This window comes from Klebsiella sp. R445, assembly GCF_051131755.1.
Classification (GTDB): domain Bacteria; phylum Pseudomonadota; class Gammaproteobacteria; order Enterobacterales; family Enterobacteriaceae; genus Klebsiella; species Klebsiella lignicola.
The window spans coordinates 1,488,576-1,546,246 of record NZ_CP180446.1; the positions used below are offsets into that span (position 1 = coordinate 1,488,576).

Consider the following 57,671-nt stretch of genomic DNA (forward strand, 5'->3'; position numbering starts at 1 on the left):
GTCGATAACCCATGGGTGGCCGGAATCTCGGTGCTGCTGTGGGGACTGGGGGCGTCGCTCGGCTTCCCGCTGACGATTTCCGCCGCCAGCGATACCGGCCCCGATGCGCCGAAGCGCGTCAGCGTGGTGGCGATAACCGGCTACCTCGCCTTTCTCGTCGGGCCGCCGCTGCTCGGCTTCCTCGGCGAACATTTCGGCCTGCGCAGCGCCATGATAGTGGTGCTGGGTCTGGTTATGGTGGCGGCGCTGGTCGCGAAGGCGGTGGCAAAACCACAACATGAACCTGTCATGGAGAACAGTTGATGAGCATCAAACTGATTGCGGTAGACATGGACGGCACCTTCTTAAGCGATGCCAAAACCTACAATCGCCAGCGCTTCCTGAGTCAGTATCAACGGATGCGTGAGCAGAATATTCGTTTTGTGGTAGCCAGCGGCAACCAGTATTACCAGCTGATTTCGTTTTTCCCCGATATCGCCCATGAAATTGCCTTCGTCGCCGAAAATGGCGGCTGGGTTGTCAACGCCGGTGACGACGTCTTTAACTGCCAGATGCCGAAAGATCATTTCCACACGGTGATCGATTATCTGCAGACGCTGCCGGATATTGAGATCATCGCCTGCGGTAAACGCAGCGCCTGGACCCTCAACCAGTATAACGACGAGCTGAAAGCGGTGGCGGCGAAGTATTACCATCGCCTGCAGCTGGTGGATGATTTTAACCTTATCGATGACGTGATCCTGAAGTTCGGACTCAACGTCCCCGACAGCCTGATCCCGACCATTCAGCCGCAGCTGCATGCCGCCTTAGGCGACATGGTGACCGCCGTGGCGACCGGTTTCGGCAGCATCGACCTGATTATTCCCGGCATCCATAAAGCCAACGGTCTGCGCATCCTGCAACAGCGCTGGGGCATTGAGGATCACGAAGTGGTGGCGTTTGGCGACAGCGGAAACGACATTGAAATGTTGCAACATGCTGGATTTGGCTTTGCGATGGCTAACGCAGCGGCCCCGGTGAAGGCCGTGGCGGACTACGATGCCCCGCATAACAACGAAGAAGGTGTGCTGCACATCATCGACAAAGTGCTGAATCGCGAAGCGCCGTTTGCCTGATCTAGTTTCGGGGGCAGCGTGCAACGCCGCGCCCCCGGAATCATCCAGAAACGTCAGGCCTGCGGGTAGCTGGCGTTTCCTACGCTCTTGTCTTTGAGGAAATAGACAATCATCGCCAGCCACAGCACGCCGCTGAGCAGATTAAACAGGCTGAACACGCCGCTGCCGCCCAGCGCATAGGCATGCTTGCTGACTTCAATCCCGACGGTAAAAATCAGCATATGCAACATCCCCATCGCCGCTGACACCGTCCCCTTACTCATATCGCTGGCAAACAGCGTCAGACGAACCAGCCCGGCGTTTGCCAGACCAATCCCGAAGGCGTAAACGCTCAGTCCGGCGGTCATCCACAGGTAGGCATGGCTCGACACCACCGTTGCCGCCGCAGCCAGCAGCAGACCGAGCGAAATCGGCCAGCCGCCGAGAATAATCAGCGATCGCACCGTGCGCTTCGACGTCAGCCGCGCCAGCACCAGATTACCGGCAATCAGGGCGCCGAAAATCGGCACCTGCAGCAGCCCGTATTCATAGCTGGTGGCCTGTTCGCCGCTGATAATAATCACCGGAGACTGCGCAATCCACGCCAGCAGCGGCAGGCTCACGAAACCAATCGCCAGGGAGCCGGCGACAAAGCGCAGATTCTTCAGCACCAGGGCATAGTCGCGCCCCAGCTCTTTCATCGATAGCTTCTCGCCCATGCGGGTGGCGGTTTCCGGCATCGCCCGCTGAAGGCCGAAAAAAGCAATGGCCGCCAGCACGGCAAACAGCACGAACATCATCTCCCACGGCAGGATATGCACCCATGCAGCCCCCACTAGCGGGCCGAGCAGCGGCGCAATCAACGCCACGTTAGCCATCAGGGCGGTGATTTTGATACACATCGCCTCCTCAAATGACTCCTGAATCGCGGCGTAACCCACGGCGCCAATAAAGCACAGGCTGATGCCCTGTAAAAAGCGCAGCAGCGTAAATTGTTCAATGGTTTGCGCCAGCAGGGTAGCCAGGCAGGTCACGATAAACCACACCACCCCGGTAAGCATCACCGGACGACGCCCGATACGATCCGACAGCGGTCCTAACAGCCACTGTAAAAACATGCCGCCGGCGAGATAGGCGGTCATTGAGGTAGGCACCCATTCATTGCCGGCCTGGAACTCTTCCACCACCGTCAGCATCCCCGGCTGAATCATATCGTTGCCGATATAAGTGGAGAATTCGTATAACACCAGGCACAACGGGAATAGCAGCGCCTGCCGTCCGAGGCGCCGACCTGAAAGCGAATAATTCTGCATGCAATCTCTTATTTATAAAAAAATCGCGCAAAGTTTAATGAAAGTCGTGCTGAGGAGATAGTGAATTGTGAGCGACAATGAAAAATAGCGCAAAGCCCCTTCCACGCCGGCCCGCCAGTTTATCTCAACCTCTCTTTATTTCGTTTATATTTCAATTAGGTTACAGGAGATATACTCATCGCTGCTGCGCGTACGCGAAGAAACGGCCTCGCCACTCTTCCTGTAACTTGCTGACAATTAAGACAATACTGCTTTACCTCATCGCCACCGCTGCTTAAGGTGGGCGGCTTATTGCTATCGGATACAAGAGCCTGGACGTATGCTGGAAAATATCAACGACGCGCTGTTCGCCTTAATTAACGCCACTCCTGCCTCCCCGGCATGGGCTATCGAAATAGCTACCGTCATCGCCAAAGAGGTGATTTTGCTGGTGCCATTGCTGGCGGCGGCGCTGTGGCTCTGGGGGCCGAATCAGCGGCAGCTGGTATGTAAAGTGGCGCTGGCGCTGGCAATCAGTCTGAGCCTCTCGTGGATATTTGGTCATCTGTTCCCTCATGACCGTCCGTTTGTTGCCGGTGCCGGCTACCAGTTTTTACATCATGCGCCGAACAACTCCTTCCCCAGCAACCACGGCACTATCAGTTTTACTTTCGCGCTGGCCTTTTTGTTCTGGCATCGCCTGTGGTCTGGCGTCGCGTTAATGGCCACCGCCGTTGCAATCGCCTGGTCACGGGTCTATCTCGGCGTGCACTGGCCGCTGGATATGGTGGGCGGTTTGCTCACCGGGATGTGTGGTTGTCTGGCCGCCGGGCTGCTGTGGCAGGTTGGTGGTCAGGGGCTTTATCGCTACCTCGAGCAGGCATACCGCCTGTGCTTCTCCCTGCCAATTCGTAAAGGCTGGGTACGTGACTAACCCTCTCCCGACAGGTAAAATTGCCCACTAACGCCCTGCCAGTGCAGGGCGATTTCAGCTTAGAGGGTATATGGAAACACGTCGTGATGAACGTATCAGCCAGCTCATTCAGGCGCTCAAGCGCAGCGATAAGCTTCATTTAAAAGAGGCCGCAGCGCTACTGGGCGTGTCAGAGATGACCATTCGTCGCGACCTGAACGGCCATAATGGCCCGGTGGTGTTATTAGGGGGCTACATTGTTCTCGAGCCACGCAGCGCAACCCATTACCTGCTCAGCGACCAGAAAACCCGCCTCGTGGATGAAAAACGCCGCGCCGCCCGACATGCCGCCGCTCTGCTGAAAGCTCATCAGATGGCCTTTTTTGACTGCGGTACCACGACCCCGTGGATTATCGACGCCATCGATAACGCCCTGCCCTTTACCGGCGTCTGCTATTCGCTGAACACCTTTCTCGCACTGCAGGAGAAACCGCAGTGCCGGGCGATATTATGTGGTGGGGAATTTCACGCCAGCAACGCGATTTTTAAGCCCTTAAGCCTGCAGGATACCCTCAGCCATCTGTGCCCGGATATCGCCTATTATTCGGCCGCCGGGATCGACTGCGAACAGGGAGCCACCTGCTATAACCTCGAAGAACTTCCGGTAAAGCAGTGGGCGATGCGCAGCGCGCGCTACCATGTGCTGGTGGTCGATCACAGTAAGTTTGGTAAGGTCAGGCCGGCGCGGATGGGGGATCTGGCGAGTTTTGACGTCATTGCCAGCGATGTCTGTCCGGATGACGACCTGCTGGCACTGGCAAAAGAAAAACAGATTTCACTGCTGTACTGACCGCGCCCCGCAGGGCGCGGTCAGTCGGTTACGAGAACCAGCTACCGAACCAGCCGTGCAGTTTCATCAGCACGAAGTCCATCATCCGGCTGAAGAAACCGCCTTCATTAACGGCTTCCATCACGATCAGCGGACGCTGTTCGATCGTTTTGTCGTTAAGCTTAAAGTCGATAGTCCCGACCACCTGCCCTTTAGTCAGCGGCGCCGTCAGCTGCGGATCCTTCAGGGTATAGCTGGCCTTCAGGTTTTTCAGCTGGCCTCGTGGCAGCGTAATCGAACCGGCCTCACCGGCGCCCAGCTTGGCTTTACTGCTGTCACCAAACCAGACCCTCTGGGTGATAAAGGTGGCATCCGGTTTAATCGGCGTTACCGTTTCATAGAAGCGGAAGCCCCAGGTCAGCAGCTTTTCGGATTCATTAAAGCGAATACGGTCGGTCTTCGTGCCGAGCACCACGGCAATCAGTCGCATGTCGCCCTGGGTTGCCGAAGAGACCAGGTTATAGCCGGCACCGGCGGTGGTTCCGGTCTTCACGCCATCGGCGTTCAGATTTGAGCTCCACAGCAGACGGTTGCGGTTCGGCTGGCGAATTTTATTGAACGTGAACTCTTTTTCTTTATGGATGGCGTACTCTTCAGGGACGTCATGGATCATCGCTTTGGTCAGCAGCGCCATATCACGCGCGGTGCTGAACTGGCCTGGCGCATCGAGGCCGTGGACGGTCATAAAGGTGGTATTGGTCAGCCCCATTTTCTGGGCATAGCCGTTCATCAGGCTGACAAAGGCGTCCTGGCTCCCCGCCACATAGTCAGCGATCGCGATGCTGGCATCGTTACCGGACTGAATGATGACCCCTTTATTCAGGTCTTCAACCGAGACCTGCATGCCCGGCTTGAGGAACATCACCGACGAACCGCGCAGCGCCGGGTTACCGGTCGCCCAGGCATCACGTCCGACGGTCACCATATCGGTGGACTTAATTTTGCCCGCCTTCAGCGCCTGCCCGACCACATAGCTGGTCATGATCTTGGTCAGACTCGCCGGGTCGAGTTTTTCATCGGCATTGCCTTCGCTGAGCACTTTGCCGCTGGCATAGTCCATCAGAACCCAGGCTCGAGCATCAATTGACGGGGCATCAGGGAGTTGTTCCGCAGCCTGCACCGCAGGCGCCACAAGAACGAGGAGAGCGCAGCCTGCCATGAGGCCGCGTAGGGAAAAAGCATCACGCGTCATAAGAACCACCCAAGTATCCTTTCCAAACAAAATATGCCGCAAAACCCTTCCGGCACGGCAGCAGCCGGTGAGTAAAGCGTACAAATGACCTTAAAGAAACAGCGAGTTGGTAAAGTTTTTAAAGTTTACGCAATAACCCTGCTCCCTGCTGAAAACAGCGCATTTTTTTTGATCATGATGGCTAAAAATTATCGTTATTATGCCACGATGATAAATAATTGTATAAAATCAATACAATACCTTACTTCCCATACCATAGCACATCTGACTTTTGTGCCGAAACCGGCATTGGTGCTTATTCAGGTGCCACGTTGGCTTCCGGGCCGCTATTTGCCGCCACATCCCCACCGTTCCCCTTGCGACTTCCCCGCCCGGACATTTAATAAAAAACATTTTGGCAGATGCGTTTATTCAGCCGATTCTCTAGTATTTCGTCGTCCACTGTTGGGGACGCGTTTTTTCTGGTTTGGGCAGTAAGCATTCAGCGCTGGTACCCGTCAGCGCTATTTTTAATTTTTTGTGGCCGGGTCATCCCTCACGACCGTTCGCTTATCTCTGCAGATCAGATGCATCACGGCCCCGGGCGGGGCCGATGGTTATTCTGATGGCGGTTGGTTTTTATTCCAGTTCAAAAAATCCCCCTTAAAGAGAGACTCTTGTTGCGCTTCAGGTCGTAAAACACAGTTATGCAGGATCGTCCGGTCGCGTCGATACAGCGTCGCCTGCTCCTCTTCAGCCCAGTACACATACACCCCGTCGGAATAGCGTTTGCCAGAAGCGGATAACCCTTCATCGAGGATCAACGGTTCGCCATCGACCACCAGGGAGACCTGTTTTTTGGTGTCGTTCTCCCACAAAAACAGCGTGGTTTCATCGCACTGGTATTCCAGCGTTTTGGTTTGGCCTTGTTCAACCAGCTGATGATAGTAACTGCATCCAGACAGCAAAGCCGGAAGTAAAATACAGATAATCTTTTTCATTTTTTACTCTGGAGTCACCATCTCGGACGAATGGGTCGCTGCGGGTTTCACAATCTGATCAAATACCGTCGTTAACTTGTCAAACACCGCTCTCATTTCTGTTGGATAGGTTAAAGATAACCACGTTGCTAATACTGCCCCGGCCAAAAAACCCAACTTCATACTCTGCCCCTGATTGTTTTGACTTTGCCTCCCGTCAGTGACGAAGAGCCAGTTTTAATGCGTGGTGCTTGTGCCCCCTGCGAGCCAACTTACGCAACATGCCGTCGAACATGGGCGTCCACCACAGCGAAAACTAACATAAGATGCCAGACAGACTCAGGCGCTATTATGTTTAAAATTGGAGCGATATCAGGGTGAAATAAATTATCCCCGCAGGCTGGTCAGACGCCTGGGGAAATAAAATTGCGCAGGTTCGTAAGTGTGATATCAAAACAGAGAAATGCTGTAATTCGCGATCGACCGCCAGATTTGAGGGCAATGACAACATGACGGGCAGGCATGGCCGCGGGTGATTGACGGGCCAGAATTATCCCCGACATCGCTGCCGGGGAAGATCTTAATTTCCGGTCACTGCCGCAGCGGCAACAGGATGGTCAGAAGACGCAACCACGGTGGTGCGGGCAATCGGATGGTTACCGTTATCGCCGGTAGCTGCAGCAACAGCAACCGGGTGGTCAGCAGAGGCCACAGCTGCACCACGTGCAACCGGATGGTTACCATTGCCGCTGGTTGCGGTCGCCACGGCGACAGGGTGATCGGAGGTCGCGACCGCGGTGGTACGAGCAATCGGATGCGAACCAGCAAAGGTAGGGGCCGCGACAATCGCGAAAACTACAGCCAGAATTGTTTTATTCATAAAATCATCTCTTTCATTAATGCCGACCTGATATTTTCAGGCCCCGGCGTTATTTGGATAAGGCGTCGTTTAAATTAACAACCTGAGCGTCATAACCAACAACCTTAATATCCCTGTCAAGCATCAACAACCAAAAAATATTATCCAGGTAATCATAAGCTCAGCAAATATTGTTAAACAAAAAAGTTAAGTGTGAATAGTCGATTTTGATTTTATTTTAAATATTCAAAATTGCGCCGGTTCTTATTGCTTTTGCATTTATTGGCGGAGTGACGAGATACCCGGATAAATAAAAAGGAGATGAGCCAGTCCCACAGTCATGCCCATACTCGCCACCTCAAGCGAAGTCGTATCTCCCCATACGCCCAGGTTTCGCGCGGGTTGCGTCGTGACAGGCAAATAAAAGCACTTGCCGGAATATGCGCTTTATTCCAACATGGCGGTTCACCATGCTGCAATGTTGGCTCAATAACAGACAGGAACCGATATGATTACGCTGTGGGGCAGAAATAATTCGACGAATGTGAAAAAAGTGCGCTGGGTGCTGGCAGAGCTGGAACTTCCTTATCAGCAGATCCCCGCCGGGCTGGAATTTGGTCTCAACCACGACCCTGAGTTTCTGGCGATGAACCCGAATGGCCTGGTGCCACTTCTGAAAGATGACGCTAATGGCCTGGTGCTGTGGGAATCGAATGCCATTATTCGCTATCTGGCGGCGGAATATGGTCAGGAACGTCTGTGGGTCGCCTCTCCCCTGCAGCGTACCCGGAGCGACAAATGGATGGACTGGGCGAACGGTTCGCTTTCTCCGGCCCACCGTCCGGTGCTGATGGGGCTGGTGCGAACGCCGGTGGAGAAACGTGACCCGGCGGCTATCGCCGCCGCCATTGCCGCCTGTGAAGCGCTGTTCGCTATCCTCGATGATGAACTGGCGACCACCGCCTGGCTTTCCGGCGAGCAGTTTGGTCTCGGCGACATTGCCGTGGCCCCCTTTGTCTACAACCTGCTGTCGATCGTCGACAGCTGGCAGCCGCGCCCGCATCTGCAGCGCTGGTACCAGCAGCTGCACGAGCGTCAGGCATGGCGCGATGTGGTAGTGATCCCGGTAACCTAATCCCAGGCGGCCGGACTCACCTTCAGCAGTTCGCCGTTGGACTCGTCGGTTAAGAGATACAGATAGCCGTCGGGTCCGACGCGCACATCGCGAATACGTTTACCGCGATCGCCGAGTAGGCGCGCCTCTTCATGCACCTTTTCGCCGTTCACCCGCAGCACAATCAACGACTGATCCTTCAATGCCCCGATAAACAGCTTATTGCGCCACTGGGGGAAGGTCTGCGCATCGTAAAATGCCATCCCGCTCACCGCCGGAGACTGTTTCCAGACAAACAGCGGCGCTTCGGTGCCGGCAACCGCGGTCCCCTGCGCTTCAGGAATCGCCAGGCCGCTGTAGTTAACCCCGTGCGTCGCCAGCGGCCAGCCGTAATTTTTACCTTTCTGCGGAATGTTGACCTCATCGCCGCCGCGCGGCCCGTGTTCATTCAGCCACAGGGTATGGCTCCACGGGTTCATCGCCATCCCCTGCGGGTTGCGAATACCATAAGACCAGATCTCGGCTCTGGCACCGGCTCTGCCAACAAACGGATTATCATCCGGCACGCGACCGTCTTCGGTCAGACGCACCACTTTTCCCTGTAGCTTGTCCAGATCCTGCGCCGTGGCTCGCTGGTTATTTTCCCCCAGTCCGATAAACAGATGGCCCTTGCCGTCAAACACCAGCCGTCCGCCAAAATGGTTGCCGGTGGAGAGCTTCGGCTGCTGGCGGAATACCACGCGAAAATGTTCCAGCCGCCGCTCATCGTCGCTCAGGCGGCCATACCCGACAGCGGTGCCGGCTTTGCCCTCTTCTCCAGCTTCGGCATAACTGAGCCACACCCGCCGGGATTGGGCAAAATCGGGGGCCAGCGCGACATCCAGCAGTCCGCCCTGGCCGTTGGCCCACACCTGTGGTACTCCGGATATCGCCGCTGAAAGCCCCTCGCCCTGGCGCCAGTGCTTCAGCTCGCCGCCGCGCAGGGTAATGAGCATTCCCCGGTCATCGGGTAGAAATGCCAGCGCCCACGGGTGATCCAGTTGGTTTTGCAATACCTCGACGCGGACCTTTTCGGCGAGGGTCACGGCGGGAAAGCACAGCGTGGCTATCGTCATCAGAATAACGGTCTGGCGCATGGCATACTCCTTTTGTCAGCAATTCGATAAGGGTAGCCAGCGAGGCGCATCAGGAAGGGATTTTTACATAACATTAAACAGGGGGAGCTCAACTCCCCCTGACGATCAGGCGTGGCTTGCTGCCGCCAACTTATTCAGTTTATGAATATTCAGCGACAACGCTGCCAGGTAGCGTTCCAGCATCTCGACGTTCACCGCGATATACGACGGGCAGTCATGGCGCCCGCTCATCAAGCAGATCGCCGCAGAGGCGACGGCTTCACCCGCAGAACGGAAGGCATCCTTCTCTTCCGCCGCGAGGGCATCCCGCAATAGCGCTCCGTATTCACGCATTTCACGGCAGAGTTCAAACAAGTTATCCCGCAGATGCTCATTTTCGCTGACTGACATATAGCCCTTCGCTTTGCGTAGCTGCAAATAAGCATCAAGATCTATACTGGCATTAATCAGCTTATTCAGAAGGTTACGGTAGCGTCTGTCAACGTTCATCATGGTTCCTCCTCTCTTGTTGTCCGTGTTCACGATCATAATATGGTTATTTTTTGTGCAGAAAGATGCGCAAGGTCAATCATTCCGGTTAATTAACATCATTTACAATGTTAAAAAGATGGTTATCCTCTCTCGCACGCCGCTGCGCCGTTAAGATACGACAACAAAACAAAAAATGTCATACGTAACGCATTCAATTGAGAGGGATGACGGATACGTAAAAATCATTAAATTGCTATTTATTGCAGGCTACATCACAAATTAACACCATATAAATTGATCAAATCATTTCCCGGGTGTCATATCAGCATCGCAAATGTACTACGTATAACACTCAATAAAAAACACACCCTACAGCTTAGGGCTGTAACATAACCGCGATCCGCCTGAAGGAACTGAAATCATGACGCCCGGCAAAAGAAACTACGTCTTGTTGAGTCTTTTCGATTTCCTCTATTTATTCGCCTGGTCATCGACCATGGCGTTCTTTGTTATCTGGACCACCCAGCATCTTGGGATCAGCGCCACCAAAACCGGCCTGCTGTATTCCGTTAACGCCTTTATCGCCCTGCTGATGCAGCCGTTTTTCGGCTTTATTGCCGATAAATTTGGCCTGAAAAAGCGGCTTATCTGGATCCTGCTGGCCATGCTGTTACCGGTCGGGCCGTTCTTTATCTATCTGTATGCCCCGCTGCTGGTCCATAGCTTCTGGCTGGGTGCCTTACTGGGCGGTATCTACCTGGGGATGATTTTTAACTCCGGCTGTGGGGTGATCGATTCGTATATCGACAAAATCTCTCGCCGCTATCACTTTGAATATGGCCGGGTGCGGATGTGGGGGTCGCTGGGCTGGGCCGCCGCCGCCTGGATAGTCGGCAAGTATATAGACAGCAACCCGAACCTCGCCTTCTGGCTGGCCAGTATTGCCATCGTTATCGCCGCCATCTGTTTTATGCTGACCAAAATCGAGCTCACCGAGGAGGAGATCCAAAAAACCAGCGCGCTGAAGGTCTCCCATGCGCTGGAGCTGGCGAAAAATGGTCAGTTCTGGATGCTGCTGATCTTCACCCTGTTCGTCACCCAGATTTACGACACCTACGATCAGCAGTTTGCCCAGTACTTTTCGCTCCAGTTCCCCACCCCGGAAGAAGGCAACCGCTGGTACGGTATTCTGGCGTCGATTCAGGTCTGTGGCGAAACGCTCTTTTTGTGCCTGATGCCGTGGTTTGTTAACCGTACCGGGGCTAAGTGGGCGCTGATTATTGCCGGGCTGATTATGTCTGTGCGCATCGTAGGTTCCGCCATCCCGCTTGGTCCGGTATGGATCGGCGCGGTGAAAATGATGCACGCGCTGGAAAAACCGCTGATCCTGGTCTCGGTATTCAAATTTATCGCCGCCAACTTCGACCATAAACTCTCCTCGACGGTCTATTTGCTGGTGCTTTTCGTGGCCTCTATTGCCACCGCGATTTACTCACCGCTGGCGGGTTACCTGTACGACACCATCGGTTTCGCCCATACCTATTACATTCTCGGCAGCATCGCCGGTCTGTTTACCCTGATCTCGATTTTCACCTTGCGGGACAAGCGCGAGCCCACCGCCCCCGGCGCTGCACCGGCAGGCAATGTCACCTCTTCCTGACTATCAGGCCCCGGGAAACCCTCCCGGGGCCGTTGTTGATAATGTAAAAATATTATTCAATGCGGCTGAAATCGCTCGGCATTTATTAATGACGAAATATTTGATGACCAAAAAGTACGACCCAAAGCGGTGAATCAGCAAAGAAACCTAACATCATTTTGATCGTCTCAGACGATACCAGGTGCCTTTCAACGCGCTGGCCATTGAGAAAAACGGCGACGTCTATTCCTGCGATCGCTACGTTTACCCAGAGTACAGGCTGGGGAACATCCGCGCTCACAACTGGGGAGCGTGCCCGAAAAATCGCATCGCGCTGCGCTTTTTGCCGCGTGCTGACTATTATTGCAGCGACTTTCTTGTTATCTGCTGTGAGGTTACATCTTTATTCGTCTTTTGCCGCTCATGAGGGGCTAGAAACGACAATCAAGGCATAGGTATAATCGCGCCATTCCGAGCAATGAATAGTATAAAAAATGGCCAAAATTGGATTTATCTCATTAGGGTGCCCGAAAAACCTCGTGGACTCCGAGCGCATTCTGACCGAACTGCGTACCGAAGGTTATGAAGTGGTTCCCAGCTACGACAATGCCGATATGGTTATCGTCAACACCTGCGGCTTTATCGACAGCGCGGTCCAGGAATCTCTGGAAACCATCGGTGAAGCGTTAAAAGAAAACGGCAAAGTCATCGTTACCGGTTGCCTGGGCGCTAAAGAAGATCAGATTCGTGAAGTGCATCCGAAAGTGCTGGAGATCACCGGCCCGCACAGCTACGAGCAGGTTCTGGAGCATGTTCACCACTACACGCCGAAGCCAAAACACAACCCGTTCCTGAGCCTGGTGCCGGAACAGGGCGTGAAGCTGACGCCGCGTCATTACGCCTATCTGAAAATTTCCGAAGGCTGTAACCACCGCTGCACATTCTGCATTATCCCGTCGATGCGTGGCGACCTGGTCAGCCGTCCGATTGGCGAAGTGCTTGCCGAAGCCAAACGCCTGGCCGATGCCGGCGTTAAAGAGTTGCTGGTCATCTCCCAGGATACGTCTGCTTACGGCGTCGATGTTAAACACCGCACCGGCTTCCACGACGGCATGCCGGTCAAAACCAGCATGGTCAGCCTGTGTGAAGAGCTGGCGAAGCTGGGGATCTGGGTGCGCCTGCACTACGTCTATCCGTACCCGCACGTTGATGACGTGATCCCGTTGATGGCCGCCGGAAAAATTCTGCCGTACCTGGATATCCCGCTGCAGCACGCCAGCCCGCGTATTCTGAAACTGATGAAACGCCCGGGTTCTGCGGACCGTCAGCTGGCGCGTATCAAGCAGTGGCGCGAGATCTGCCCGGACCTGACCCTGCGTTCGACCTTTATTGTCGGCTTCCCGGGTGAAACCGAAGAAGATTTCCAGATGCTGCTCGACCTCCTGAAAGATGCCCGCCTCGATCGCGTCGGCTGCTTCAAATACAGCCCGGTTGAAGGCGCCACCGCCAACGAACTGGCGGATCAGGTCCCGGAAGAGGTAAAAGAAGAGCGCTGGAACCGCTTTATGCAGCTTCAGCAGCAGATTTCCGCCGAACGCCTGCAGGAAAAAGTAGGCCGTGAAGTGATGGTGCTGATCGACGAAGTTGACGAAGAAGGCGCGATTGGCCGCAGCATGGCCGATGCCCCGGAAATCGACGGTGCGGTCTACCTGAACGGCGAAACCAAGGTCAAACCAGGCGACGTGGTACGTGTGAAAGTTGAACACGCCGACGAATACGACCTGTGGGGCAGCCGGGTTTAATTCCTCTCTCTGAGCTTATCCCGGATTGCGGCGCCAACGCGCCTGATCCGGGTGTCAGTCTGTAGCCCCGGTAAGCGACAACGCCGCCGGGGAATTCCACCTTATCCCTTTATCTTCGGATCCAGCGCATCGCGCAGGCCGTCTCCCAGCAGATTAAATGCCAGTACCGTCAGGAAAATCGCAATCGCCGGAAACAGCGCCACGTGCGGTGCCATCACCATGTCCGCGCGCGCTTCGTTCAGCATCGCCCCCCACTCCGGCGTCGGCGGCTGCGCCCCCAGCCCGAGGAAAGAAAGACTGGCGGCGGAGATAATCGATACCCCGATACGCATGGTGAAATAGACCACGATCGACGATACCGTGCCGGGCAAAATATGGCTGAACAGGATCGTCATATCGCTGGCGCCAATGCTGCGCGCCGACTCGATAAAGGTCTGCTGCTTGAGCACCAGGGTATTCCCGCGCACCAGTCGGGCAAAGGCCGGGATCGAGAAGATCGCCACCGCAATGATCACGTTTGACATGCCGCTGCCCATCACCGCCACCACCGCAATCGCCAGCAGGATCCCGGGGAACGCGAACAGTACATCGCAGATGCGCATGATAATGCGATCCCACCAGCCTTCGTAATACCCGGCCAGTAAACCGAGCACGGTGCCAATCACCGCGCCAATCAGCACCGCCAGCACCCCGGCCGCCAGCGAAATCCGCGCACCGACCAGCACCCGGCTAAAGATATCCCGCCCTAACGAATCCACACCAAACCAGTGGATCATCGACGGGCCGTCATTGAGCCGGTCATAATCGAAATAGTTTTCCGCATCGAACGGCGCGATCCACGGCGCCGCCAGCGCAAGCATAATCAGCAGCAGGACAAATACCCCCGCCCCCATCGCCACCGGCTGACGACGAAATCGCCGCCAGAACTCGCGCCACGGCGTGCGGATGTGTCCGGGCCTGATGCCCGGCATCGCGTTGATAACCGCCTGCCTTCTCCAGTTGAGCAATCGCACCTTACTTGTACCTGATAGCCGGGTTAATGGCGGCATACAGCACATCCACCACTAAATTGATAAGAATAAACTCCAGCGAAAAGAGGAGAACTTCCGCCTGAATCACCGGATAATCGCGCATCTCCACCGAATCCACCAGCAACCGCCCGAGACCTGGCCAGTTAAAGACCTTCTCGACCACAATCGAACCGCCGAGCAGAAAGCCAAACTGCAACCCCATCATGGTGACGACCGGGATCATGGCGTTGCGCAGACCATGTTTGAGCACCACCAGCGTCTCGCTCACCCCTTTGGCGCGGGCGGTGCGCATATAGTCTTCATGCAGAACATCGACAAACGAGGCCCGGGTAAATCGCGCCATCACCGCCGCCACCGCCGCCCCCAGCGTCAGCGACGGCAGAATATAGTGTCGCCAGCTATCGGCGCCCACCGTCGGCAGCCAGCCCAGCTCCACCGAGAACACCTGCATCAGCAGCATCCCCAACGCAAAGGCCGGAAATGAGATCCCAGTGACCGCCAGCGCCATCCCCAGCCGGTCGGGCCAGCGATTACGCCACACGGCGGCCACAATTCCCGCCGCCATGCCAAAGATCACCGCCCAGCTCATGCTGGCGAGCGTCAGCCACAGCGTCGGCATAAAGCGGCTGGCGATTTCGCTGCTGACCGGGCGACGCGACGCCATCGAGGTGCCAAAATCGCCCTGCAGCACGCTGGTGATGTAGTGCCAGAACTGCACATGCAGCGGCTGGTCAAGCCCCAGTTGCTGACGCACCATCGCCACTACCTGCGCGTCGGCCTCCGGACCGGCAATCAGCCGCGCCGGATCGCCGGGCAGCATATGCACGAACAAAAACACCAGCACCGCCACAATCAGCAGGGTTGGGATCAGGCCCAGCAGGCGCTTAAGCACATAGTTAAGCATCATCCCCCCTTTGCCTGCAGGTCTGCATCCCTCTCCCGACGTGGGAGAGGGTCAGGGTACATACTATCACTGTGCTAAATCCGCCTGTTCAAAGCTAAATCCGGTATCCGGCTGAATATAGAAGCCACTGAGGTTCTTGCTATGGGCCGAGACCAGTTTTTCGACCACCAGCGGTACCCACGGTGACTCTTTCCAGATAGTCTCCTGCGCCGCTTTGTAGAGCCGCGTTTTTTCCTGCACGTCGGTGGTTTTCAGGGCATCGCTGAGATCTTTATCCACCTGCGGATTGCCATAGAAGGCGGTGTTGAACAGGGTTGGCGGCCAGTTTTGCGAAGCAAACAGCGGTGACAGCGCCCAGTCGGCTTCGCCGGTTGAGGCGGACCAGCCGGTGTAGAACATCCGCACCCCGCTCTCTTTCTGCCCTTTACCTTCCACTTCCGCCGCGCGCTGACCGGCATCCATTGCCGTTAGCTGCGCCTTAATCCCCACCTGCGCCAGCTGCTGTTGGGTAAACTGCAGCACTTTCTGCGCGGTGCTGTGGTTATGCGACGACCACAGGGTGGTGCTGAAACCGTTAGGGTAACCGGCCTCTTTCAGCAGCTCACGGGCTTTCGCCGGATCGTACGGCCACGGTTTAAAGCTCTCGGCATAGGCAATCGACGGCGGCACAACGCCGGTCGCCGGGGTGGCGTAACCTGCAAAGGCGACTTTCACCAGCGCCTGGCGATTGATGGCGTAGTTGATCGCTTCCCGCACTTTCGGGTTATCGAACGGCTTTTGCGTGACGTTCATGCTGATGTAACGCTGCATGATTGACGGGCTGGCCACCAGCTCCAGCTTGCTGTTTTTCTCCAGCAGCGGGGCCTGCTCGTAGGGGATCGGGAAGGCAAACTGCGCCTCGCCGGTTTGCAGCATCGCCGCACGGGTGTTGTTATCCACCACCGGACGCCAGGTGATCGAGTCCAGCTTCGGCAGGCCCGGCTGCCAGTAACCGGCAAACTTCGTCACTTTGACAAAATCGGTCTGATTCCAGGTGTCGAGCTTATACGGCCCGGTCCCTACCGGATGGAAGCCAATCTCCTTGCCGTATTTTTTCAGCGCCGCCGGGGAGATCATCGCCGTTGCCGGGTGGGCCAGGATGTTGATAAACGCCGAGAAAGGCTGCTTAAGGGTGATCTTCACCGTCGTCGGGTCAACGACGTCGGTGCTGGCGATATTTTTATACAGGTTGTAGCGCTTGAGGTGGTTGTCCGGGTTGCTGGCGCGGTCGAGGTTGGCCTTCACCGCATCAGCATTAAAATCGCTGCCGTCCTGGAACTTGACGCCCGAATGCAGCTTGATGGTGTAGACCAGGCCGTCCGGCGAAATAGTGTAGCTTTCCGCCAGCACATTCTGCAGCTTCATCTCCTTATCAAGACCAAACAGGCCTTGATAAAAAGACTTTGCGACCGCCTGTGACAGGGTGTCATTGGCGTCATAAGGATCAAGGGTCGTAAAGTTAGAACCGACCGCCACGACGACATCTTTGGCGGCAAAGGCCGGGCTTGCAGCCAGCGCCGACACGATGCCCAGCGCCAACAACCCTTTGCGTAATACGCGTTGTGTCATGTTGTTCTCCTGAATACTGTTTTGTTGGTGTCGTTGTTATCTTCCCAGCACGTCGGCGACGGGTTCCCTGGCGACATAATGCCCCGGTCCCACCTGTTGTAACGGCGTGCTGATGACCTCTTCCCCGCGCTTGTAAATATTGCCCGGCAGTTCGTCAGACAGCAGCACGCGCTGCGGATGACGATGTGCCGGATCGGCCACCGGTACGGCGGCCATCAGTTTGCGGGTATAAGGATGCTGCGGGTTTTCAAACACGGCACGACGCGGGCCAATCTCAACGATACGCCCACGATACATCACCGCTACGCGGTGGCTGATGCGTTCAACCACCGCCATATCGTGCGAAATAAACAGGAAGGCGATGCCCATTTCGCGCTGTAAATCGAGCATCAGATTAATAATCTGCGCGCGGATCGAGACATCAAGCGCCGAGACTGCTTCATCGGCAATCACCACTTTCGGGTTGAGCGCCAGCGCGCGGGCGATGCAAACCCGCTGACGCTGGCCGCCGGAAAACTCATGCGGATAACGCCAGGCGTGTTCCGGCTGCAGGCCGACGCGCTCCAGCAGCCAGCTGACGCGCTGACGTGCGGCCTCGCCCTCAAGCATCCCGTGGATGCGCAGCGGCTCCATAATCGAATAGCCGATGGTTTGTCGCGGGTCGAGCGAGGCGAATGGATCCTGGAAAATAAACTGGATATCGCGGCGCAGCGCCTGCAGCTTGCTGTTGGCCAGGGTATCGATGCGCTCACCGTTAAAGACGATCGAACCGCCCTGCGTCGCCACCAGCCGCAATAACGCGCGCCCGGTGGTTGACTTGCCGCAGCCGGACTCGCCGACCAACGACAGGGTTTCCCCCGGCCACAAATCGAAGCTGACCTTTTCCACCGCGTGAACTTCCCGGGTGATGCGGTTCAGAATGCCGCTGCGCAGTGGGAAGCGCGCCACCAGGTCGCGCACTTTGAGAATCGGCTCGCCGGTCCCCACCGTGTTCTGTTGTTCCTCTTCCGACGGCTCTTGCGCTAGCAGCGGGAAACGGCGCGGCAGCACGCTGCCGCGCATCGCCCCCAACCGCGGTACCGCCGCCAGCAGCGCCTGGGTATACGGATGCTGCGGTGCGCGGAAAATCTCCTCCACGCTGCCGCTCTCCACCGCTTCACCACGGTACATCACCAGCACGCGGTCGGCGATATCGGCCACCACGCCCATATCGTGGGTGATAAAAATCACCCCCATCGCCATCTCTTTTTGCAGCACGGCGATGAGTTGCAGAATCTGTGCCTGGATGGTGACATCCAGCGCGGTGGTCGGTTCATCGGCGATCAGCACCGCCGGGCGGCACGACAGCGCCATCGCGATCATCACCCGCTGGCGCATCCCGCCGGAAAGCTGATGCGGATAGCGCGAGAGCATTGTTTCTGCTTCGGGAATGCGTACCTGATCGAGCATTTTCTTCGCCTCCCGCAGCGCCGCCTCGCGCCCTAACCCCTGGTGCAGTCGCAGGGACTCGGCGATCTGCTCCCCGACGGTAAACACCGGGTTCAGCGAGGTCATTGGCTCCTGGAAAATCATCGCCATGTCGGCCCCGCGCACGCTGCGCATCCCGGAGTCAGACAGCGCGTCGAGGGCGATGACCTGGCCGTTGCGACGACGCAGCCTCAGCGCCTCGCTGCTGACCTGGCTCGCCGCCTGGTCGAGCAGACGCATCAGCGCCAGCGCGGTCACCGATTTGCCCGAACCAGACTCCCCGACGATGGCTAAGGTCTCGCCGCGCCGCAGGGTGAACGAAAGGTGTTGCACCGCAGCAAAGGTCGCCTGCTCCTGGCGAAACGCCACGTTCAGATCGCGTACCATCAGAATGTCACTGGCGTCGATATCTTGACTATGCGGCAACGCGCTTCCTCCTTATTCCCGATAGATCCCAATTGTCGGCGTATCGCCGGCATAGCACCAGGCCCGATACATGCCTTCGCTGTTAAACGGCAACACCACGTTGCCTTCTCTGTCGATGGCAATCAGCCCGCCGCTGCCGCCAAGCGCCGGCAGTTTTTCCATCACCACCCGCTCGCAGGCGTCGAACAGGCTAAGGTTGCCATACTCCATCAGCGCGGCGATATCGTAGGCCGCCATCGCGCGGATAAACACCTCGCCGGTGCCGGTACAGGAGACCGCCACGCTGGCGTTATTGGCATAGCACCCGGCCCCCGGCAGCGGGCTGTCACCAACGCGGCCGGGCAATTTATTGGTCATGCCGCCGGTCGAGGTCGCGGCAGCCAGATTACCGTTCAGATCCAACGCTACGGCACCGACGGTGCCCATTTTTTGCCGCTCATCCAGCGGCGCGGCGTGGTGATCGAGCACGATGACATCGTCACTCTGGGCCTGCTGGAGCTGCAGCCGCCGTTCGGTGGTCGAAAACAGATCGTTGTCGATCTGCGCCATTCCGTGGGAGGCGGCAAACGCCTCGGCCCCTTCGCCAATCAGCAGCACGTGCGGGCTACGTTCAAGCACCAGACGCGCCGCCAGCACCGGGTTACGCAGATGTTTAACCCCGGCAACCGCTCCAACCTGCAGCTGGTTGCCGTCCATCACGCAGGCGTCCAGCTCGTGGGTGGCGTCGCGGGTAAAGACCGAGCCGATCCCGGCATTAAACAGCGGGCACTCTTCCAGCAGCCGTACCGCTTCGGTCACCGTATCCAGCGCGCTGGCCCCTGCCGCCAGCATTTTTTGCCCGCTGTCGACAATCTCTGAGAGCGCCGCCACATACTGCCGCTCGCGCTCCGGTGTCATGGTAGCGCGCGTCAATGCGCCCGCTCCGCCATGAATTGCTATCACCGCCTTGCCCATTCAGCGATCCCTTAACGATGTGTGTCTTAACCTGACATCCTGTAAACCCCCACCGAGTGGCAAAGAGTGTCCATGGATAATTTTATGTATAAATATCATTATCGTGCTGACAGTCCTATACAATTTTGGAATATAGAAAGCGCATCCTGCGGTGTTAGCACAAACGGTGAAGCCGTATGGACGGCAACGCTTTTCTGGCATAATGCCCCTTTCGCAGTTTTACCCGCAGGAGAGCCCCATGGATTTTAACGCCGGACTGATGCCCCTCGACACAGCCCTGACAGAAATGCTCAATCGAATTACGCCGCTGAGTGCGGTGGAAACCGTACCGCTGTTGCAGGCCTTTTCCCGCGTGACTGCCCATGATCTTAGCTCGCCGCTGGACGTTCCTGGCTTTGATAACTCGGCGATGGATGGCTATGCCGTGCGACTGGCCGACCTCGCCGACGGCGCCGCGCTGCCGGTGGCGGGTAAAGCCTTCGCCGGGCAACCGTTCCACGCACCGTGGCCTGCCGGAAGCTGCATTCGCATTATGACCGGCGCGCCGATCCCGCCGGGCTGCGATGCGGTGGTAATGCAGGAAGAGACCGAACAGACCGACGACGGCGTGCGTTTCCTTGCAGCGGTAAAAGCCGGACAGAACATTCGCCTGCGCGGGGAAGACATCGCCGCCGGCGCCGTGGTGTTCCCGGCGGGGACCCGTTTAACCGTTGCCGAACTGCCGGTCCTGGCATCGCTGGGGATTGCGCAAGTCGAGGTGGTACGCAAAGTACGCGTCGCGGTGTTCTCAACCGGGGATGAACTCCAGTTGCCGGGCCAGCCGCTTGGCGACGGGCAAATCTACGATACCAACCGCCTGGCCGTGCACCTGATGCTGCAACAGCTGGGGTGTGACGTCATTAACCTTGGCATTATTCCTGACGATCCGGACAAGCTGCGTGCCGCCTTTATCGAGGCGGACCAGCAGGCCGACGTGGTGATTAGCTCCGGCGGCGTCTCCGTCGGGGAAGCGGATTACACCAAAACCATCCTTGAAGAGCTGGGTGAAATTGGCTTCTGGAAGCTGGCTATCAAACCGGGCAAACCTTTTGCCTTCGGTAAACTGAACAACAGCTGGTTCTGTGGTCTGCCAGGAAATCCAGTTTCCGCGACCCTGACCTTCTACCAGCTGGTACAGCCGCTGTTGGCGAAGCTGAGCGGCAATCACGGCCAGGTTCAGCCTACCCGCCTGCGCGTTCGCGCCGCCGCCCGCTTGAAAAAATCACCGGGGCGCCTCGACTTCCAGCGCGGCGTGCTCCAGCGCACTCCGGAAGGTGAACTGGTGGTCAGCTCTACCGGTCACCAGGGTTCGCATATTTTCAGCTCTTTCAGCCTCGGCAACTGTTTTATTGTGCTCGAACGTGAACGCGGCCATGTTGAAGCCGGTGAATGGGTGGAAGTCGAGCCCTTCAACCATCTGTTCGGGGGACTGTAATGGGCGTCGAGCTGAGCGATGAGGAGATGCTGCGCTACAACCGACAAATCATCCTGCGCGGGTTTGATTTTGACGGTCAGGAGCAGCTGAAGGCCTCGCGGGTGCTGGTGGTTGGCCTCGGCGGGCTCGGCTGCGCCGCCGCGCAGTACCTGGCCGCAGCGGGCGTCGGCCAGCTGACGTTGCTGGATTTCGATACCGTCGCGCTCTCCAATTTACAGCGCCAGACGCTGCACAGCGATGCCACCATCGGCCAGCCGAAAGTCGATTCCGCGCGCGACGCGCTGGCGCGTATCAACCCGCATGTTCAGCTTACCCCATTAAATGCCCTGCTGGACGAAGAGAGCTTGCGGGCGCAGATCGCCGCCCACGACCTGGTGCTCGACTGCACCGATAATGTCGCTATTCGTAACCAGCTGAACGCTGGCTGTTTCCTGCACAAAACGCCGCTGGTGTCCGGTGCCGCAATCCGCATGGAAGGCCAGATCAGCGTCTTTACCTGGCAGGAGGGCGAGCCGTGCTATCGCTGCCTGAGCCGCCTGTTTGGTGAAAACGCCCTCACCTGCGTTGAGGCAGGGGTGATGGCGCCGCTGGTCGGGGTTATCGGCACGCTACAGGCGATGGAAGCAATCAAAGTGCTCACCCACTATGGCACCCCGGCGGCGGGAAAGATCGTGATGTACGATGCGATGACCTGCCAGTTTCGCGAAATGAAGCTGCTACGTGACCCGCAGTGCGAAGTATGCGCTCGCCACTAATCTGCTAACCGGCGGCGCCCGCCGCCGGATAATCTGTGACCGGATCCGCCTTTCCCTCGTCTTTCTGATGAGATCCCTTCTGCTTGTTGATTTACATCAATACAACTTTCATTCGAAAGTAATTTAATCTTCATATGCAAATAAGAGGGTAAATCATGATCTTCAACATTCAGCGCTATTCTACTCATGACGGTCCAGGGATTCGCACCGTCGTCTTCCTGAAAGGCTGTTCGTTGGGTTGTCGCTGGTGTCAGAATCCGGAAAGCCGTGCCCGCAGCGCCGACCTGCTGTACGACGCGCGTTTGTGCCTCGACGGCTGCGACCTGTGCCAGCAGGCAGCGCCGGAAGTGATTACCCGCACTCTCGACGGTCTGATTATCCATCGCGAAAAGCTCACCGATGACCATTATTCCCGGCTGCGCGAATGCTGCCCGACCACCGCCCTCAGCGTCTGCGGCGAAGAGAAGAGCGTGGCGGAGATTATGGCAACCGTGCTGCGCGATAAACCCTTCTACGATCGCAGCGGCGGCGGGATCACTCTCTCCGGCGGCGAACCGTTTATGAATCCTGAGCTGGCACAGCAGCTGTTGCAGGCCAGCCATGAAGCCGGGATCCATACCGCGGTTGAAACCTGCCTGCACGTGCCGTGGAAATACATTGCCCCTTCGCTGCCGTGGACCGATCTGTTTCTCGCTGACCTGAAACATGTCAATGAAGCCATCTTCAACCAGTGGACCGACGGCAGCGCGCGGCGGGTGCTGGATAACCTGCAACGGGTGGCGCAGGCCGGCAAGAAAATTATCATTCGCGTCCCGCTGATTCAGGGGTTCAACGCCGATGAAGCCGCCATTACCGCCATCACCGATTTTGCCGCCGACCGCCTGCAGGTCGCGGAGATTCATTTCCTGCCGTACCACACGCTGGGGATGAACAAATATCAGTTACTCAACCAGCCCTATACCGCTCCGGATAAACCGCTTGCTGACCCCGAGCTGCTCGCCTTCGCGCAGCACTATGCTCAGAGCAAAGGTTTAACGGCTACTTTACGAGGATAACCCCATGACCACCCTGAAACTTGATACGCTGAGCACACGCATACAGGCGCACAAAATGGCACTGGTACATATCGTTAAGCCACCGGTGTGCACCGAGCGGGCGCAGCATTACACTACCGCTTATCAGCAGCATCTGGATAAGCCGATCCCGGTGCGTCGCGCGCTGGCGCTGGCCCATCACCTGGCCGAGCGCACTATCTGGATCAAGCACGACGAGCTGATCGTCGGCAACCAGGCCAGCGAAGTCCGCGCCGCGCCAATCTTCCCGGAGTATACCGTCAGTTGGATCGAAAAAGAGATCGATGACCTCGCCGATCGTCCCGGTGCCGGTTTTGCGGTCAGTGAAGAGAACAAGCGGGTACTGCATGAAATCTGCCCGTGGTGGCGGGGACAAACCGTCCAGGATCGCTGCTACGGAATGTTTACCGATGAGCAAAAAGCGCTGCTGGCGACCGGTATTATTAAAGCCGAAGGCAATATGACCTCCGGCGATGCGCACCTGGCGGTCAACTATGCGCTGCTGCTGGAAAAGGGCCTCGACGGGATGCGCGCCAAGGTGGCCGAGCGCCGTTCACGCATCAACCTCACCGTGCTGGAAGATTTGCACGGCGAACAGTTCCTGAAAGCCATTGATATCGTGCTGGAGGCGGTAAGCCAGCACAGCAAGCGCTTTGCCGAACTGGCGCGGACGATGGCGGCGACCGAGACGCGCACAACCCGCCGGGACGAGCTGCTGGCGATGGCAGAGAACTGCGACCTTATCGCCCACGAACCGCCGAAAACGTTCTGGCAGGCGCTGCAGCTGTGCTACTTCATCCAGCTGATCCTGCAGATTGAATCCAACGGCCACTCGGTCTCCTTTGGCCGTATGGACCAGTATCTCTATCCGTTCTACCGTCGCGACGTCGAGCTGCAGCAATCGCTGGAGCGCGAGCAGGCCATTGAACTGCTGCACAGCTGCTGGCTGAAGCTGCTGGAAGTGAACAAAATCCGCTCCGGCTCGCACTCAAAAGCCTCGGCGGGCAGCCCGCTGTATCAGAACGTCACCATCGGTGGACAAAACCTGATTAACGGCGCCCCGCAGGACGCGGTGAACCCGCTCTCCTACGCTATTCTGGAATCCTGCGGTCGCCTGCGTTCCACTCAGCCGAACCTCAGCGTGCGCTATCACGCCGGGATGAGTAACGACTTCCTCGACGCCTGCGTCCAGGTGATTCGTTGTGGCTTCGGGATGCCGGCGTTTAATAACGACGAAATCGTGATCCCGGAATTCATCAAGCTCGGCATCGAGCCGCAGGATGCCTACGACTACGCGGCCATCGGCTGCATCGAAACCGCGGTCGGCGGCAAGTGGGGCTATCGCTGTACCGGCATGAGCTTTATCAACTTCGCCCGGGTGATGCTGGCGGCGATGGAAGGCGGTCGCGACGCTACCAGCGGCGAGGTATTCCTGCCGCAGGTGAAAGCCCTGTCCGCAGGCAACTTCACTGACTTCGACGAAGTGATGGCGGCATGGGATACGCAAATTCGCTACTACACCCGCAAATCGATCGAAATTGAGTACGTCGTGGATACCATGCTGGAAGAGAACGTCCATGACATTCTCTGCTCGGCGCTGGTGGATGACTGCATCGAGCGGGCGAAAAGCATTAAGCAGGGCGGCGCGAAATACGACTGGGTCTCCGGCCTGCAGGTCGGGATCGCCAACCTCGGCAACAGTCTGGTGGCGGTCAAGAAACTGGTGTTCGAGCAGGGAGCCATCGGCCAACAGCAACTGGCGAAAGCGCTGGCGGAAGATTTCGACGGCCTGACCCACGAGCAGTTGCGTCAGCGTTTAATTAATGGCGCACCAAAATACGGTAACGATGATGACAGCGTGGACACCCTGCTGGCGCGCGCCTACCAGACCTACATCGATGAGCTGAAGCAGTACCACAACCCGCGTTATGGCCGGGGGCCGATTGGCGGCACCTACTATGCCGGGACCTCGTCTATCTCTGCTAACGTGCCGTTTGGTGCCCAGACCATGGCGACGCCGGACGGGCGTAAGGCGCATTCACCGCTGGCGGAAGGGGCCAGCCCGGCGTCCGGGACCGACCATCTGGGGCCAACGGCGGTAATAAGCTCGGTCGGCAAGCTGCCTACTGGTTCGATTCTCGGCGGCGTGCTGCTTAACCAGAAGCTGAACCCCGCGACGCTGGAGAACGAGTCCGATAAGCAGAAGCTGATGGTGCTGCTGCGCACCTTTTTCGAGGTGCATAAAGGCTGGCATATCCAGTACAACATCGTGTCGCGTGAAACGCTGCTGGAAGCGAAGAAACACCCCGACCAGTATCGCGATTTAGTGGTCCGCGTCGCCGGGTATTCCGCCTTCTTCACCGCCCTGTCGCCGGATGCCCAGGATGATATCATCGCCCGCACCGAGCATACGCTGTAAGTCACCCCCCCGGAGGCGGCACGCTGCTTCCGGGGGGGTTAATGACTTTCATTCGAAATAAATTTGTGCTTCAGGTCACATTGTAATTAGAATGTTGCTGGTCGAAGTTAGCCAGGAGCATTTGTTATGACCGTTAAAGTTATCGTCACTGATATGGACGGAACTTTTCTCAATGACGCCAAGCAGTACGATCGCCCGCGTTTTCTTGCGCAGTTCGCGCAACTTCAGCAGCAAGGTATTGAATTTGTTGTCGCCAGCGGCAACCAGTACTACCAGCTGATCTCATTTTTCCCGGAAATCCGCGAGCAGATCTCGTTTGTCGCCGAGAACGGCGCGCTGGTGTACGAACACGGCAAACAGCTGTTCCACGGCGAACTGACCCGTCACGAATCCCAGGTGGTGATTGGCGAACTGCTGAAAGACCGTCAGCTGAACTTTGTTGCCTGCGGCCTGGAGAGCGCCTACGTCAGCGATAAAGCCCCCGGGTCGTTTGTCGCATTGATGTCAAAGCACTACCACCGCCTGCAGCGCATCAGCGATTACCAGGCCATTGACGGCACGCTGTTCAAGTTCTCCCTTAACCTGCCGGATAGCGAAATCCCGCAGCTTATCGATAAACTGCACGTCTCGCTGGACGGCATCATGAAGCCCGTCACCAGCGGTTTCGGCTTTGTCGATTTAATTATCCCCGGCCTGCACAAAGCGAACGGCATCAGCCGTCTGCTTAAACGCTGGCAGATCTCGCCGCAGGAGTGCGTCGCCATTGGCGATAGCGGCAACGATGCGGAAATGCTGAAGCTGGTGAAATACGCTTTCGCTATGGGCAATGCCGCTGACAGCATCAAAGCCATCTCGTCATACGCCACCGATGACAACAATCATCACGGGGCTCTGAAGGTCATTCAGGCCGTTCTCGACCGGACCTCTCCCTTCAGCGACTGACCGCTAACCGGGGCGCCCTGCCCCGGCTTTTCCATTTTGTGCGCCCACGCTACTTTTTAAACTTGCATTAACTTTATTTTAACTTAAATTATCGTTTGTAAGATTAAATACTTTCGAATGAAAGATTAGTGAGGTCACCATGGCTGCTATCTATACCCACGAAACATTACCCGCCGACCACAAAACGGCGATTCGACACATGAAACAGCATCTGCGCGCGCAGATCGGCGATGTCCAGGCAGTATTCGACCGGCTGAGTGCGCGGATCGCGGCCCGTCTCGAAGAGATCGACACGCTGAAAGCCCGCGGCGAGGATGTCTGGCCGGTGATCCCGTTCAGCGACATTGCTCAGGGCCAGGTCAGCGACGCCCAACGCGAGGCGGTTAAGCGTCGCGGCTGCGCGGTGATCAAAGGGCACTTCGAACGCGAGCGGGCGCTGGCCTGGGATAATTCAATGCTGGAATATCTCGACCGCAACCATTTCGATGATGTTTATAAAGGCCCTGGTGACACCTTCTTCGGCTCACTCGACGCTTCCCGCCCGGAGATTTATCCGATTTACTGGTCACAGGCGCAGATGCAGGCGCGACAAAGTGATGAGATGGCGGCGGTACAATCCTTCCTGAACCGCCTGTGGACCTTTAACCACGACGGCAAACAGTGGTTCGACCCGGACGTCAGCGTGATCTACCCGGACCGTATCCGCCGTCGTCCGCCGGGCACCACCTCTAAGGGACTCGGTGCGCACACCGATTCCGGGGCGCTGGAACGCTGGTTACTCCCGGCCTACCAGCAGGTCTTTGCCAGCGTCTTTAACGGCAATATTGACGCTTACGACCCGTGGGATGCAGCGCACCGTACCGAAGTGGAAGAGTACACCGTCGATAACACTACCAAATGCTCAGTCTTCCGGACCTTCCAGGGCTGGACCGCCCTCTCAGACATGATCCCCGATCAGGGACTGCTGCACGTGGTGCCGATTCCCGAAGCGATGGCCTATGTCCTGCTGCGGCCGCTGCTGGACGACGTCCCGGACGATGAACTGTGCGGCGTGGCGCCGGGCAAAGTGCTGCCCATTTCAGAGAAATGGCATCCGCTGCTGATCAAAGCGCTCAGCTCCATTCCGGCGCTCAACGCCGGCGATTCGGTCTGGTGGCACTGCGATGTCATCCACTCAGTGGCGCCGGTGGAAAACCAGCAGGGCTGGGGCAATGTGATGTACATTCCCGCCGCGCCGATGTGTGAGAAAAACCTCGCCTACGCGCACAAGGTTAAAGTAGCTCTGGAAAACGGCGCATCACCGGGGGACTTTCCCCGTGAAGATTACGAAGCCGGCTGGCAGGAGCGTTTTACCCTCGCCGACCTGAATATCCACGGGAAACGGGCGCTGGGCATCGACGTCTAGTCGTCATACAGCCCAGCCTGCACCACCGCGGTATGGCGGTTACCGGAGCGTATCCGCCGTACCGAATCGCGCACCACCAGCGTGCCGTGCAACAGCAACGATCCGCGCGGCGCATCCGGGCGGATCAACCGCTGTTGCAGCATGTGCACCGCTTCAATCCCTAGTTCATCCCGCGGAACGTGCACCGCAGTTAGCGGCACATCCTGAATCGCCGCCAGGTTAAACCCGTCGATGCTCATCACCGAAATATCCTGCGGCACCCGTAATCCGCGCTTTTGCAACGCGTTGACCGTGCCGGCGACCATGAAATCGCCGCCCACCAGAAACGCCGTCGGCAGCGGCTTACCCGCCTGGGCATCGAGCCACTCCTCTACCCGCGCCTCGGTATCTTTGGCGCTAAAGCTGGCGACGGTGAGCAGATCCCGCCCGTCGGCAAAGCGCATATTGCGCCCGCGCCAGGCCTCTTTAATACCGGCCAGCCGCAGTTCCATGGTATAGCGACGCAGGCACATCACATTCAGCACCGCCCGGTGGCCCATTTCGAACAAATACTGAGCAGCAAACTGGCCGATCAGCCGGTGATCCGGCGCAATAGACGCCAGACGCATCCCTTCATCACGGCAGTTAATCAGCACGCAGGGTTTCGCCAGATCCGCCGCCAGATCGTGAATATGCGGATCGTCAATACCCAGCAGGATCGCCGCCTCGGTTTCGGGTTCGTTCATGCGGGCCAGGAACAGGTTGGCATCGCTGTCGTTTTCTTCCAGCGCGCAGGTTCGCAGCCGCACTTCATGGGCGCCCAGCGCCTGGTGAATACTCTGAATCACCCGGTAATAGTAGATATCCGAACGTTCATCAAACGCCCGCGGCGGTGCAAAGACCACCAGGCTATTGAGCAGCATACGCCCGGCGGCAATGCCGTCCATTACCCCCATCTCACGCGCGCAGGTCAGCACCGCCTGTCGTGCCTTTTCACTGGTGTTGGCTTTGCCGGCCAGCACCCGGGAGACGGTGCTCGCCGACATGCCGGTGCGGGCGGCTATATCGGCAATTTTTAGCTTTTTATCCATTTTGTGATCCAGCTCCAGCTTCAAAATGAAAGAATTTTCATGGACGGTAAACCCAGTCTATTACGCAAAGGTTTGGCTCTGCTGTGAGCATTTCGCCACCTTATGAAAAAGCTTTCATAAATAACGCTACTGCCCACCTGTATTCTATCTTAACCTGAATTGGCCCGACAACTTCCATACTAGTCATGCGGGCAAGGGTATAAATAAAACAATATTATTCAATAAATTACAAAAATTGGTGTGACAACTCCGGGAGTGAGCTGGTCATGCCCCCTACATAAAAAATCTTGTGGAGAGTTCTATGAGCCAAGGCCTCAACAACGATATGGCCGCCAGCAAATCTCGCCGGGTGGTCAAAAATTTACGCTGGTGGATGCTGGTCCTGTTTTTACTCGGCGTCACCGTCAACTACATCACCCGCAACTCGCTGGGGATCATTGCCCCGGAACTGAAAGATACTCTGGGCATTACCACCGAGCAGTACTCCTGGATCGTCGGCGCGTTTCAGCTGGCCTATACCCTGTTCCAGCCGCTGTGCGGTTGGCTGATCGACGTGATCGGCCTGAAGCTCGGCTTTATGATTTGTGCCTCCCTGTGGGCCATTGCCTGTATCGCCCACGCCGGGGCGGGCAACTGGCTGCACCTGGCGATTTTGCGCTTCTTTATGGGGGGCGCGGAGGCCGCGGCCACGCCGGCCAACGCCAAAACCATCGGCGAATGGTTCCCAAAATCTGAGCGTCCGATTGCGGCCGGCTGGGCTGGCGTCGGGTTCTCCATCGGCGCCATGCTGGCACCGCCGATTATCTACTTCGCACACGCTTCCTTTGGCTGGCAAGGGGCGTTTATGTTCACCGGGGTGCTGGCCCTGCTGTGGGTGGTGCTGTGGTGGGTGTTTTACAACAATCCTGATAAACACCCTAATCTCAGCAAGAGCGAACTCGAGTTTATTCGTCAGGATAATGAGCCACCGGCGGTGAAGCTGCCCTTTTTCACCGCTCTGAAAACCGTCTCGAAAAATAAGCGCTTCTATGGGATTGCGATCCCGGCCTTTATGGCGGAACCGGCCTGGGCCGTATTGAGCTTCTGGGTGCCGCTCTATCTGGCGAAAGAGCACGGGATGGATCTGAAACAGATCGCCATGTTCGCCTGGCTACCGTTCCTCGCCGCCGACCTCGGCAGCGTCGCCAGCGGCTATCTGACAAAACTGTATACCCGCTGGTTCGGCTGCACCCGGGTGAACTCTGTGGTCGCCAGCTCGGTCACCGGCGCTTTCCTGATGATTTCGCTGGCCCTCGTCGCCATTACCCGCGACCCGTATATCACCATCGTGCTGATCTCCATCGGCGGCTTCGGCCACCAGATCATCTCCTGCATGCTCAGCGCGCTGGTGGTGGAATCATTTGATAAAGGCCAGATGGCCACCGTCAACGGCATGCGCGGTTCCGCCGCCTGGATTGCCAGCTTCCTGTTCTCGCTATTAATCGGGGTGACCGCCGACAAAATCGGCTTCAACCCGCTGTTTATCGCCATGGGCTTCTTTGACCTGATTGGCGCCATCTTCCTGGTGACATTTATTGCAGAACGTCGCGCCAAACGCGCCTGAGAGTGGATATAAAGATGAAAACGCTTAAACATTGGACCTTACATCAACAGCTTGCCCATCACGTTGAGCTGACTATCGACAGGCAGCACACGCTGTGCCTGTATGTGTTGGAAGAGAGCCTGTTCCGCGTGCAGCTGAAACGCAAAGGCGGGCTGACGCTGGACCGCACCTGGAGCATTGCGCCGCAGCAGGATGTGCCGTGGGAAGGGCGTCAGCGCGATGACCTGAGCGGTTTTAGCCTTCCCGCCTGGACCCTTGAGCAGCATGATGACAGCCTGACGATCGCCACCGAACGCCTGCGCGTCACCGTCCACCAGCCGCTGTGGCTGGAGTGGAGCTATCGCCACGACGACGGCGAGTGGCAGCCGCTGGTGAGCGACCGCCCGACCAGTGCCTATTTACTCAATACCCACGGCGACGGCGTGGCGCACTACCTGAGCCGCCGCAAAGACGAACGCTTTTACGGGCTGGGCGAAAAAGCCGGCGATCTACAGCGCAACGGCAAACGCTACGAGATGCGCAACCTCGATGCGATGGGCTATAACGCGGTCAGCACTGACCCGCTGTATAAGCACGTTCCCTTTACCCTCACCCAGCGCAGCGACATTAGCTACGGCCTGTTCTACGACAACCTGAGCAGCTGCTGGCTGGATCTTGGCAACGAAATTGATAACTATCACACCGCCTACCGCCGCTGGCAGGCGGAAGCCGGCGACATCGATTATTACCTGTTTACCGGCCACCGCGCCCTCGACGTCACCAAGGCGTTTGTCCGCCTGACCGGTAAAACGCTGTTCGGGCCGAAATGGAGCCTCGGCTACAGCGGTTCCACCATGCATTACACCGATGCGCCGGATGCGCAAAACCAGCTGATGAACTATATCCGCCTGTGTGAGGAGCACGCGATTCCCTGCGACTCGTTCCAGCTCTCTTCCGGCTACACCTCGATCAACGGCAAGCGCTACGTCTTTAACTGGAACTATGACAAGGTGCCGCAGCCCACGGTGATGAGCCAGCGTTTCCATGACGCCGGAATTAAGCTCGCTGCCAACATTAAACCCTGCCTACTTCAGGACCACCCGCGCTATGGCGAAGTGGCGGAAAAAGGATTATTTATCCGCGATTCCGAAATCGATGCGCCAGAACGCTCCAGCTTCTGGGATGACGAAGGTTCGCATCTCGATTTCACCAACCCGCAAGCCGTCGCCTGGTGGCAGGAGGGCGTGACCCGCCAGCTGCTGGAGATGGGTATCGACTCCACCTGGAACGATAACAACGAATTTGAGGTCTGGGACGGCGAAGCGCGCTGTCACGGCTTCGGTCAAACCATCGCCATCAAACATATCCGCCCGGTGATGCCGCTGCTGATGATGCGCGCCTCGATGGAAGCCCAGCAGCGTTTCGCCCCGGAAAAGCGCCCGTACCTGATCTCCCGCTCCGGCTGCGCCGGGATGCAGCGCTACGTGCAGACCTGGAGCGGCGATAACCGGACCAACTGGGATACCCTGCGCTATAACACCCGTATGGGGCTGGGGATGAGCCTCTCCGGCCTGTATAACGTGGGCCATGACGTCGGGGGGTTCTCCGGCGATAAACCGGATGCCGAGCTGTTCGTGCGCTGGGTCCAGAACGGGGTGATGCACCCGCGCTTTACGATCCACTCGTGGAACGATGATCGGACGGTCAATGAAGCGTGGATGTATCCGGCAGTCACGCCAGCGATTCGCAGCGCGATTGAGTTGCGCTACCGCCTGCTGCCCTATCTGTACACCCTGTTGTGGCAGGCCCATGCCGACGATGAACCGATGCTGCGCCCGACCTTCCTCGACCATGAGCACGACCCGCAGACCTTTGAAGAGTGTGACGACTTCCTGCTGGGCCGCGACATTCTGGTCGCCAGCGTGGTGGAACCTGGCCAGCGTCAGCGCCGGGTATGGCTGCCGGACAATGCCACCGGCTGGTACGATTTTTATCGTGGCGAGTGGTTCGCCGGCAGCCAGTGGATCACCCTGGACGCGCCGCTGGAAAAACTGCCGCTGCTGGTACGCGCCGGTGCCGGTCTGCCGCTCAGCGAACGCATCACCCACGTCAACGCCGCGCAGGATGACAGCCGCGAGCTGAAGCTGTTCCCGCTCAAAGGCGTCGGTACCGCCAGCGGACTGCTGTTTGAAGACGACGGCGAAAGCTGGGGCTATCAGGAGGGTAATGCGCTGTGGCTGACATGGGATATGGTCTGCGACAGCCAGACGATAAACCTGAAGGTCACCCCGCGCGGTCATTATCGTCCGGCGTGGCAGGCGTTGAACGTCACCCTGCCGTCGGGTGAAGCGCGTCAGTTGCTGATCAACGGTGAAGCCGTCAGCGAGTGGCGTCCGGCATAACCTCCCGTGCCCTTCCCGTTCGGGAGGGGCACCATGCCTTAGACGGCGGCAATCAGAAAACCAATCACCACGCAGCACAGCACCAGAATCAGCACGGTCAAAATAATAATCATTGCACGCCTCCCTGTTCAGCGTCACAGCACCGGTGATCCGGTTGCGCCGTAATGCCACATCAGGTTGCTATTAATTCACAGCATTGTGCAGTAAAGATGGAAATATGATGGCAATGGGGGCTGGTTGCCGGAAGGTTGAACAACAGGCGGGAAAGAATATCCCCGGCACGCAGGCGCGCCGGGGAGGCTGACATTAGTTGTCGATGCCTTTGCTACGCAGATAATCTTCGTAGTTACCGGTGAAGTCGATCACGCGTTCCGGCGTAATTTCAATCACGCGGGTGGCCAGCGAGCTGACGAACTCACGGTCGTGAGAGACGAAGATCAGGGTGCCCTGATACATCTCCAGCGCCATGTTCAGCGATTCGATCGATTCCATATCCAGGTGGTTGGTCGGTTCATCCATCACCAGAATGTTCGGTTTTTGCATCATCAGCTTACCGAACAGCATGCGGCCTTTCTCACCACCGGACAGCACTTTGGCCGGTTTTTTGATATCGTCCTGGCTGAACAGCAGACGACCGAGGATGCTACGCACCGCCTGCTCGTCATCGCCTTCCTGCTTCCACTGGCTCATCCAGTCAAAGACCGTCATGTCGTTGTCGAATTCGTACTCGTGATCCTGCGCGTAGTAGCCAATGTGCGCATTTTCAGACCATTTGACGCTGCCGCTGGTGGCTTCCAGCTCGCCCACCAGGGTTTTCAGCAGGGTAGATTTACCCACGCCGTTGGTCCCGAGGACCGCCAGTTTCTCACCGACTTCCAGCAGCAGATTAACCCCTTTGAACAGCGGGCCGTTTTCAAAGCCTTTCGACAGCGCTTCCACTTCCAGCGCATTACGGAACAGCTTCTTATCCTGCTCAAAACGAATGAACGGGTTTTGACGGCTGGAGGCTTTCACTTCATCCAGCTTAATTTTGTCAATCTGGCGGGCACGTGAAGTCGCCTGGCGAGATTTAGAAGCGTTGGCGCTAAAGCGGCTGACGAAGGATTGCAGGTCAGCGATTTGCGCTTTTTTCTTGGCGTTATCGGCCAGCAGGCGTTCGCGCGCCTGGGTCGCGGCGGTCATGTACTCGTCATAGTTACCCGGATAGACGCGCAGCTCACCGTAGTCGAGATCCGCCATATGGGTGCAGACCATGTTCAGAAAGTGACGGTCGTGCGAGATGATAATCATGGTGCTGTCACGCTCGTTCAGCACCTGCTCCAGCCAGCGGATGGTGTCGATGTCGAGGTTGTTCGTCGGTTCATCGAGCAGCAGAATATCCGGGTTAGAAAACAGCGCCTGTGCCAGCAGCACACGCAGCTTCCAGCCTGGCGCTACTTCGCTCATTGGGCCGTAATGTTGTTCGACCGGGATCCCGACCCCCAACAGCAGTTCGCCGGCGCGGGCTTCAGCAGAATAACCGTCCATTTCGCCGTAAGTGACTTCCAGATCGGCCACTTTATAGCCGTCTTCTTCGGTCATTTCAGCCAGAGAATAGATGCGGTCGCGTTCCTGCTTCACTTCCCACAGCTCGCCGTGGCCCATGATGACCGTATCCAGCACGGTGAATTCTTCAAAGGCGAATTGGTCCTGACGCAGTTTACCGATACGCTCATTTGGATCGAGGGAGACGTTGCCCAGCGTCGACTCAAGGTCGCCACCGAGGATCTTCATAAAGGTGGATTTACCGCTACCGTTAGCGCCAATCAGGCCGTAACGGTTGCCGCCGCCAAATTTGACGGAGATGTTTTCGAACAGCGGCTTACTGCCAAACTGCATGGTGACGTTGCTGGATACTAGCACGGGGTTATCCTGAAAAAGAGAATGAGAAGTGTGATACATCGGACATTATGCCAGCAAAACCATCACTTTTCACGGTTTGCCATAAAATCATAGGCACAGTCTGTGGTACGGTCTCTGTAATATTGCCCATTCTTGTGCCTGAAACCTGATTTTTCCCTCAATCTGGAAGGAACCTATGACGACATACTCGCGCCATCCGGCATTCTTATCGCTCCAGGGCGGGATCAACTTTCGCGATCTCGGCGGTGTGTCCACCGTCGACGGTCGCCGTCTGCGCCAGGGAAAATTACTGCGCTCCGGCTCGTTGCATATGCTGACCGCCGAAGACCTTGAGCATCTGGACACCCTGCCGCTGACTCAGATTATTGATTATCGCGATCCGCACGAGGCCCAGCGCAGCCCAGATAAACTCAATGGCCGCGCCAGCTACCTCAACGCGCCCGCTAACCCGCTCACGCCGTATGTTGATGCCAAAGTGACAGAGCTAAATGCCGCCACGCTGAATGCCATGAACGGCGAACAGTTTATGCTGCAACTCTATCGTCATCTGCCGTTCAACAACGCGGCCTACCACCAGTTGACCGGTTGGCTGATGCAGCCGTTCGAGGGGGCGCTGCTGCAGCATTGCGCGGTGGGAAAAGATCGCACCGGCGTAGGCTGCGCCCTGACGCTGTTTGCCCTCGGCTGCGATAGCCATACCGTGATGGAGGAGTATCTGCTGACCCACGGCATGCTGAATCAGGTCGAAGTCCATCTGTGTGAGACGCTCGGCGATGAACTGAACGCCCGGGGGCGGCAGAATCTGACGGATCTCATCGCGGTGCGCGAGTCCTATCTCGCGGCGGCGCTGTCAGCCATCCATGAGCGTTATGCTAGTGTCGACCTCTGGCTGGAGCAGGAGTATCAACTGACGCCACAGGCGCGCGAGGCGCTTCGCTCAAGGCTTCTGGAGGGATAGTCGTCCTGTTTTATCGCATCACGCGATCTCAGGATTGATAAGGCCTGCGCTCGAGACTTGAAACAACCGGCAAAAAAGTGTGATTTCGTACACATCTGATTTCCCTGTTGGCGGGAATGCACATATAATGCGCTCCCATCTATTAGCTGAATAATCTGACAAAGGCCTGTGTGGCTTTGACACTGCACACGACATAACGAATATGAAAATATCGACAATTTTAGCGGCAGCCTTCGCTCTCGTCGGCTTTTGCAACACTGCCTCCGCGGTGACTTATCCGCTGCCGACCGACGGCAGCCGACTGATTGGTCAGAACCAGGTCATTACGGTTCCTGAAAACAATAAACAGCCGCTGGAGTATTTCGCCGCGAAATACCAGATGGGACTGTCCAACATGCTGGAAGCAAACCCGGGCGTGGACACCTACCTGCCGAAAGGCGGTACCGTTCTGAATATCCCGCAGCAGTTGATCCTGCCGGACACCGTCCATGAAGGCATCGTGATCAACAGCGCGGAAATGCGTCTTTACTACTACCCGAAAGGCACCAATACCGTCATCGTACTGCCGATCGGTATCGGCCAGCTAGGCAAAGATACGCCTATCAAATGGGTCACCAAAGTAGAACGTAAGAAAGCAGGTCCGACCTGGACCCCGACGGCGAAAATGCACGCGGAATACGCGGCTGACGGTAACCCGCTGCCAGCCGTTGTCCCTGCCGGTCCGGACAACCCGATGGGTCTGTACGCTCTGTACATCGGTCGTCTGTACGCCATTCATGGTACCAACGCCAACTTTGGTATCGGTCTGCGCGTGAGCCACGGCTGCGTTCGTCTGCGTAACGAAGACATCAAATTCCTGTTTGAAAACGTGCCGGTCAACACCCGCGTTGAATTTATCGATGAGCCGGTAAAAGCAACCACCGAGCCAGACGGCAGCCGCTATGTGGAAGTCCATAATCCACTGTCCACCACGGAAGCACAGTTCCAGGACGGCGAAGTGGTACCGATCACGCTGAGCAAAGAAATTAAAGCGGTCACCGGCCAGCCTGATGTCGATCAAAATGTGGTTGAGCAGGCAGTTCAGAATCGTTCAGGTATGCCGATTCGTCTGAACTAAGCCTTACCGCAACGGCCTGAAAAAACGGGTCTGGCAACCAATGCCCATCCGCTGGCTGATATATAAAGGGTTCATGTTAATCATGAACCCTTTTTTAATTTTTGAACGAGGCAAAATATTTGTTAAGCATATCGCCACCCACTCAGAATATGACCGACTCACCAGATAGCAGGTGGCGAAACCAGCCGCCGAAACCCCATGGTTAACGGCAACATCAGGCCTGATGCCCGCCCTTTTCTACCCGTTGTTGACCAGAATAATCCCGCCATGATCGTAGCGGTAATGGCAGTGGGCGTACTCTAGTGGCGTCCCGTCTTCCAGATAGATCACCTGCTCGACACCCAGCACCGGGTCGCTCTCAGTACACAAGAGATACTGCTGATCCAACGCATCCGGCTTCATGGCCCGCACCACCCGATGCGACCCCATCAGCTTCAGTCCCAGTGTTTCCTGTACGTAGCGAAACACCGAGCTTTCCAGATGGCTTTTATTCAGCCCCGGAACCAGCGCCACCGGCATCACCGTCATATCCAGCGATATCGGTTCGCCATTCAGCACCCGCAAGCGAACAAAATCATAGACTGGCGCATCGGCATCGATCAGCAGCGAGCTTTGCTCCTTTTCCGTGGCAAAGCGCAGCTCAAAGCGGATGATCTGGCTGGTCACCTCGCCCAGATGCTCCCAGGTTTTGGTGGCACCAAAGTAATCGCTCCCCGGTAGCTCCCACTGCGAAAGCTGGAGAAAGTTCTTGCGCACGAAGGTCCCCTGCCCCTTGCGGGTATAGATAAGCCCTTCGACAATCAGCTGGCGGATGGCCTGCTGGATGGTCATCCTGCTGGTGTTAAACTCCGCCGCCAGCGCAAACTGGTCGGGTAACGGGGCGCTGGCGGGATACTGCTGGCTGATAATTCGCTTCTTAATTTCCCGCGCGATCGCAAGATACTTCGCCGTCATTCCCCGTCCTTTTATTGATTGTTTTTACTGGTCTTTCTCTGTTCTCAGGCGAACAAAGGCAGGCCTAAGCATACACCAAATGCCTGCCAGTCGCTCTGCCTCTACATCTCCTGACCCTGGCTACGAATCGCCTGTTTTAACCAGGCATAGCTTTTCTTCGGCACCCGCTTGAGGTCTTTCAGGTCATGGTTCTCGCGGTTCACGTACACAACGCCGTAGCGCTTGCGCATATCGCCCTGCGAGCTGAGGATATCAATCAGTCCCCATCCCAGATAGCCGATCACTTCGGCGCCATCTTCAAACATCGCCTCTTTCATCGCGTTAATGTGATCGCGGTGATAGGCAATGCGGTAATCATCAGCCACCGGCGTTTCGCCATCCCAGGACTCAATCACGCCGATACCATTTTCAATCGGGAACACCGGTAACCGCCAGTCATTGTAGTAGCGGGTAATGATCATCCGGAAACCGAGCGGGTCGATCTGCCAGTTCCATTCCGTCGCTTTCAGCCACGGATTGGGCTTGTCGCCGGACAGCATGTAATAATTCACCGGCGTTCCCGCAGGCAGTGGATCGCTGTCGAGAGTGCGGCTGGCATAGTAGCTGAAGGCCAGGTAGTCGACTTTCACCGTCGCCATCAGCGCCAGATCGTCCTCGCGATAGATATCGCTAAATCCCTCTTTTGCCACAAAGTGCATCACTTCCGGGCTGTAGCCTTCCCCGGCGAAAGCGCGTAGCAGGTTCTGGTTGAAGAACTCATCCAGTTGCTGAGCACAGAGCATATCCCGCGGTTTACAGGTCGCCGGATAGACCTGGGCATGCGCCAGCATGCCGCCCATCAGGCACTGCGGCTTCGCCTGATGCAGATAATCCGTCACCTGCACGTGGGCCATCATCACATGGTGCTGAATCTGGTACAGCTCGCGCAGGGTTTTCTCGCCGCGCAGGTAGCCGGTGATAAGAAACGCCTCTGGCATATGGTAGAGATTCTGCTCGTTAAAGGTCAGCCAGTATTTCACCTTATCGCCGTAGCACTCGATCATCTTCCGCCCGTAACGGATGAACGCCTCCATCACCCGACGATCGGCGAAACCGTTATAGCGCTCCGCCAGCGACAGCGGCATATCGAAGTGATACAGGCAGATCATCGGCTCAATACCGCGGGCGATCAGCTCGTCAATAAACTGATGGTAGAAGGCGATCCCCTCCTCATTAAACTCACCGTCGCCCTCAGGACACACCCGACTCCAGGCAATCTGGAAGCGGTAGCAGTTCATGCCGAGGTCCTGCATCAGATCGAAATCTTCCCGGTAACGATGATAAGAGTCGGTAGCCACTTTCCAGTCAGAGGCGAATTCCGCAGGCTCGCGAATGTCGTACACCGACATCCCCTTGCCGCCTTCATTCCATGCCCCTTCCGTTTGCATGCTGGAGACCGAATTACCCCACAAAAAATCCGCCGGCAGTGCTTTGTTCATCTCTCGCCCCTATATGACTAGTCATTTAAATTTTATGACTAGTCATATAGCCGAAATCCCCAGAGCTGGCAAATAAAGGATCGTTTTTTGTGAACGGCACAAACAAAAAACGCCGGATCGGCGTAAACCGATCCGGCGTGCGATCTGTCGCGCCCGGCGGGGGCGCGGCGGTCGTTTATTGTTGCGCGAGCTGACCGCGGCGATATTCGCCCTGACGCTCCAGCATCCAGCCCGGATATTCCCGCGGCAGCGCGCTGACGGCATCGAGCTGCGCCAGCTCCTCCTGGCTCAGACGAATATCGACCGCGGCGAGGTTATCCGCCAACTGCTCGCGCCGTTTGGCGCCGATAATCACGCTGCTGACCGCCGGCTGATGCAGCAGCCAGGCAAGGGCAACCTGAGCCACCGACACGCCTTTGGCCCCGGCGATTTCCCGCATCACATCGATGCAGTCAAACGCCCGCTCTTTTTCCACCGGCGGGAAATCAAAGGTCTGACGACGACCGCCGTCTTCCCCCTGCCCGTCGCGATCGTACTTACCGCTAAGCAGACCGCCGGCCAGCGGGCTCCAGACCATCAACCCGAGCCCTTCACTCTGCATCATCGGCACCAGTTCGCGCTCCAGATCGCGCCCGGCAATCGTGTAGTAGGCCTGCAGCGAAGCAAAGCGCGACAACCCCAGCCGTTCGGAAATCCCCAACGCTTTGACGATTTGCCAGGCCGCCCAGTTCGACACGCCGATATAGCGCACGTGCCCCTGCTGCACCAGATTATCCAGGGCATACAGCGTCTCTTCGACAGGTGTCGCCGGATCAAAGCCGTGCAGTTGATACAGGTCGATGTGATCGAGCTGCAGCCGCCGCAGGCTCTCTTTGACGCTGCCCATGATGTGATAGCGAGAACTGCCGCGGGAATTGACGCCGGCGGTGCCGGTTTCACCAAAGACTTTGGTTGCCACCACCACGTTCTCGCGGGGGATTTTGAGGTTTTTCAACGCCTGGCCGGTTAACATTTCCGAACGGCCTTCAGAATAGACGTCTGCCGTATCAATAAAGTTAATGCCTGCATCCAGCGCGCTGCCCACCAGCTGTTCGGCTTCGGCCTGGCGCAGTTGACCAATTTTGCCCCACATGCCGCCTTCGCCGCCAAAGGTCATGGTGCCCAGGCACAGCTCCGAGACAAACAGACCGGTGTTTCCTAGTTTTTGATAACGCATTGCACTCTCCTCATCAGGATGTTTACGCCCAGCGTGTTAGTTATACGCCACAGCGGGAGAGTGCGAATGTGGTGATTCTGTCTGTTTCTTGCCCAATTCTCTGAACATCAGGCAACGCAGAGCAGCAGGAGATACCCCACCAGCGCGGCCCATAGCAGCATCGGCAGAGAATAAAGGTGGAAACGCCACCAAATCCGCCGGTCCGAGGCCATGCGCAGCGCGATAAGATTCGCCAGCGAGCCGGGCAGCAGCCCAAAGCCGCCGACGTTAACCGCCCAGGCCAGCAAGGTTGAAGGGGGAACATAGTTGAGCAGCAAAATGGTGGACGGGACGTTGCTGATAAACTGCGAAAGCCCAATAGACGTCAGCCACAGGCCGCCCGCAGACAACTGGCCGACGCCGCTCAGGAGCTGGTGCAGAGCCGGCAGCTGAGTCAGCAGGTGCACGTCGATAAACATCACCATAAAGACCAGCAGCAGAGACCAGTCGACGTGGATAATCACCGCGCGCGCCAGCACCAGGAAACCAAGGACAATCAGCCCCAGCCCCCACAGCTCAAGCTTCATTTCTAATGCTGCCAGGAAAACCAGATAAAACACCAGGCAGCCCCATACCAGCTTTGGCTGCCACGACGGCGTCCGGTCCGAGCTTTGAAAATGCAGTCGGGTCGCGGAAAAACAGCACCAGCACAGCGCCAGCAGGGTCAACATCATCGCCGCCGCCAGCGGCAGCATCTGCCCGATAAAGGCCGGGAAGCTCAGGCCCGAGCGTCCCCATAACAGGATATTTTGCGGATTGCCGATCGGCGTTAACAGCGAGCCGGCGTTGACCGCCAGCGCCTCAAAAATAATCAGCCGGTTCACCGGGATCGCACACCACTTCTTCAGGGTAAGCGTTAGCGGGACGACGATAAACAGCGCCACATCGTTGGTCAGAAAAGTCGAGAGCAGCGCCGCCGCCAGCACCATAAACAGCGCCAGCTGCCGCTCGGTAGCAAACCGGCGCGCCATTTTGCGGCCCAGCACATCAAAATAGCCGCTGAGCTCAATCCCTTTGGTCAGCAGCATCAGCCCGCTGAGCGCGATAATCGTGTGCCAGTCGATCGCCTGGGGCCAGCGTTTCGGCGCAAAGGGCACGAAAAAGCTTAAGACGCAGGCAACGATCAGCAGCAGATGTAAAAAGCGGTCGCGCGCCAGCGACTGAACAAAGGGCAGGTTCATTCGCCTTGCGAGCCGTGTTTCAGAGTGAACTGATGAAATGCCACCAGGGTTTCTTCACTGACGTGATGCTCCATCCCTTCGGCATCGCGGCGGGCGATCTCCGGGCTGACGCCGAGCACCAGCAGGAAATTCTCGACGATCTGGTGACGCTCGCGGCTCTCGTGGGCCAGCTTCTCGCCTTCCGGGGTTAAGAATACGCCGCGCCACGGGATCTGTTCGATCAGGCCGACGGTAGCCAGCCGTTTGAGCATTTTCGCGACCGTCGGCTGCGAAACCCCCAGACGTGCGGCCATATCCACCTGACGGGCTTCACCCACTTCGCGAATCAGGTCGGAAATCAGCTCAACATAGTCATCGATCAGCTCCCGACGGTGGGCTTCGCGCACCTGGCGGAACCCTTCAACGTGTTCCTCGACATTAACAAGCTGCGTCACTTTTTTTGTTATAGGTTTACCCGCGCGACGGTTCATTGTGCTTCCTCATACCAGTGACGCATCAAGCATCATCTCAAAAGATCCCCATTGTAAATGATTGGGCCCGTAGCACAAAAAATTAACGTTTTAGCCATAGCTATAAGATATAGCCTGTGCTATATCTGTATGTAATGCAGGCATCCTTCAAGGAGCGAAGGGCGAAACTACAGGAGGTCCCATGAACGAATTTAAGAGGTGTTTACGCGTGTTTACTCATTCCCCTTTCAAGGTTCGCTTAATGCTGATTAACATGCTGTGCGACCTGATGAACGGCAAAAATCGTCAGCAAAAACCCAACCAGTAACGCGGCGTCGCGGCACGCCGCTTCATTTTTCTGTCATAATTGGCCGTCATACTGGCTCGCTTCGCCTCAATCCCGCCACTTTTTTCAAGTTTTGTAAGCTTTCTCTCAAAACAATCCGTTATGCCTGGTTGACCTTATCATTTGCAAGCCCTATCGTTTGTCAGCCCTGCCACTACTGCGGCTCACAGAGACCCTCTTCAGGCACTGTCCAGCAGGTTTTACCCCTTGATGCCAGGGGATGCACATGGCGTCTTTTTGATTATTAACTATGAATGTCACCCTGAAAGAAACGCTGGTCGCCCGGGGCTTAGTCCCCAATCCATGGACAGGATTTTATTTTTTACAGTCTCTGCTAATTAACCTGGCCCTCGGCTACGAATTTAGTCTGCTCTATACTGTCGCATTTACATGCGTGCTACATCTGCTGTGGCGCACGTTCCCGCGCGCGCAAAAAGTCGTGGTGGGATGCTATTCCCTGCTCGCCGCGCTCTACTACCCTTTCGGGCAGGCCTACGGCGCGCCTAACTTCAATACGCTGCTGGCGCTGCACGCCACCAACGTCGAAGAGTCGACGGAAATTCTGACCATCTTCCCCTGGTACAACTACCTGTTGGGGGTCTTTATTCTTGCGCTCGGCGTGATTGCCGTGCGTCGGAAACCGGAAGAGCGCAAACGCCTGAATAAAGTAGAAATACTCGGCGTGCTGTTCAGTATCGCAATTTTCTTCCTCCAGCCGGTGCAGAACCTGGCCTGGGGCGGCGTGTTTAAAGTGATCGATACCGGCTACCCTGCCTTTCGCTTCGTGAAAGACGTGGTAGTTAATAATAATGAAGTGCTGGATGAGCAGTCGCGCATGGCGCAGCTGGCCAACATGAAAGACAGCTGGCACGTGATGGCGGTCAAACCCAAATACCATCTCTATGTGGTGGTGATCGGGGAAAGCGCGCGCCGTGATGCGCTCGGGGCCTTTGGCGGGCACTGGAACAATACGCCGTTTGCCAGTTCCGTGAATGGCTATCTGTTTAATGACTACATTGCCGCCAGCGGCTCGACGCAAAAATCCCTCGGCTTGACGCTCAATCGAGTCGTCGACGGGAAACCGCTGTATCAGGACAACTTTGTCACCCTCGCGAACCGCGCAGGTTTTCAGACGTGGTGGTTTTCCAATCAGGGCCAGATTGGCGAATACGATACGGCGATCGCCAGCATCGCCAAACGCGCGGATGAGGTACAGTTCCTCAAAAACGGCGATTTTGAAGCCAATAAAAATACCCAGGATGAGCAGCTTTTAAAGCTGACCGAACAGGTGCTCTCGGTGCAGCGCACCCAGCCGCAGCTAATCGTCCTGCATTTGATGGGTTCGCATCCGCAGGCCTGCGACCGTACCAAGGGCAAATATACCGTCTTCGTGCAGTCGAAAGAGACCTCTTGCTACCTCTACAGCATGACGCAAACCGATTCGCTGCTGGGCAAGCTCTATCATCAACTGCAAAATTCTGGCGATAGCTTCTCGATGACCTATTTCTCCGATCACGGTCTGGCCTTTAAAGAGCGCGGTAAAGAGGTGCAGTACCTGGCGCACGACGATAAATATCAGCAAAACTTCCAGGTGCCGTTTATGGTGTTATCCAGCGATGATAAAGCGCATAAGGTCATTAAGGCACAGCGTTCCGCTAACGATTTCCTCGCCTTCTTCTCGCAGTGGACCGGGATCAGCGCCAAGGAGATTACCCCGCGCTATCGCTTTATCTCTGAACAGCGTGCCGGGCCAACCTTTATCACCAACTTCCAGCTGCAGAAGGTGGAGTACAGCCATCTGGGCACCGACGCCTTCACCATTCACTAACGCCGCCCGCCGCTGCCCGTCAGCGGCAGCCAGATTTCAGGCAAAAAAAATCCGCCCCTGTGAGGCGGATTTTTTATATCACCGAAGTGATTAGAAGCTGTAACCAACGCCAGCGATCCAGGTACCAACGTCAACGTTACGAATACGAGACTGCTCGTAGGAGAAGTCCAGAGCAACGTTTTCGATCGGGTTGAACTGCATACCAGCACCGTAGGAGAAACCGTAGTCGCTCATGTCGTGCTTGTTCGGGTAGCTGTTGTCCTGGAATTTACCGTGGCCAAGACCAACAACACCGTAGATGCTAGCCCAGTCGTTCAGACGGTAAGCCGGACCTGCAGTGATACCGTAGTACTGGCCTTTCTGGTAAACGCCGCCTTCGGTACGATCTTTTTCAGTGTAGGTGAAGGAACCGATAACACCCAGCGGGCTATTGTCTTGCTCGTAACGGTACTTCAGGTTGAAACCGCCTGCTTTGTTGGCTTCACCCTGCATGTCGCTCTGTGCATAACCACCGGTAACGGTAGAAGTTGCAGCGAAAGCGGTACCTACGGATGCTGCCAGTACAACAGCCAGTGCTGAAAAACGTGCAATTTTATTCATAACCACCTCAAATGTGTTTCTAATAAGTCCTAAGTTTTAAATATATCAAAAACTTTCGAGAAACTCTTTTCACTTTACACTGTCTAACAGTGCTTTTCCTGTAACCAAAAGTTTCCGCAATTCTGTAACAATCTGGAAAACAACCATTTTAATCGAAGACCCTGCTATTAACGCGCATTATTCACAGGGCGTGCATCCAGATAATTCCTAATCTACTAGTCGTTTAATCTACTCGTTGCGCTGTATTGTACGCATCTCGTCTGCGTTTTTTTCAACAATAGCTAAACCGCGGAAGGGTTCATCATTTACACTGGAACCTTTACCTCATTTGACAAACCCTGACAGGAGAAAGGATGCCCGGCTCGTCCCGCAAAGTACCGGCATGGCTGCCGATATTGGTCATTATAGTCGCGATGGTTTCTATTCAGAGCGGCGCATCGTTAGCAAAATCACTGTTCCCGCTCGTCGGTGCACCGGGTGTCACCGCGCTGCGTCTGGCGCTGGGCACACTGATTCTGGCGATCGTCTTTAAACCCTGGCGTCTGCGCTTCACCGCAGAACAACGCCTGCCGTTACTCTTCTACGGTCTCTCGCTAGGGGCGATGAACTACCTCTTCTATTTGTCCATCCAACGTATTCCGCTGGGGATTGCGGTGGCGCTGGAGTTTACCGGCCCGCTGGCGGTCGCGCTATTTGGCTCGCGTCGTCCGCTCGATTTCGTGTGGGTGGTTCTGGCGGTGCTGGGGCTGTGGTTTCTGCTGCCGCTGGGGCAAGATGTCGCCCAGATCGATCCGATCGGTGCATTGCTGGCGCTCGGCGCCGGATCCTGCTGGGCGGTCTATATCCTGACCGGGCAACGCGCCGGGGAAGAACATGGCCCGGCCACGGTGGCGATGGGTTCGCTGATTGCATCGGTGATTTTTGTGCCACTCGGCATGATCCAGGCCAGCGATACGCTGTTCCAGTGGGCGCTGCTGCCGCTGGGTCTGGCTATCGCGGTGCTCTCTACGGCACTGCCTTACTCGCTGGAGATGATCGCCCTCACCCGCATGCCCACCCGAACCTTCGGCACCTTAATGAGCATGGAACCGGCCCTCGCCGCCCTCTCCGGAATGGTATTCCTCGGCGAAACGCTGACGGTAACGCAAACCCTGGCGCTGGGGGCGATTATCCTCGCCTCGATGGGCTCCACCTTAACCATGCGTCGGGACAGCAAAATCGAAAAGGTCGATATCAGCTAGTTCTGCATGACCGCTCCGCATGGCCACAGGTGCCATGCGGAGCGGTCATGCTCACATTTAACTCATTGATTTTATATAACTTACAAAACAGTCAACAACTCTACGCTATCAAACCGATAGAGACTACCGCCCTCCGCGTTGCCCAATCCGTTGTTATAATGAGTCCCATCAGTGATCGACTACACTTACTCCGGTCAATGTAAAATTGATGTATGACGAGTATAAATATCAAGAGGAATGACACGATGACGACTGCAAAACTGGTTAAAACGAAAGCATCCAACCTGCTCTATACCCGCAACGATGTGGCAGATCAGGAGAAGAAGGCCACCATCGAGCTGCTCAATCGTCAGGTCGTCCAGTTCATCGACCTGTCGCTGATTACCAAACAGGCTCACTGGAATATGCGCGGCGCCAACTTTATCGCCGTCCATGAAATGCTCGACGGTTTCCGCACCGCGCTGACGGAGCATCTCGATACCATGGCGGAACGTGCCGTGCAGCTTGGCGGCGTCGCGCTGGGCACTACCCAGGTGATTAACAGCCAGACCCCGCTGAAAAGCTACCCGCTGGATATCCACAGCGTTCAGGAGCACCTGAAAGAGCTGGCCGATCGCTACGCCATTGTGGCTAATGATGTGCGTAAAGCCATCGCAGAGAGCAAAGACGAAGACACCGCCGATATCTTCACCGCGGCATCCCGCGATCTGGATAAATTCCTGTGGTTCATCGAAGCCAATATCGCCTGATCCTCGCCTGTCGCCGTCAGCATCGCTGGCGGCTTTTTTTCAGATTATCCTCAGAAATACGCCTTTTTATCCCCTTCGCCGTTATCTGCACCACTTTAGTGCACAGCATTGAGCAAAATGTGCGCTAAGGTAAATCAATTGTAATAATTACCTCACACAATCGTTACGGCAAGATTGTTTCCACCTGGTGTTTGCGTTAAAAATGCACTTGTTAAGCGATGCGTTAATGACGCACCAAAACGACGCCCCATAACGGTGCATTTGCCGTTCCCTTTACCCTAAACCGTGCAACAGGATTCGCCTCGTTTGTTATAAAACAACAAGTTGTAAAACTGGCACGATTATTTCATGCAGTTACCCGTTCTCGCAGGGGATCGTCCCGTGGATATAAAAGGAAATGCTATGAAGTCTGTATTTAAAGTTTCACTGGCTGCACTGACCCTGGCTTTTGCGGTTTCTTCCCAGGCCGCTGAAAAGCAACTGATTGTTGCAACCGATACGGCGTTTGTTCCGTTTGAATTTAAACAAGGTGATAAATACGTCGGCTTCGACGTTGACCTGTGGGCCGCGATCGCTAAAGAGCTGAAACTGGACTACACCCTGAAGCCAATGGATTTCAGCGGCATCATCCCGGCGCTGCAAACCAAAAACATCGACCTCGCGCTGGCGGGTATTACCATTACTGAAGAACGCAAGAAAGCGATCGAATTCTCCGATGGCTACTATAAGAGCGGTCTGCTGGTGATGGTGAAAGCCGACAACAACGACATCAAAGATGTGAAAGACCTGAACGGCAAAGTGGTCGCGGTTAAAGGTGGCACCGGTTCCGTTGACTATGCCAAAGCCAACATCAAGACCAAAGACCTGCGTCAGTTCCCGAACATTGATAACGCCTATATGGAGTTAGGAACCGGACGTGCCGATGCGGTCCTGCATGACACCCCAAACATCCTCTACTTCATCAAAACCGCTGGCCAGGGCAAATTCAAAGCTGTCGGAAGCTCTCTGGAAGCGCAGGACTACGGTATCGCTTTCCCGAAAGGCAGCGACGAACTGCGTGAAAAGGTGAACGGCGCGCTGAAAACACTGCGTGAAAACGGCACCTACAACGAAATTTATAAAAAATGGTTCGGTACTGAGCCAAAATAATAATCAGCATCTCTTCTTACAGGTCTGCTGAGGTTTGACTCCCCGGATATCGCCACAATCCGTTATCCGGGCATTCTCTCACCGCAGACCTGAGTCATTTTTTCACAGAGGGTGACCTCTGTTGTTCGACACGGTAACAGGAACACATTATGCAGTTTGACTGGAGTGCCATCTGGCCCGCCATTCCAATTTTGCTGGAAGGCGCCAAAATGACGCTGTGGATCTCCGTCCTCGGCCTTGCTGGCGGCTTGATTATCGGCCTCGTCGCCGGTTTCGCCCGCTGCTTTGGCGGCTGGATTGCCAACCACGTTGCGTTAGTCTTCATTGAGATCATCCGCGGCACCCCCATCGTCGTCCAGGTCATGTTTATCTACTTCGCCTTGCCAATGGCGTTTAATGATTTACGTATTGACCCGTTCTCGGCGGCGGTGGTGACGATCATGATCAACTCCGGTGCCTATATCGCAGAAATCACCCGCGGGGCGGTGCTCTCTATTCACAAAGGCTTCCGTGAAGCTGGCCTGGCCCTCGGCCTGTCCCGTCGCGAAACCATCCGTCACGTGATTCTGCCGCTGGCGCTGCGCCGTATGCTGCCGCCGCTGGGTAACCAGTGGATCATCAGCATCAAAGATACCTCGCTGTTTATCGTCATCGGCGTGGCTGAACTGACCCGCCAGGGCCAGGAGATTATTGCCGGTAACTTCCGCGCGCTGGAGATCTGGAGCGCCGTTGCCGTGATTTATCTGATCATCACCCTGGTGTTGAGCTTTATTCTGCGTCGTCTTGAAAGAAGGATGAAAATCCTGTGATTGAATTTAAAAATGTTTCCAAGCACTTTGGCCCGACCAAGGTGCTGCACGATATCGATCTGAAGATCAGCAAAGGCGAAGTGGTGGTGATTATCGGGCCGTCCGGTTCCGGCAAATCAACCCTGCTGCGCTGCATCAACAAGCTGGAAGAGATCACCAGCGGCGAACTGATTGTCGACGGCCTGAAGGTCAATGACCCGAAAGTCGACGAGCGCCTGATTCGTCAGGAAGCGGGCATGGTATTCCAGCAGTTTTACCTGTTCCCACACCTGACCGCACTGGAGAACGTCATGTTCGGGCCGCTGCGCGTGCGTGGCGCCAGCAAAGAGGCCGCCGAAAAACTGGCGAAAGATCTGCTGGAGAAAGTCGGCCTCGCCGAACGCGCTCACCACTACCCTTCCGAGCTCTCGGGCGGGCAGCAGCAGCGCGTGGCCATCGCTCGCGCCCTCGCGGTGAAGCCAAAAATGATGCTGTTTGATGAACCAACCTCCGCCCTCGATCCGGAACTGCGCCACGAAGTACTGAAGGTGATGCAGGATCTGGCCGAGGAAGGCATGACCATGGTGATCGTGACCCACGAAATCGGTTTTGCTGAGAAAGTGGCATCGCGACTGATCTTTATCGATAAAGGGCGCATTGCCGAAGATGGCGATCCGCAGGTACTGGTGAAGAACCCGCCGAGCCCGCGTCTGCGCGAGTTCCTGCAGCACGTAGCCTGATGTCTCCAACGGCTCCCCACCCTGGGGAGCCGCTTTCCAGATTTCTCTCACGCCGATAACCTGCTTTTCAACTTCTATACTTAATCGTTTTGAAGAAGAAAGGAGTCTCCCGTGCCGTGGATCCTGTTACTGCTCGCCTCGCTGTTTGCCGCCCCGCTGTCGGCAGCCGCGTTGCCAGGCCTTCCAACGGCCACTGCTGAACAATCATCAGCCAGCAGCGAACCCGACCTTGAGACCAAAAAAGCGGCCTATGCGGCGCTGGCTGACGTGCTGGAAAATGAAAGCGCACGTAAGGAGCTGATCGACCAGCTCCGTTCCGCAGCCGCTACTCCTCCACCGGCCACGACCCCGGCGCTGACGCCGCCAGAGGTGACTGATGAGCGCACGGTGCTGGAAAACGTCACCCAGGTCAGCCGCGAGTACGGGGAGCGCTTTGCCTCGCGGTTCTCGCAGCTGTGGCGCAATATCACCGCCTCCACCCATAAACCTTTCCATGCCGACACCTTTCGCAACGCCGCCGGCTACTTCCTGCTGCTGGCCTCGCTGGTGTTTGCCTTCTGGTGGCTGGTGCGGCTGGCGGCCCTGCCGCTGTATCGCAAAATGGGCCAATGGGGACGGCGTAAAAACCACGACCGCAGCAACTGGCTGCACCTCCCGGCAACCATCGCCGGGGCCTTTATCTTCGACCTGCTGCTGCTGGCGCTGACGCTGTTTGTCGGCCAGATGCTCAGCGACCGTTTTAACGGTGACAACCGGACCATCGCTTTCCAGCAAAGCCTGTTTCTCAACGCCTTCGCCCTGATTGAGTTCTTTAAAGCCATTCTGCGGCTGATATTCTGCCCACGGGTGGCAGAGCTTCGGCCCTTTGTGATAAGCGATGAGGGGGCAAAATACTGGAACCTGCGCCTGAGCGCGCTCAGCAGCCTGATTGGCTACGGCCTGATCGTGGCGGTGCCGATTATCTCTAATCAGGTCAATGTGCAGGTCGGGGCGCTGGCGAATGTGGTCATTATGCTGTGCATCACCCTGTGGGCGCTGTACCTGATTTTCCACAATAAAAAGATGATTACCCTGGGGCTTATCCAGCTGGCAGATCGCTCGCTGGCCTTCTTCAGTCTGTTTATCCGCGCTTTTGCGCTGGTCTGGCACTGGCTGGCCTGCGCCTACTTTATCGTGCTGTTTTTCTTTTCGCTCTTCGACCCCGGCAACAGCCTAAAATTTATGATGGGGGCGACGGTGCGCAGCCTGGCTATCATTGGCGCCGCGGCGCTGCTCTCCGGCATTTTGTCGCGCTGGATCGCCAAAACCATCACCCTGTCGGCGCAGACGCAGCGTCTTTATCCGGAACTGCAAAAACGGCTCAACGGCTGGATCTCGGTTTCGCTAAAGGCCGCCCGTATCCTGGTAGTCTGCGTCGCCGTGATGCTGCTGTTGAGCGCCTGGGGTCTGTTCGATTTCTGGAACTGGATGCAGCACGGTGCCGGGCAGAAAGCGGTGGATGTGCTGATCCGCATCGCGCTGATCCTCTTCTTCTCCGCCATCGGCTGGACGTTGCTTGCCAGCCTGATTGAGAACCGCCTGGCTTCTGATATTCACGGTCGCCCGCTGCCCGGCGCTCGCGCCCGTACGCTGTTGACGCTGTTTCGCAACGCGCTGGCGGTAATCATCAGCACCATTACGGTGATGATCCTGCTGTCGGAAGTAGGGGTAAATATTGCTCCGCTGCTGGCCGGTGCTGGCGCACTGGGTCTGGCCATCTCTTTCGGCGCCCAGACGCTGGTGAAAGATATTATCACCGGCATTTTTATCCAGTTTGAGAACGGAATGAACACCGGGGATCTGGTAACTATCGGTCCGTTAACCGGTACCGTGGAGAGGATGTCGATTCGGTCCGTCGGCGTGCGTCAGGATACCGGCGCGTACCATATTATCCCGTGGTCTTCGATCACCACCTTCGCCAACTTCGTGCGCGGTATCGGTTCGGTGGTTGCCAACTACGACGTCGACAGACAGGAAGATCTGGATAAAGCCGCGCAGGCATTGAAAGCGGCGGTGGCGGATGTGATGGATCAGGAGGAGATTCGTGGGCTGGTGATCGGCGAACCGTCCTATGCCGGGCTGGTCGGCCTGAGCAATACGGCGTTTACGCTGCGGGTTACCTTCACCACCCTGCCGCTGAAGCAGTGGACGGTCCGCTTCGCCCTCGACACCCAGGTGAAAAAACACTTCGACCTGGCGGGGGTTCGCGCACCGGTGCAAACCTATCAGGTGCTGCCGATGCCCGCCGCGATTTCCGCCCCCGGGGCACCGCCGATGCCCTCAGAACCAACATAATGTGGTGTCAGCCCACCGGGGCTGACCATCCGCGCTGGCTCGCAGGCCAGTATTACAGTGGACGGCGGCGTTTAGCCTCATCCATAAAGGTCCAGGCGATAAAGCGGCTCTGCTTCTGTCCCTGGGCCATCTCTTTTTTCACCACCTTCACCGCCCCAACCTCGGTCAGCGCACGGTACAGCGGCGGCAGGTTATCGCCGCGTGAAACCAGCGAGGTAAACCATTTCACCTGGCGGCCAAAGGCCTGGCTTTCGCGGATCATCTGGGTGATGAACGCCACTTCGCCGCCTTCACACCACAGCTCCTGCTGTTGGCCGCCGAAGTTCATCACACTGTCCGCCCCCAGCCCGAGGTTACGGCGCTTGCGCTCACCGCCGGCCTGCGCGCTGGCGGCTGAGTCGTGGAACGGCGGGTTGCATAACGTCGCCTCGAAGGTCTCGTTTTTATGAATAATTCCGCTAAAGATCGCACCGTTTTCTTTCTGCCGACGCAGACGGATTTGACGGCTGAGCCCAGGGTTGGCGCTGATGATCGCCTGCGCGCTGGAGAGCGCTTCCTGACTGATTTCGCTACCGGTAAAGCGCCAGCCATATTCATGCACGCCAATCAGCGGATAGATTAAGTTTGCACCGGTTCCGATGTCCAGGATACTGGCATTCTCGGGGATGGTGCCGCTATCCAGCGCCAGCAGGTCGGCCAGATGATGGATATAATCCGCCCTTCCCGGCACCGGCGGGCATAAAAAGCCGTCCGGAATATCCCAGTGTTTCACCGCGTAAAAGTGCGCCAGCAGCGCCTTATTCAGCGCCTTCACCGCCAGCGGATTGGCAAAATCAATGGTCTGCTCGCCCACCGGATTCAGGGTGATAAAGCCTTGCAGCTCGGGGTGAGCCTGGCATAGCACGGGCAAGTCATAACGTTGATGGTGACGGTTACGCGGGTGTAATCCCGGTTTCTGGGCTTTCATGGCAATCTCCTTTGAACAGCCGCGTAAGATACCCGTTGACGGCGGCGCGGTAAATAAGGGAGTCTGGATATCTACTCTTCGGTTACGGGTGTTCTATGTATTTCTATCAACCTTCACAGGGACATGGCCTGCCGCACGACCCGCTAAACGCGATTATCGGACCACGACCCATCGGCTGGATTTCTTCTCTGGACGCCGCAGGGCAGCGCAATCTTGCCCCTTACAGCTTCTTTAACTGCTTTAACTATCGGCCACCAATTATTGGCTTTGCCAGCAGCGGATGGAAAGACAGTGTACAGAATATTGTCGAAACCAAAGAATTTGTCTGGAACCTGGCGACCCGCGAGCTGGCGGAAGCCATGAACGAGACCTCGGCCAGCATTCCGCGCAGCGAAGATGAGTTTGCGCGTGGCGGGTTGACCCCCGCAGCCAGCCGCCTCGTCGCCGCACCCCGGGTCGCGGAAAGCCCGGTGAACTTCGAATGCCGGCTATCTCAATGCATTCGCCTGACCACCGCCGACGGGGACGCTGTCGATAGCTGGCTGGTTCTGGGTGAAGTCGTGGCGGTGCATATCGACGATGCCCTACTGGAAGATGGTATTTATCAAACCGCGAAGGCCCGACCAATACTGCGCGCCGGTGGGCCGAGCGCCTACTACACGATTGATGAGAGCCTGCGCTTCGATCTGATCCGCCCGGACGCCCGCTAACGCCTGCGGTTCCCGATCCCAGTGGCCCGGCCGGTTGGTCGGGCAGCTGATTTATCCTACCGCGCCTGCCAGAAAGACCTAAACTTAAGGTATGTCCCATGCTGTTAATGAGGATATGCTCATGAAAAGACATCCGCTGTTACTCATCCCCCTCGTCTTTGTCACTCTCTCTTTTATTGCCCATGCCGGGACGCCCCCACCGTCGCTCAGCGACGAGAGCGGCCCGTTACGCCCGGTCGGTAGCGTGTCGGCTTCCGGCGCCAGCAATCTCGATGATTTAGAAGCGAAACTGGCGGAAAAGGCCCGGGAACAAGGGGCTGTCGCCTGGCGCATCAACGCCGCCAACAGCAGCAATAAGATGTCGGGTACTGCCATCATCTATAAGTAATGCTCATGTTTACGGGCCAGCCCGCCCCGATCGCTGGCCCTTCCATGCCGCCACAGGCCCCGCCGTGGCTCATCATCTCTGTTTATGTAGAAAAATTGCAGTTCATGTAAATAAATGTGTTTATTTTTCTATTAATGAGTGATAAAAATTCGCCGTCATTTGATAATAATTATCAAAATCATTATCAAACGCATTGTTATTTTAACAAATCACCTGCAGTGGACGCCACGAAGCATCGCTTGCCAGTGGCAATAATGACTAATTAAAACAATAAGTTGCTCATTGAAAATGGATAAAAAACATCAGCTACCGTTCAGTAGCTTTAACTCGCTGACAATTTTCACCGGCCTGTGTCTTAGCCTTTCTCCAACAGGTCAGGTGCTGGCAGCCGACAGCACTGAACAACATGCCGACGAAACGTTGGTTGTGGAAGCGCAAACCCCGTCGTTATATGCCCCGGCACAATCTGCCGATCCCAAGTTTTCCCGCCCGATCGTTGATACAACCCGTACGGTCACGGTGGTCTCCGAGCAGGTGATGAAAGATCAGGGCGTTACCAACCTGACCGATGCGCTGAAAAACGTCCCGGGGGTCGGGGCCTTCTATGCCGGTGAAAACGGTAACTCATCGACCGGTGATGCGATCTACATGCGCGGGGCCGACACCTCTAACAGCATTTACGTTGACGGTATTCGCGATATCGGCAGCGTTACCCGTGACACCTTCAACACCGAACAGGTTGAAGTGATCAAAGGCCCGTCCGGTTCCGACTACGGACGCAGCGCCCCAACCGGCTCGATCAATATGATCAGCAAACAGCCACGCCTGTCCTCCGGTATTGACGCTTCCGTCAGCGCAGGTAGCGCCTGGTCGCGCCGCGGTACGCTGGATATCAACCAGGAAATTGGTGAAACCAGCGCCGTGCGCCTGAATTTGATGGGTGAGAAAAACCACGATGCCGGACGGGATCGTGTCGAGAATGAGCGTTACGGCGTGGCGCCATCGATCGCCTTTGGCCTCGACACCGGGACGCGCCTGTATCTTAACTACCTGCATGTCACCCAGCACAATACGCCTGACGGCGGCATCCCGACCATTGGCCTGCCGGGATATTCCGCGCCGTCCGCTGGCACCGCCGCCCTCAACAGCTCCGGTAAAGTTGCCACCAGCAATTTCTACGGTACGGATTCCGATTACGACGACTCCACCACCGATACCGTGACCATGCGCTTCGAGCACGATCTGAACGACACGACCACGATCCGCAACACCACCCGCTGGTCACGCGTGAAGCAGGATTACCTGATGACCGCCATCATGGGCGGCGCGTCCAACATCACCCAGCCGAATCCGAATGACGTGGGTACCTGGACCTGGTCGCGCAACATGAACACCAAAGACGTCAGCAATAAAATCGTCACTAACCAGACCAACCTGACCTCGACCTTCTACACCGGCACGGTGGAGCATGACGTGAGCACCGGCATCGAGTTCACCCGCGAAACCCAGGTCAACTACGGGGTTTACCCTATTACCGCACCACCGGTGAACATCTACCATCCGAACAGCGGCGTTTCCGTGGGTGGCCTGAACCACAGCGGCGCCAATGCCAACGGGCAGACGGATACCTTCGGCGTATATGCCTTCGACACGCTGCAGATTACCCGTGATTTCGAGATTAACGGCGGCATCCGTCTGGACAGCTACCAGACCAAATACGACAGTTCAAGCCTGTGTGGCGGTACCGGCCGCGGTGCCATAGCCTGCCCGACCGGCGTGGCGAAAAATACCCCGGTTACCACCGTCGATACTTCCACCAGCGGCAACCTGGTTAACTGGAAAGCCGGGGCGCTGTATCACCTGACCGATAGCGGCAACATCTACGTCAACTACGCCATCTCGCAGCAACCGCCGGGCGGCAACAACTTTGCCCTGGCGCAGAGCGGTACCGGCAACAGCGCCAACCGTACCGACTTCAAGCCGCAGAAAGCGAAAACCAGCGAAGTGGGCACCAAGTGGGAGCTGTTAGATAAGCGCCTGCTGCTGACGGCGGCGATTTTCCGTACCGACATTGAGAATGAAGTCGAGCAAAACGACGACGGTACTTACTCGCAGTACGGTAAGAAGCGGGTAGAAGGCTATGAACTGTCGCTGGCCGGGAATATTACCCCGGACTGGCAGGTCATCGGCGGCTATACCCAGCAGCGCGCCAGCATCAGTGAAGGGTCCGACGTGGCTCAGGATGGCACCAGCGCGTTACCGTATACCCCGGAGCACGCCTTTACCGTCTGGAGCCAGTACCAGGCCACCGATGCGATTGCGCTTGGCGCAGGCGCACGTTACGTTGGCAGCATGCGTCGCGGAAGCGATGGTGCCGTCGGGACGCCGTCCCACACCGAAGGTTACTGGGTGGCCGATGCCAAGGTTGGCTATCGCATCAACCGTAACGTCGATCTGCAGCTGAACGTCTATAACCTGTTTGATACCAATTACGTCGCTTCCATCAACAAGAGCGGCTACCGTTATCACCCGGGCGAGCCACGCACGTTCCTGCTGACCGCCAATGTGCATTTCTGATCCGATACGGGGCGTTAACGCCCCGTTTTCTCTGGAGAACCAAAGATGATGTACCATATTCCCGCCGTCCTCAGCCCACAGGACGTTGCCGCGTTTAACCAGCGCTTGCAGCAGGCCGAATGGGTAGACGGTCGCGCCACTACCGGCGATCAGGGCGCGCAGGTGAAGAAAAACCAGCAGGTGGATACCCGTAGCCCACTGTATGACGAACTGCAGAACCACGTGCTGGCGGCGTTAAATCGCAGCGCGCTGTTTTTCGCAGCGGCGTTGCCAAAAACGATCTCCAGCCCGCTGTTTAACCGCTACCAGCAGAGCGAAACCTACGGTTTTCATGTTGACGGTGCGGTACGCAGCCACGCGCAGAACGGCTGGATGCGCACCGATCTTTCCGCCACGCTGTTCCTGAGTACCCCGGAGAGCTATGAAGGCGGCGAACTGGTGATTAACGACACCTATGGTCAGCATTCGGTCAAACTGCCGGCCGGCGATCTGGTGCTCTACCCTTCCAGCAGCCTGCACTCGGTCATGCCGGTCACTCAGGGCGTGCGCGTGGCCTCTTTTCTGTGGGTGCAGTCGATGATTCGCGACGACAAACGGCGCGGCATGCTGTTCGAACTGGATCGCAATATACAAACCCTGAAAAGCCGCCACGGCGAAAGTGACGAAGTGCTGTCGCTGCTCAACCTCTATCACAACCTGCTGCGGGAATGGTCAGAAATCTGACTCTTATTGATGCTTTTTCTGCGCCCGCTTTTCTATACTGATATGAAGAAAACGGTTTGGAGGTGCAGCATGGCATCAGGCTGGGCGAACGACGGCGCTGTACAGGATCAAATCGACAGTACCATCGACGATGCGGTCGCGCGGGCGAGAAATGCGCTTCCCAGCGGCGAGAGCCACAAATTTTGTGATGAATGCGGAGAGCCGATTCCGGAGGCCCGGCGTAAGGCAATCCCGGGGGTCAGATTCTGCGTGAAGTGCCAACAGGATAAAGATTTACATAACAATACATTTTCAGGATATAATCGCAGAGGCTCCAAGGACAGCCAGCTTCGCTGACTCTCCTTTACCGTTCATTACCGCAGAAG

General features: G+C 56.7%; 51 protein-coding genes and 2 pseudogenes (1 of these 53 only partly in view). 32 read left to right on the plus strand and 21 right to left on the minus strand.

Annotated features, from left to right (window positions below):
• Together ACMYSN_RS06900 and ACMYSN_RS06905 are read left to right on the plus strand one after the other, a co-directional pair.
• On the plus strand, positions 1-303 hold the 3' portion of the coding sequence (locus tag ACMYSN_RS06900) for an MFS transporter (RefSeq protein ID WP_462497493.1). The gene continues 900 nt to the left of window position 1, outside the view; the window shows 303 of its 1,203 coding nt (coding positions 901-1,203); its start codon lies beyond the left edge, outside the window; its stop codon occupies positions 301-303.
• Positions 303-1,115: a Cof-type HAD-IIB family hydrolase gene (locus ACMYSN_RS06905; protein ID WP_462497494.1), complete on the plus strand. Its 813-nt coding sequence runs from the start codon at positions 303-305 to the stop codon at positions 1,113-1,115. The genes ACMYSN_RS06900 and ACMYSN_RS06905 overlap by 1 nt, the downstream gene beginning before the upstream one ends.
• 53 nt (positions 1,116-1,168) lie before the next feature.
• Here the strand turns inward: ACMYSN_RS06905 and ACMYSN_RS06910 are convergent, their stop codons facing one another.
• Complete coding sequence (locus tag ACMYSN_RS06910) at positions 1,169-2,407, minus strand: MFS transporter (protein WP_462497495.1); 1,239 nt, start codon at positions 2,405-2,407, stop codon at positions 1,169-1,171.
• Positions 2,408-2,726: 319 nt separating this feature from the next.
• Here ACMYSN_RS06910 and ybjG point away from each other — a divergent pair, with 319 nt between their 5' ends.
• On the plus strand, positions 2,727-3,320 hold the full coding sequence (ybjG, locus tag ACMYSN_RS06915; RefSeq protein WP_462497496.1) for a phosphatase PAP2 family protein: 594 nt from the start codon (positions 2,727-2,729) through the stop codon (positions 3,318-3,320).
• Positions 3,321-3,390: 70 nt separating this feature from the next.
• Positions 3,391-4,149 (plus strand): DNA-binding transcriptional repressor DeoR, encoded by a 759-nt coding sequence (deoR, locus tag ACMYSN_RS06920; RefSeq protein ID WP_123756108.1) that lies wholly within the window; start codon positions 3,391-3,393, stop codon positions 4,147-4,149.
• A gap of 28 nt (positions 4,150-4,177) precedes the next feature.
• Here the strand turns inward: deoR and dacC are convergent, their stop codons facing one another.
• Positions 4,178-5,380 carry a serine-type D-Ala-D-Ala carboxypeptidase gene (dacC, locus tag ACMYSN_RS06925; protein ID WP_462498215.1) on the minus strand — a complete coding sequence of 401 codons (1,203 nt, stop codon included), beginning with the start codon at positions 5,378-5,380 and terminating at the stop codon, positions 4,178-4,180.
• Between the two features lie 84 nt (positions 5,381-5,464).
• On the opposite strand from dacC, the gene ACMYSN_RS06930 reads away from it, so the two are divergent.
• Positions 5,465-5,857 carry a hypothetical protein gene (locus ACMYSN_RS06930; protein WP_462497497.1) on the plus strand — a complete coding sequence of 131 codons (393 nt, stop codon included), beginning with the start codon at positions 5,465-5,467 and terminating at the stop codon, positions 5,855-5,857.
• A 194-nt stretch (positions 5,858-6,051) separates the two neighbouring features.
• Here the strand turns inward: ACMYSN_RS06930 and ACMYSN_RS06935 are convergent.
• The 3 genes and pseudogenes from ACMYSN_RS06935 to ACMYSN_RS06945 all read right to left on the minus strand — a co-directional run.
• Positions 6,052-6,360 (minus strand): annotated as a pseudogene (locus tag ACMYSN_RS06935) (MliC family protein); the annotation flags it as partial.
• Positions 6,361-6,363: 3 nt separating this feature from the next.
• Positions 6,364-6,522, minus strand: a complete 159-nt coding sequence (locus ACMYSN_RS06940; RefSeq protein ID WP_154143414.1) for a hypothetical protein — start codon at positions 6,520-6,522, stop codon at positions 6,364-6,366.
• Between the two features lie 397 nt (positions 6,523-6,919).
• Entirely contained in the window at positions 6,920-7,219 is a 300-nt protein-coding gene (locus ACMYSN_RS06945) for a hypothetical protein (protein WP_462497498.1), read from the minus strand.
• Positions 7,220-7,706: 487 nt separating this feature from the next.
• Here ACMYSN_RS06945 and ACMYSN_RS06950 point away from each other — a divergent pair, with 487 nt between their 5' ends.
• A complete protein-coding gene (locus tag ACMYSN_RS06950) occupies positions 7,707-8,333 on the plus strand; it encodes a glutathione S-transferase family protein (protein ID WP_462497499.1) in 627 nt (208 codons plus the stop codon).
• Here the strand turns inward: ACMYSN_RS06950 and ACMYSN_RS06955 are convergent.
• Positions 8,330-9,427, minus strand: a complete 1,098-nt coding sequence (locus ACMYSN_RS06955; protein WP_462498216.1) for a PQQ-dependent sugar dehydrogenase — start codon at positions 9,425-9,427, stop codon at positions 8,330-8,332. The genes ACMYSN_RS06950 and ACMYSN_RS06955 overlap by 4 nt on opposite strands.
• 126 nt (positions 9,428-9,553) lie before the next feature.
• Positions 9,554-9,937 carry a biofilm formation regulator BssR gene (locus ACMYSN_RS06960; protein ID WP_462498217.1) on the minus strand — a complete coding sequence of 128 codons (384 nt, stop codon included), beginning with the start codon at positions 9,935-9,937 and terminating at the stop codon, positions 9,554-9,556.
• Positions 9,938-10,340: 403 nt separating this feature from the next.
• Here ACMYSN_RS06960 and ACMYSN_RS06965 point away from each other — a divergent pair, with 403 nt between their 5' ends.
• From ACMYSN_RS06965 to rimO, 3 genes and pseudogenes are all read left to right on the plus strand, one after another.
• Entirely contained in the window at positions 10,341-11,579 is a 1,239-nt protein-coding gene (locus tag ACMYSN_RS06965) for an oligosaccharide MFS transporter (protein WP_123756102.1), read from the plus strand.
• A gap of 196 nt (positions 11,580-11,775) precedes the next feature.
• Positions 11,776-11,851 (plus strand): annotated as a pseudogene (locus tag ACMYSN_RS06970) (SPASM domain-containing protein); the annotation flags it as partial.
• A gap of 201 nt (positions 11,852-12,052) precedes the next feature.
• The gene (rimO, locus tag ACMYSN_RS06975) at positions 12,053-13,360 is read left to right on the plus strand and encodes a ribosomal protein S12 methylthiotransferase (RefSeq protein WP_462497500.1); all 1,308 of its coding nucleotides are present in this window, start codon (positions 12,053-12,055) and stop codon (positions 13,358-13,360) included.
• 101 nt (positions 13,361-13,461) lie between these two features.
• Here the strand turns inward: rimO and gsiD are convergent, their stop codons facing one another.
• The 5 genes from gsiD to iaaA form a co-directional block, all read right to left on the minus strand.
• Positions 13,462-14,373, minus strand: coding sequence for a glutathione ABC transporter permease (gene gsiD / locus ACMYSN_RS06980; protein ID WP_462497501.1), 912 nt, complete (start codon positions 14,371-14,373; stop codon positions 13,462-13,464).
• A gap of 1 nt (position 14,374) precedes the next feature.
• Positions 14,375-15,295: a glutathione ABC transporter permease GsiC gene (gene gsiC / locus ACMYSN_RS06985; protein ID WP_123756097.1), complete on the minus strand. Its 921-nt coding sequence runs from the start codon at positions 15,293-15,295 to the stop codon at positions 14,375-14,377.
• 66 nt (positions 15,296-15,361) lie between these two features.
• The gene (gene gsiB / locus ACMYSN_RS06990; RefSeq protein ID WP_462497502.1) at positions 15,362-16,903 is read right to left on the minus strand and encodes a glutathione ABC transporter substrate-binding protein; all 1,542 of its coding nucleotides are present in this window, start codon (positions 16,901-16,903) and stop codon (positions 15,362-15,364) included.
• A gap of 36 nt (positions 16,904-16,939) precedes the next feature.
• Complete coding sequence (gene gsiA, locus ACMYSN_RS06995; protein WP_462498218.1) at positions 16,940-18,757, minus strand: glutathione ABC transporter ATP-binding protein GsiA; 1,818 nt, start codon at positions 18,755-18,757, stop codon at positions 16,940-16,942.
• A gap of 51 nt (positions 18,758-18,808) precedes the next feature.
• The gene (gene iaaA, locus ACMYSN_RS07000) at positions 18,809-19,750 is read right to left on the minus strand and encodes a beta-aspartyl-peptidase (protein WP_462497503.1); all 942 of its coding nucleotides are present in this window, start codon (positions 19,748-19,750) and stop codon (positions 18,809-18,811) included.
• 238 nt (positions 19,751-19,988) lie between these two features.
• Between iaaA and moeA the strand changes: the two genes are divergently transcribed.
• From moeA to ACMYSN_RS07030, 6 genes are all read left to right on the plus strand, one after another.
• Positions 19,989-21,224 carry a molybdopterin molybdotransferase MoeA gene (moeA, locus tag ACMYSN_RS07005; RefSeq protein ID WP_462497504.1) on the plus strand — a complete coding sequence of 412 codons (1,236 nt, stop codon included), beginning with the start codon at positions 19,989-19,991 and terminating at the stop codon, positions 21,222-21,224.
• Positions 21,224-21,979 carry a molybdopterin-synthase adenylyltransferase MoeB gene (moeB, locus tag ACMYSN_RS07010; RefSeq protein WP_462497505.1) on the plus strand — a complete coding sequence of 252 codons (756 nt, stop codon included), beginning with the start codon at positions 21,224-21,226 and terminating at the stop codon, positions 21,977-21,979. Before moeA ends, moeB begins: the two co-directional genes overlap by 1 nt.
• 155 nt (positions 21,980-22,134) lie before the next feature.
• Complete coding sequence (locus ACMYSN_RS07015) at positions 22,135-23,034, plus strand: glycyl-radical enzyme activating protein (protein WP_462497506.1); 900 nt, start codon at positions 22,135-22,137, stop codon at positions 23,032-23,034.
• A gap of 4 nt (positions 23,035-23,038) precedes the next feature.
• On the plus strand, positions 23,039-25,471 hold the full coding sequence (locus ACMYSN_RS07020) for a formate C-acetyltransferase/glycerol dehydratase family glycyl radical enzyme (RefSeq protein WP_462497507.1): 2,433 nt from the start codon (positions 23,039-23,041) through the stop codon (positions 25,469-25,471).
• A gap of 126 nt (positions 25,472-25,597) precedes the next feature.
• Complete coding sequence (locus tag ACMYSN_RS07025) at positions 25,598-26,413, plus strand: Cof-type HAD-IIB family hydrolase (protein ID WP_462497508.1); 816 nt, start codon at positions 25,598-25,600, stop codon at positions 26,411-26,413.
• Between the two features lie 139 nt (positions 26,414-26,552).
• Positions 26,553-27,818: a DUF1479 domain-containing protein gene (locus tag ACMYSN_RS07030; protein ID WP_462497509.1), complete on the plus strand. Its 1,266-nt coding sequence runs from the start codon at positions 26,553-26,555 to the stop codon at positions 27,816-27,818.
• On the opposite strand, the gene ACMYSN_RS07035 is transcribed toward ACMYSN_RS07030, so the two are convergent.
• Positions 27,815-28,888 carry a LacI family DNA-binding transcriptional regulator gene (locus ACMYSN_RS07035; RefSeq protein WP_123756241.1) on the minus strand — a complete coding sequence of 358 codons (1,074 nt, stop codon included), beginning with the start codon at positions 28,886-28,888 and terminating at the stop codon, positions 27,815-27,817. The two genes, ACMYSN_RS07030 and ACMYSN_RS07035, sit on opposite strands and share 4 nt — an antisense overlap.
• A 301-nt stretch (positions 28,889-29,189) precedes the next feature.
• Between ACMYSN_RS07035 and ACMYSN_RS07040 the strand changes: the two genes are divergently transcribed.
• Together ACMYSN_RS07040 and ACMYSN_RS07045 are read left to right on the plus strand one after the other, a co-directional pair.
• Positions 29,190-30,491: an MFS transporter gene (locus ACMYSN_RS07040; RefSeq protein WP_462497510.1), complete on the plus strand. Its 1,302-nt coding sequence runs from the start codon at positions 29,190-29,192 to the stop codon at positions 30,489-30,491.
• 14 nt (positions 30,492-30,505) lie between these two features.
• Positions 30,506-32,872 (plus strand): glycoside hydrolase family 31 protein, encoded by a 2,367-nt coding sequence (locus ACMYSN_RS07045; RefSeq protein ID WP_462497511.1) that lies wholly within the window; start codon positions 30,506-30,508, stop codon positions 32,870-32,872.
• Positions 32,873-33,178: 306 nt separating this feature from the next.
• On the opposite strand, the gene ACMYSN_RS07050 is transcribed toward ACMYSN_RS07045, so the two are convergent.
• A complete protein-coding gene (locus tag ACMYSN_RS07050; RefSeq protein ID WP_123756085.1) occupies positions 33,179-34,774 on the minus strand; it encodes an ABC-F family ATPase in 1,596 nt (531 codons plus the stop codon).
• Between the two features lie 175 nt (positions 34,775-34,949).
• On the opposite strand from ACMYSN_RS07050, the gene ACMYSN_RS07055 reads away from it, so the two are divergent.
• Positions 34,950-35,732 carry a tyrosine-protein phosphatase gene (locus ACMYSN_RS07055; RefSeq protein WP_462497512.1) on the plus strand — a complete coding sequence of 261 codons (783 nt, stop codon included), beginning with the start codon at positions 34,950-34,952 and terminating at the stop codon, positions 35,730-35,732.
• Positions 35,733-35,934: 202 nt separating this feature from the next.
• Positions 35,935-36,849 carry a L,D-transpeptidase gene (gene ldtB / locus ACMYSN_RS07060; RefSeq protein ID WP_462497513.1) on the plus strand — a complete coding sequence of 305 codons (915 nt, stop codon included), beginning with the start codon at positions 35,935-35,937 and terminating at the stop codon, positions 36,847-36,849.
• Positions 36,850-37,086: 237 nt separating this feature from the next.
• Here ldtB and ACMYSN_RS07065 read toward each other — a convergent pair whose 3' ends face one another.
• The 5 genes from ACMYSN_RS07065 to mntR all read right to left on the minus strand — a co-directional run bounded on the left by ACMYSN_RS07065 (position 37,087) and on the right by mntR (position 42,187).
• Positions 37,087-37,803: a GntR family transcriptional regulator gene (locus ACMYSN_RS07065; protein ID WP_462497514.1), complete on the minus strand. Its 717-nt coding sequence runs from the start codon at positions 37,801-37,803 to the stop codon at positions 37,087-37,089.
• Positions 37,804-37,904: 101 nt separating this feature from the next.
• Positions 37,905-39,281 (minus strand): glycoside hydrolase family 1 protein, encoded by a 1,377-nt coding sequence (locus tag ACMYSN_RS07070; RefSeq protein ID WP_462497515.1) that lies wholly within the window; start codon positions 39,279-39,281, stop codon positions 37,905-37,907.
• Positions 39,282-39,456: 175 nt separating this feature from the next.
• Positions 39,457-40,497, minus strand: coding sequence for an aldo/keto reductase (locus tag ACMYSN_RS07075; RefSeq protein ID WP_462497516.1), 1,041 nt, complete (start codon positions 40,495-40,497; stop codon positions 39,457-39,459).
• A gap of 107 nt (positions 40,498-40,604) precedes the next feature.
• On the minus strand, positions 40,605-41,717 hold the full coding sequence (locus ACMYSN_RS07080) for an anion transporter (RefSeq protein ID WP_462497517.1): 1,113 nt from the start codon (positions 41,715-41,717) through the stop codon (positions 40,605-40,607).
• A complete protein-coding gene (gene mntR, locus ACMYSN_RS07085; protein ID WP_123756077.1) occupies positions 41,714-42,187 on the minus strand; it encodes a manganese-binding transcriptional regulator MntR in 474 nt (157 codons plus the stop codon). Before mntR ends, ACMYSN_RS07080 begins: the two co-directional genes overlap by 4 nt.
• A 181-nt stretch (positions 42,188-42,368) precedes the next feature.
• Between mntR and mntS the strand changes: the two genes are divergently transcribed.
• Positions 42,369-42,494: a manganase accumulation protein MntS gene (gene mntS, locus ACMYSN_RS07090; protein ID WP_462497518.1), complete on the plus strand. Its 126-nt coding sequence runs from the start codon at positions 42,369-42,371 to the stop codon at positions 42,492-42,494.
• Positions 42,495-42,762: 268 nt separating this feature from the next.
• On the plus strand, positions 42,763-44,340 hold the full coding sequence (locus ACMYSN_RS07095) for a phosphoethanolamine transferase (protein WP_462497519.1): 1,578 nt from the start codon (positions 42,763-42,765) through the stop codon (positions 44,338-44,340).
• A 90-nt stretch (positions 44,341-44,430) separates the two neighbouring features.
• On the opposite strand, the gene ompX is transcribed toward ACMYSN_RS07095, so the two are convergent.
• Positions 44,431-44,940, minus strand: coding sequence for an outer membrane protein OmpX (ompX, locus tag ACMYSN_RS07100; RefSeq protein WP_123756074.1), 510 nt, complete (start codon positions 44,938-44,940; stop codon positions 44,431-44,433).
• 353 nt (positions 44,941-45,293) lie between these two features.
• On the opposite strand from ompX, the gene rhtA reads away from it, so the two are divergent.
• From rhtA to ybiO, 6 genes are all read left to right on the plus strand, one after another.
• Complete coding sequence (gene rhtA, locus ACMYSN_RS07105; RefSeq protein WP_462497520.1) at positions 45,294-46,181, plus strand: threonine/homoserine exporter RhtA; 888 nt, start codon at positions 45,294-45,296, stop codon at positions 46,179-46,181.
• Between the two features lie 245 nt (positions 46,182-46,426).
• Positions 46,427-46,930, plus strand: a complete 504-nt coding sequence (gene dps / locus ACMYSN_RS07110) for a DNA starvation/stationary phase protection protein (protein ID WP_462497521.1) — start codon at positions 46,427-46,429, stop codon at positions 46,928-46,930.
• A 402-nt stretch (positions 46,931-47,332) separates the two neighbouring features.
• Positions 47,333-48,079, plus strand: coding sequence for a glutamine ABC transporter substrate-binding protein GlnH (gene glnH, locus ACMYSN_RS07115; protein WP_123756071.1), 747 nt, complete (start codon positions 47,333-47,335; stop codon positions 48,077-48,079).
• A gap of 149 nt (positions 48,080-48,228) precedes the next feature.
• Positions 48,229-48,888: a glutamine ABC transporter permease GlnP gene (glnP, locus tag ACMYSN_RS07120; RefSeq protein WP_100684049.1), complete on the plus strand. Its 660-nt coding sequence runs from the start codon at positions 48,229-48,231 to the stop codon at positions 48,886-48,888.
• On the plus strand, positions 48,885-49,607 hold the full coding sequence (glnQ, locus tag ACMYSN_RS07125) for a glutamine ABC transporter ATP-binding protein GlnQ (RefSeq protein ID WP_462497522.1): 723 nt from the start codon (positions 48,885-48,887) through the stop codon (positions 49,605-49,607). The genes glnP and glnQ overlap by 4 nt, the downstream gene beginning before the upstream one ends.
• 111 nt (positions 49,608-49,718) lie before the next feature.
• On the plus strand, positions 49,719-51,941 hold the full coding sequence (gene ybiO / locus ACMYSN_RS07130; RefSeq protein WP_462497523.1) for a mechanosensitive ion channel family protein: 2,223 nt from the start codon (positions 49,719-49,721) through the stop codon (positions 51,939-51,941).
• Between the two features lie 52 nt (positions 51,942-51,993).
• On the opposite strand, the gene rlmF is transcribed toward ybiO, so the two are convergent.
• Positions 51,994-52,908 (minus strand): 23S rRNA (adenine(1618)-N(6))-methyltransferase, encoded by a 915-nt coding sequence (rlmF, locus tag ACMYSN_RS07135; protein ID WP_462497524.1) that lies wholly within the window; start codon positions 52,906-52,908, stop codon positions 51,994-51,996.
• Positions 52,909-53,003: 95 nt separating this feature from the next.
• Between rlmF and ACMYSN_RS07140 the strand changes: the two genes are divergently transcribed.
• The 5 genes from ACMYSN_RS07140 (at position 53,004) to ACMYSN_RS07160 (ending at position 57,642) form a co-directional block, all read left to right on the plus strand.
• On the plus strand, positions 53,004-53,618 hold the full coding sequence (locus ACMYSN_RS07140; RefSeq protein WP_462497525.1) for a flavin reductase family protein: 615 nt from the start codon (positions 53,004-53,006) through the stop codon (positions 53,616-53,618).
• Positions 53,619-53,739: 121 nt separating this feature from the next.
• Positions 53,740-54,006, plus strand: a complete 267-nt coding sequence (locus ACMYSN_RS07145) for a YdgH/BhsA/McbA-like domain containing protein (RefSeq protein WP_123756066.1) — start codon at positions 53,740-53,742, stop codon at positions 54,004-54,006.
• 288 nt (positions 54,007-54,294) lie between these two features.
• Positions 54,295-56,583 carry a catecholate siderophore receptor Fiu gene (locus ACMYSN_RS07150; protein WP_462497526.1) on the plus strand — a complete coding sequence of 763 codons (2,289 nt, stop codon included), beginning with the start codon at positions 54,295-54,297 and terminating at the stop codon, positions 56,581-56,583.
• Positions 56,584-56,628: 45 nt separating this feature from the next.
• A complete protein-coding gene (gene ybiX / locus ACMYSN_RS07155; RefSeq protein WP_462497527.1) occupies positions 56,629-57,306 on the plus strand; it encodes a PKHD-type hydroxylase in 678 nt (225 codons plus the stop codon).
• Between the two features lie 69 nt (positions 57,307-57,375).
• On the plus strand, positions 57,376-57,642 hold the full coding sequence (locus ACMYSN_RS07160) for a DksA/TraR family C4-type zinc finger protein (protein ID WP_123756063.1): 267 nt from the start codon (positions 57,376-57,378) through the stop codon (positions 57,640-57,642).
• Positions 57,643-57,671: the final 29 nt, after the last annotated feature.

Bases quoted from the DNA above. Each gene is read 5' to 3' on its own strand.
- ACMYSN_RS07040 (WP_462497510.1), top strand. From the start codon at position 29,190: ATGAGCCAAGGCCTCAACAACGATATGGCCGCCAGCAAATCTCGCCGG.
- ACMYSN_RS07020 (WP_462497507.1), top strand. From the start codon at position 23,039: ATGACCACCCTGAAACTTGATACGCTGAGCACACGCATACAGGCGCAC.
- ACMYSN_RS06940 (WP_154143414.1), bottom strand. From the start codon at position 6,522: ATGAAGTTGGGTTTTTTGGCCGGGGCAGTATTAGCAACGTGGTTATCT.
- ACMYSN_RS07065 (WP_462497514.1), bottom strand. From the start codon at position 37,803: ATGACGGCGAAGTATCTTGCGATCGCGCGGGAAATTAAGAAGCGAATT.
- dps (WP_462497521.1), top strand. From the start codon at position 46,427: ATGACGACTGCAAAACTGGTTAAAACGAAAGCATCCAACCTGCTCTAT.
- ACMYSN_RS07075 (WP_462497516.1), bottom strand. From the start codon at position 40,497: ATGCGTTATCAAAAACTAGGAAACACCGGTCTGTTTGTCTCGGAGCTG.
- rlmF (WP_462497524.1), bottom strand. From the start codon at position 52,908: ATGAAAGCCCAGAAACCGGGATTACACCCGCGTAACCGTCACCATCAA.
- rhtA (WP_462497520.1), top strand. From the start codon at position 45,294: ATGCCCGGCTCGTCCCGCAAAGTACCGGCATGGCTGCCGATATTGGTC.
- mntS (WP_462497518.1), top strand. From the start codon at position 42,369: ATGAACGAATTTAAGAGGTGTTTACGCGTGTTTACTCATTCCCCTTTC.
- glnP (WP_100684049.1), top strand. From the start codon at position 48,229: ATGCAGTTTGACTGGAGTGCCATCTGGCCCGCCATTCCAATTTTGCTG.
- gsiA (WP_462498218.1), bottom strand. From the start codon at position 18,757: ATGGTACGCGATCTGAACGTGGCGTTTCGCCAGGAGCAGGCGACCTTT.
- ACMYSN_RS07140 (WP_462497525.1), top strand. From the start codon at position 53,004: ATGTATTTCTATCAACCTTCACAGGGACATGGCCTGCCGCACGACCCG.
- moeA (WP_462497504.1), top strand. From the start codon at position 19,989: ATGGATTTTAACGCCGGACTGATGCCCCTCGACACAGCCCTGACAGAA.
- moeB (WP_462497505.1), top strand. From the start codon at position 21,224: ATGGGCGTCGAGCTGAGCGATGAGGAGATGCTGCGCTACAACCGACAA.
- ACMYSN_RS07030 (WP_462497509.1), top strand. From the start codon at position 26,553: ATGGCTGCTATCTATACCCACGAAACATTACCCGCCGACCACAAAACG.
- ACMYSN_RS06950 (WP_462497499.1), top strand. From the start codon at position 7,707: ATGATTACGCTGTGGGGCAGAAATAATTCGACGAATGTGAAAAAAGTG.
- ACMYSN_RS07160 (WP_123756063.1), top strand. From the start codon at position 57,376: ATGGCATCAGGCTGGGCGAACGACGGCGCTGTACAGGATCAAATCGAC.
- ybjG (WP_462497496.1), top strand. From the start codon at position 2,727: ATGCTGGAAAATATCAACGACGCGCTGTTCGCCTTAATTAACGCCACT.
- ACMYSN_RS07045 (WP_462497511.1), top strand. From the start codon at position 30,506: ATGAAAACGCTTAAACATTGGACCTTACATCAACAGCTTGCCCATCAC.
- ybiX (WP_462497527.1), top strand. From the start codon at position 56,629: ATGATGTACCATATTCCCGCCGTCCTCAGCCCACAGGACGTTGCCGCG.
- dacC (WP_462498215.1), bottom strand. From the start codon at position 5,380: ATGACGCGTGATGCTTTTTCCCTACGCGGCCTCATGGCAGGCTGCGCT.
- ldtB (WP_462497513.1), top strand. From the start codon at position 35,935: ATGAAAATATCGACAATTTTAGCGGCAGCCTTCGCTCTCGTCGGCTTT.
- iaaA (WP_462497503.1), bottom strand. From the start codon at position 19,750: ATGGGCAAGGCGGTGATAGCAATTCATGGCGGAGCGGGCGCATTGACG.
- ACMYSN_RS06930 (WP_462497497.1), top strand. From the start codon at position 5,465: ATGACCTTAAAGAAACAGCGAGTTGGTAAAGTTTTTAAAGTTTACGCA.
- ACMYSN_RS07015 (WP_462497506.1), top strand. From the start codon at position 22,135: ATGATCTTCAACATTCAGCGCTATTCTACTCATGACGGTCCAGGGATT.
- deoR (WP_123756108.1), top strand. From the start codon at position 3,391: ATGGAAACACGTCGTGATGAACGTATCAGCCAGCTCATTCAGGCGCTC.
- ACMYSN_RS06905 (WP_462497494.1), top strand. From the start codon at position 303: ATGAGCATCAAACTGATTGCGGTAGACATGGACGGCACCTTCTTAAGC.
- ACMYSN_RS06955 (WP_462498216.1), bottom strand. From the start codon at position 9,427: ATGACGATAGCCACGCTGTGCTTTCCCGCCGTGACCCTCGCCGAAAAG.
- gsiC (WP_123756097.1), bottom strand. From the start codon at position 15,295: ATGCTTAACTATGTGCTTAAGCGCCTGCTGGGCCTGATCCCAACCCTG.
- ACMYSN_RS06965 (WP_123756102.1), top strand. From the start codon at position 10,341: ATGACGCCCGGCAAAAGAAACTACGTCTTGTTGAGTCTTTTCGATTTC.
- ACMYSN_RS06910 (WP_462497495.1), bottom strand. From the start codon at position 2,407: ATGCAGAATTATTCGCTTTCAGGTCGGCGCCTCGGACGGCAGGCGCTG.
- rimO (WP_462497500.1), top strand. From the start codon at position 12,053: ATGGCCAAAATTGGATTTATCTCATTAGGGTGCCCGAAAAACCTCGTG.
- ACMYSN_RS06945 (WP_462497498.1), bottom strand. From the start codon at position 7,219: ATGAATAAAACAATTCTGGCTGTAGTTTTCGCGATTGTCGCGGCCCCT.
- gsiB (WP_462497502.1), bottom strand. From the start codon at position 16,903: ATGACACAACGCGTATTACGCAAAGGGTTGTTGGCGCTGGGCATCGTG.
- mntR (WP_123756077.1), bottom strand. From the start codon at position 42,187: ATGAACCGTCGCGCGGGTAAACCTATAACAAAAAAAGTGACGCAGCTT.
- glnH (WP_123756071.1), top strand. From the start codon at position 47,333: ATGAAGTCTGTATTTAAAGTTTCACTGGCTGCACTGACCCTGGCTTTT.
- ACMYSN_RS07070 (WP_462497515.1), bottom strand. From the start codon at position 39,281: ATGAACAAAGCACTGCCGGCGGATTTTTTGTGGGGTAATTCGGTCTCC.
- ompX (WP_123756074.1), bottom strand. From the start codon at position 44,940: ATGAATAAAATTGCACGTTTTTCAGCACTGGCTGTTGTACTGGCAGCA.
- ACMYSN_RS06960 (WP_462498217.1), bottom strand. From the start codon at position 9,937: ATGAACGTTGACAGACGCTACCGTAACCTTCTGAATAAGCTGATTAAT.
- ACMYSN_RS07055 (WP_462497512.1), top strand. From the start codon at position 34,950: ATGACGACATACTCGCGCCATCCGGCATTCTTATCGCTCCAGGGCGGG.
- ACMYSN_RS07080 (WP_462497517.1), bottom strand. From the start codon at position 41,717: ATGAACCTGCCCTTTGTTCAGTCGCTGGCGCGCGACCGCTTTTTACAT.
- ACMYSN_RS07025 (WP_462497508.1), top strand. From the start codon at position 25,598: ATGACCGTTAAAGTTATCGTCACTGATATGGACGGAACTTTTCTCAAT.
- ACMYSN_RS07150 (WP_462497526.1), top strand. From the start codon at position 54,295: ATGGATAAAAAACATCAGCTACCGTTCAGTAGCTTTAACTCGCTGACA.
- ACMYSN_RS07035 (WP_123756241.1), bottom strand. From the start codon at position 28,888: ATGGATAAAAAGCTAAAAATTGCCGATATAGCCGCCCGCACCGGCATG.
- ACMYSN_RS07095 (WP_462497519.1), top strand. From the start codon at position 42,763: ATGAATGTCACCCTGAAAGAAACGCTGGTCGCCCGGGGCTTAGTCCCC.
- ACMYSN_RS07145 (WP_123756066.1), top strand. From the start codon at position 53,740: ATGAAAAGACATCCGCTGTTACTCATCCCCCTCGTCTTTGTCACTCTC.